Below are 57671 nucleotides of genomic sequence, written 5' to 3'. Positions count from 1 at the left end.
TGGTCCGCGAGGTTCGCGAGCGCCTCCGGCATGCCGGCGGCGGCATCCAGCAAGGTGCGTGTCAGCCCCAGCCTGTGCCCCTGGCGCATGGCCTCGACAAAATCCTGGTGTGCGGACTGAACCTCGCCCAGGCCCTGGCGGGCGATGGCCAGTTGCAGGCGCAGGCCGGCCGCGCCCAGTAGCTCCTCGGCCTGTCCACAGGAGGCCAGCCGCCGGGCACAGGCCAACGCGCCGGCGTAATCCTTGGTGTGCAGCGCCATCTCGATGCGGGCGCGTGCGGCCGCCGCGGCTGTGACAGCGGCCTTCTGCGGTCCGCCACCGGCGGCGCGCGCGGCAATCGCCTGCACCCGTTCCAGCGCCACGTTGGCACGCTCAGTTTCCCCCAGCTGCAGGTGCCAACGCAGGCGCAGTACCTGCGACTCGGCCTGCAGGCGGTCTAGCCCATAGCGGTCGGCATAGGCATCCAGCCGGTCCAGGCTGGCCAGGGCCTGCGCGCTGCGGCCGTTGACCCAATGCGCACTGGCCAACACCGTGGAGGCGCGCAGCACCACCTCAGGCAGCGACACGCGCTCAAGCACGCCTATGCGCGGCTCAAGCAACTCGCAGGCGGCCTCGGTCTCGTTGAGTTCGTAGAGGGCATCGGCAAGCAAGCCGGCTGCCATGCCGGCCAGGCCCGCATAGGCTGCGCCAAAGCGCTCGGCCTCTTCCATCACCTCGCGCACGATCTTGCAGGCCTGCCTGATGCGACCCTGGCGCGCCAGGCTGATGGCATGGATGCAGCGGCCCAGCTGTCCGCTGCGCGGGGCTTCGGTGCGCTGGTCGGCTTCGTCCAGCACCTGGCGCGCCAGGTCGTACTGGCCGCGCCGGGTCAGCAGCCACGAGACCACGTTGGCGCGCGCATGCCACGCAAAGTCGTCGGCATCCGGCGGCGGCTCCCATAGCTGCGGCAGCATGACAGCCGCCTCGTCGTTGTCGTCCAGCTGATGCGCCAGGCCGGCACGCAACAGCAGCAGGGTATACCGCTCGCACGGCTGCAGCCCGGGCTGCCGCGCAGCCATCTCATCCAGGCTGCGCCGCAGCGCATCGAAGTCACGGCTGTACAACTGCACGTAGGCAAGCACCACGTGCAGGCCGAAGCGCCTGCGCACCTCTTCGGCCGGCAACTGGCGCAACAGGCCTGCCAGCTGGACCAGTTCGCCGCGCTCCAGCAACTGGCGGGCACAGGCCTGCACCATCCCGGCCGCAGCCTCCGCATCGCCGGCCCTGACCGCATGGAAGACCGCATCGTCGATCTCACCGCGGGCCTCGAACCAGCGCCACGCCGTGCCATGCAGCGCGCCCTGCGCGGCTTCTCCCTGCGCTGCCAGCCGGGTCAGCAGGGTTTCACGCAACAGCGGATGGAGGCGGTACCAGGTCTCGCAGTCGTGACCGCCGATGGCGCTGATAAACAGGTTGTCGGCCACCAGCTGGCACAGACGCCCCTTGATCTGCACGACGGCCCCCGGCTCGCCCAGGATGGCGGCGCACAGCGGTGCGCAGATGCGCTGACAGACCGCCACGCGGGTCAGCAGCTCGAGATCAGCCGGCGCCAGCCGCGCCAGGACTTCGCGCTCGAAATAGCTGGCAAAGGCGCCTGCATCGCGCACCTGGACCGGCGCACAATCGCCGCCAGGCCGCGCGCGCAGGTCGATAGCGAACAGCTGCAGCCCGGCCACCCACCCGTCGGTCAGCGCATGCAGTGCGCCAGCCACGCCGCTGTCGACGCCACCAAGCTGCTCGCGCAGAAACCGCTCCGACTCCGATGGCGTGAAGCGCAGGTCGCGCATGTCGAACTCGGACAGCGTGCCCTGCATGCGCTGGTGCTCGAGCGACAGCACCAGTGCGCTGCGCGAGCTGAACACCAGATGCACCTGCGGCGGCAGGTAGTCCAGCAGCCATTGCAGAGCCTGCAGGATGCGCGCGTCGGCAATCTCATGCAGGTCGTCGATCATCAGCACCAGCTCGCGCTGCCGGCGCGCCAGGGCCTGCACCAGGGTGATGACCCACAGTTCGATGGCAGCTTCGTCGATTTCGCTGCCCGTCAACTGCTCGGCCTCGCGCGCCGCGGCCGGGTCGGCTTCGGCGATGCTGGCCAGCAGGCAATCGAAGAAGCGCGCCGGCTCGTTGTCTTCCACCGACAGCGTCAGCCAGCAGACGTCATAGCCAAGCGAGATGATGGCCTTGCGCCATGCCATCAGCGTGCTGGTCTTGCCGCTGCCCGCCTGGCCCTGGATCACCACGCAGCGTTGCTGGCGCGCGTCCACCAGACGCGACAGCAACGCCTCGCGCGGCATCAGCTGGCGCGCGCCCCGCGGCGGCTGTATCTTGGCATCGGCGATCGGCCGCGCCATGCGCGCGGATGCTGCCGGCAGCGGCCCGGCGCCGGGAACGGGCGCGACGCCGAAGCGCGAGGCCTCGGCATCGCGCATGTCCTGGCTCGAATCCGGCCCCACGGCGGGGAGCGGCTGCGGCGCCCCGCGCAGCCAGCGGTACGAGGTCCCGGGACCGGCCTGCGCCGCGGCTTCAATGGCAGCCAGAAGCTCAGGAATGCCTGACGGGAATGCGAGGGATGGCCGTCCTGCCTGCGCCTCGCGCAACAGGCGCTGGATGGCACGCAGCCAGCCAGGCCAGGTGGGCGCCAGCTGCAGCCGGATGCGAGGATGCTGCTGCAGCCACTGCTGCACTCCGGCATGGTGATGTCCGGCCGGGTTGTCCGTGATCACGCACACGGCCTTGCTGGCCGGTATCGCGAAATCGAGTTTGCGCAGGAATGCCAGCCAGTCGGCATGCCGCTCGTTTGCGCAGACGGCCGCGGCGGTGGGCAGCGCGGCTTCCAGCATCTGCAGCGCCGTCAGCAGGGAGGTGGCAAGGCTGCGCTGGTGTGCGGGCAGTGCGCGTCCGGCTTGCCTGGTACTACCGTGTCCGGGCAGCGGCGCAATATCCCCCTGCTCGTCCGAGCACAGCGCCAGGGCGTGGACGGACGAGGCCATGTACAGCCCGACGATTTCCGATGCGCAGGCATCGGCGTCCGGCGTGCCTGCAGTGCGAGGCATCCCGGTGGCGGCCAGGCCAGCCGCACGCCAGTGGCGTGAAATGCTTGCGGGGCTCACGCCGAGTTCTCCGGCCAGACGCCTGGTACTCCATGGCCGGGAGGTGCCGTCCTGATGCTCGCTGGCCAGTGCCACCAGGCGGGCCACGTCCACCTTGACCGGCGGCGCGCCGCGCGGCAGGTCCTGGACGATGCCCGGCAGACCCGAAAGTGCGTAGCGCTCGCGCCAACGTGCCACCTGGGCCCGGCCGATGCCGAGCTGGGGCGCGATCGACTTGTTCTGCTCGCCGCATGCCGCCAGCAGGACGATGCGGGCGCGCTGCGCCAGCCTGGACGTTTCTTCTGCCGCTGTGGCCAGCGATTCCAGTTCGGTGCGTTCCTGTTCCGACAGGACAATTGGCGGGGCAACACGCATTGACAGCCTCTGCGAATTGACGGGAAAAAAATGCGGCGGCGGCGGCGCGTTGCGCATCCTGCCGCCAGGACTTCTGTCCGGCGCGGGCCGGGGCAAACCAGGCGTCAGTCGATGGTGGCGCCGGCACGCTCAATGGTGGCCTTCCACTTGGTACGCTCTGCGCGCACAAACCCGGCAAACGCCTCCCCGCCGAGCGGCAGCGGCACGCCGCCCATCCGGTGGATGGCTTCCACCACAGCGGGATCCTTGAGCAGGCGGGTCACGTCCGCCTGCCATTTCGCCACCACGGCTGCCTGAGTCCGCGCCGGGAAGAACAGGCCTATCCACGAGGTGGATTCCGCGCCGGGATAGCCCGCCTCGGCAATGGTCGGCACCTGCGGCAATGCCGGCAGACGGGTTGCGCCGGTCACTGCCAGCGCGCGCAGCTTGCCGGCCTGGATCTGCGCCAGCGTGGAGGTGGGGTAGTCAAAGGTCAGGTCGACCTGACCGCTCAGCAGGTCATTGATGGAAGGCGCGCTGCCCTTGTACGGGATATGCACGAACTTCACGCCGGCCAGCGTCTGGAACAGCTCGGCCGCCAAGTGGCTGCCAGTGCCATTGCCGGCCGAGGACACCGACAGCTTGCCCGGGTGCCCCTTGGCATACGTGACCAGGTCCCTGACCGTCTGGTAAGGCAGCTTGCCGTTCACCACCAGCACGTTCGGCACAGCAATCAGTCCGTGTGCCGCGACAAAGTCCCTGGCCGGATCGAAGCGCAATGACCGGTACAGGAACTGGTTGCTGGCCATGGTGCCCTGCGTGCCGAGCAGGACCGTGTAGCCGTCCGGCTCGGCACGTGCCACGACTTCCGAGGCAAGGTTGCCGCCGGCACCGGGACGGTTGTCGACGATCACCCGTATGCCGTAGTCGCTTGTCATCCTGGCCGCAACCAGGCGCCCGAGCTGGTCGGTGATACCGCCCGGCGGGCCCGGCACGACCAAGGTCACCGGCTTGGCCGGATAGGCCGTTTGCGCGAACGCCGCGGGCGCAGTGGCGGCCAGCGCGCCGCAGGCCAGCAGCACTGCCTGGCCCAAGGATGCCCAGCGGGCAAGCCGGGTTCTGAAAGAGGGGGTGAGCGATGTCATGGGCTGTGTCTCCTGTGTGCCGGATATGCCGGCCTTGCCCTCTGAGGGGACTTATCGTACTCATGCTCTACTGAATGTCGTATATATATACGATCTATCGTAGTTAGATGATAGTCTACGTCATTTCGTACTCGTGTACCAGGTTTCGTACTTTTAGGGCGGATGGATAGTGGACGGCGCTGGTGCCCGATGCCCGGTGTTTCACGGAAAGCGAGCCATATCCCTCCCAAAACAGCGGTCCCGTGCCGATGCCCCCCTTGGTGGAGTGGGGTCACGCCTGCGTTCGCGCAGGAAACTGGTTCCCGACGCCGCGCCTGCGGATGTTGCCGCCGCGCGGCAACCCCTTTCGAGACAAGACGATGCAGTTTCAACAGATCCCGCCAGATACACGTACGACCGGCCCGCGCCAGCGCCACGTGTCCAGAACCGCGCCGCAGGCCGTTGCGCCGATGGAGCGGCTGATGGACTTGCTGCAGGAAGTCCGCCAGTTCAGCCTGCAGCTGCAGCGCTGTGCGCGGGAATCGGCCGGCACGCCCGGCCAGCTGTCATACGCCGACACGCTGCACGCACTGCTGGACAGCCGCATGCAAGGCGGCGACGCGCGCATGCGCATCGTCTGCTACGCCTCGGCAGCCGAGCTCGGCGTGCCGGTGGAACTGGAGGCCGAACACTGCAGGCAGGCAATGAGCGGCGTGGCCGGGTTTGCGCTGCGCGTGCTGTTCTGGGCGGCGCACCGCCGCATGCAAGGCGCGCGGCGAGGCCGCCACGGCGCCTGGCTGCAGCCGCAGAGCTAACGACACCGATGAAGAGCCCGGGTGCGCAACCCGCCCGGTCCGGCACAGAGGCCAACATGAACCCGACTACCCCCACCCGCCAGCCCATTCACGTGCGCCGCATCACCTGCACGGGCTATGAACGCAGCGATGGCTTGTTCGACATCGAGGGCGAAATGCAGGACATCTCGCCCACCGGCACGGACCTGCTGTTCAAGCTGGTGCCCCCGGGGGCCGCGATTCACCACATGCGTATCGTGCTGACGGTGGACCGCGACCTGTTGATCCACGACGTCAGCGCCAGCATCGAAGCCGGCCCGACGGTGCACTGCCCGGACATCTCGCCGGCCTATGCGGGCTTAAAAGGCCTGCAAATTCGCGGCGGGTTCCGGCAGAAGGTCAAGGCGATCGTGGGCGGCGTGAACGGCTGCACCCATCTCACCGAACTGCTCGGCCCCATGGCCACTACCGCCATGCAGACCACCATGGCGGTGATGCGCCGGGAGCGCAACGGCAACAAGCCCACGCCGGACGGCAAGCCGATTCCGCGGCCGATGCTGATCAACAGCTGCCACACCTACCGTGAGGACGGCGAGACGGCAAAGCTGTTGTGGCCCGAGGGCCGGCGCGCCGCCCAGGCCGCTCACGGCGAATGAAGCGCCCCGGCAACCAGTTTCAACAACCAGAACGGAGGAGACCTATGCATGGATTTGCGACACAGGCAAGCCGGCCACTGAAGGCATTGCTGGCCTTGCTGGCAGTGCCGGCGCTGATGCAGGCGGCTGCAGCACAGACCTATCCGGAGCGCCCGGTGCGGATCGTATCGGTCACCAGCGCCGGCACCGGACTGGACGACTACACCCGGCTGCTGGCCAAATACCTTGGCCAGAAGCTGGGCCAGAGCTTTATCGTGGAAAACAAGCCCGGCGCCAACATGATCCTCGCCAGCGACTATGTCGCCAAGGCCGCGCCAGATGGCTACACGCTGCTGCTGTCCGGCTCGGGGGCCATGGCCGCCAACCCTTTCCTGTTCAAGCGCCTGCCTTACGATCCGCAGAAGGATTTCGTGCCCGTCGCGCGCATGTCGGCGCTGCCGGTAGCCGTGGTGGTAGCGGGATCCTCGCCCTACCGCACCCTGGCCGACCTGGTTGCGGCGGCCAGGGCCAGGCCGGGCAGTCTCAACTACGGCACCTCCAGTACGGGTTACCGCACCATCCTCGCCGCCGTCAACGACGCCGCCAAGATCCAGGCCGTCAGCGTGCCCTACAAGGCCATGAGCACGCTGCTGCCCGACCTGATGACGGGCGTGGTGGACTATGGCGCCGTGGAGGTTTCCGCGGTGATCCCGCACGTGCAGACCGGCAAGCTGCGCGCGCTGGCCGTGGCCGCGCCGGCCCGGGTGCCGCAGCTCAAGGATGTGCCAACGGTCGCCGAGGCCGGCGTGCCGAATGCATCGTTCAACACCTGGACCGGCCTGTTCGCGCCGGCCGGCACGCCCCCGGCCATCGTGGACAAACTGGCGCAGCTCACGCTGGAGTTCGTCAGATCGCCGGAAGCCGCGGCGCACTATGCGGCCCGTGGCGCCGTGCCCTACCCCGCCAGCGGCCCGGAACTGCGCAAGACCATTGTCGAGGACCAGCAGAACTGGAAGCGGATGATCGCCACGGCCGGCATCGAGCCGGAATGATCCGCGCGGCTGCCCCACAGAACGGGATGCCCGGCATCCTGACACTCCTCTCTGACCCAACAGGAAAGCAAGCATGAGCATCAAAGGCAAGGCATACATCGTCGGCGCCTACGAGCACCCGACCCGCAAGGCCCCGGACAAGACCGTGGCGCAGCTGCACGCGGAAAGCGCCAAGGGCGCGCTGGAAGACGCGGGGCTGTCGCTGCAGGACGTGGACGGCTACTTCTGCGCCGGCGACGCGCCCGGACTGGGCGTGCTGAACATGGTCGACTACCTCGGCCTCAAGGTGCGCCACGTGGACTCCACTGAAACCGGCGGGTCGTCCTACCTCGCGCACGTCTCGCACGCGGCGCAGGCGATCGCCATGGGCAAGTGCAATGTCGCGCTGATCACGCTGGCAGGCCGTCCGCGCTCGGAAGGCTCCAGCGGCACCAAGGCGCGCAACTGGGGCAGCGACCTGCCCGACCTGCCGTTCGAGGCGCCCTTCAGCCCGCTCACCGTCAACATGTACGCCATGGTGGCGATGCGCCACATGCATGAGTACGGCACCACGCCCGAGCAACTCGCGTGGATCAAGGTGGCCGCGTCGCACCACGCGCAGCACAACCCCCTCGCCATGCTGCGCGATGTCGTGACCGTGGAAGACGTTCTGAACTCGCCGATGATTTCCGACCCGCTGCACAAGCTCGACTGCTGCGTGGTGTCCGACGGCGGCGGCGCGCTGATCGTCGCCCGTCCGGAGATTGCCGCGAAGCTGAACCGCCCGAGGATCAAGGTGCTGGGCGCCGGAGAGCACGTCAAGGGCCAGCTCGGCGGAGCCGTCGATCTCACCTGGTCGGCAGCGAAGGTGTCCGGGGCCGCGGCGTTCGCCGAGGCCGGCGTCACGCCCGCGGACATCCAGTACGCGTCGATCTACGACAGCTTCACCATCACCGTGCTGATGCAGCTGGAAGACCTCGGCTTCTGCAAGAAGGGCGAGGGCGGCAAGTTCGTCGCCGACGGCAACCTGATCTCGGGCGTTGGCAAGCTGCCCTTCAACACCGACGGCGGCGGCCTGTGCAACAACCACCCGGCCAACCGCGGCGGCATCACCAAGGTGATCGAGGCCGTGCGCCAGCTGCGCGGCGAGGCCCATCCCGCCGTGCAGGTGAAGCAATGCAACCTGGCACTGGCGCAGGGCACCGGCGGCCTCCTCGGCTCACGCCACGGCAGTGCCACCCTGATCCTGGAACGCGAGTAATCGCTGTAGCCGTCCACGCAAGGCATCGAGCAAGATCATGACGACACCCTACACCCCCACTACCTTCAAGGCTCCGTCGGAGCAGCCCGACAACGCCGAGTTCTGGCAGGCCGCGCGCGAAGGCCGCCTGCTGGTGCGCCACTGCGACAGCTGCGGCAAGCCGCACTGGTACCCGCGCACGCTGTGCCCGTTCTGCATGGGCACCACCCACTGGAAGCAGGCCGGCGGCCACGGCACCGTCTATTCGTACAGCGTCACGCGCCGCGCCGGCCCCACGCCGTTCTGCATGGCCTATGTGACGCTTGACGAAGGCGTGACGATGATGACCAACATCGTCGATTGCGACCTTGACGCCGTGCATATCGGCCAGCGCGTGCAGGTCACGTTCTCGCCCTCCGACAACGGCCCGCCGGTACCGACCTTCAAGCCGCTCTGATAGCTGCCGGGGAGCGGCCATGTCGCCCTCCCCGGTCCAAGTGCCCCTGCCATGCCGCCGCCCTCTGCGTCCAGTCCGAGAGAGGGAACCGATTGCACACCCAACCCCAGCACGCCGACCATGCCTACCCACTCCACACCAGACTGCCTGCTGAATCCGCGCTCCGTCGCCGTCATCGGCGCCTCTGACGACCCCGGCCGCATCGGTGGCCGCCCGATCGCCTCGATGCGCAAGCAGGGCTTTGCCGGCCGCATCCTGCCGGTCAATCCGAACCGCACCGAGGTGCAGGGCCTGCCCGCCTATGCCTCGATTGCGGACTTGCCCGAAGTTCCCGACGTCGCCATCGTCGCGGTGCCCGCGTCGCAGGTACAGGGCGTAGTGGAAGCGCTTGCCGGGCGCGGCGTGCGCGCCGCCATCCTCTTCAGCGCGGGCTTTGCCGAAGTCGGCGGCGAAGGCCCGGCCATGCAGGCCGCCATGGTCGCGGCGGCGCGGCGTGGCGGCATGCGCCTGCTGGGACCGAATTCGCTGGGCCTGGCCAACCTGCATAACGGTTTCATCGGCACCTTCTCAACCTTCACCGGGGTCGCCGAGGTGCGCGCCGGCCGGGTCGGCATCGTCAGCCAGTCTGGTGCCTACGGCAGCCACCTGGTGGTGTCGGCCATGGAAGCGGGCGTCTATCCGTCCAGCGTCGTCATGACGGGCAACGAGGCCGACCTGACGGTCGGCGACATCGTCCGCCTGCTGGTGGATGACCCCAATACCGATGTCATCGCCCTGTACTCCGAGGGCATCAACGACGGCGACGGGCTGGTCGAGGCACTGCAGGCAGCGCGTGCGGCGCGCAAGCCCGTGGTGATGATGAAGGTCGGCCGCAGCGAGGTGGGCGGCGCGGCGGCGCGCTCGCACACCGCTTCCATCGCCGGTGACGACGCCGTGTTCAGCGCCGTGCTCGACGAGCTTGGGGTGGTGCGCGCGCGCACCACCGAAGAAATGCTCGACATCGTGCGCCTGGCCATGCGCGGCGTCTTCCCGGCCGACAACACGCTGGGCGTGATCACCGTGAGCGGTGGCGCGGGCGTGATCGTATCGGACGTCGCCGAGGAACTCGGCCTGCCGATGCCCGAGATGCCCGCGGCCGCGCAGGCGCGCATGCTGGAGATGCTGCCGATCTGCTCTCCACGCAATCCGGTGGATACGACCGCCCAGTTCATCAACGATCCGTCGCTCATCACCCCCTTCACCGAGGCCATGGTCAGCGAGGGCGGCTACCGTTCCGTGCTCGGCTTCTTCAGCTACGCCGCCGCCTCGCCCGCTGTGACCGAAACTCTGCTCGCGCAGTTGGGCAAGGTGCGCGAGCGCTACCCGGACCGTCTCTACGTGCTGGTCGCCCGCGGCCCGGCCGAAATGATGGCGCGCTATGAGGAGGCGGGCTTCACCGTGTTCGGTGACCCGACCCGCGCCGTCACGGCCATCGCCGCCATGGGACGCTTCGGGCGCGTCTTTGCCGCCACGGCACCGGCGGCAGCGCCGCAATTGCCGCCAGTGACCCTGCCGGCCGAAACCCCCACCGAGGCGCAGGCCAAGCAGTTGCTGGCCCAGGCCGGCATTGCCAGCGCCCCCGAACGCGAATGCCGCACTGCCGAGACCGCGGTGCTGGCCGCCCGCGAGATCGGCTACCCGGTGGTGATGAAGATCCTGTCGCCGGACATCCTGCACAAATCCGAGATCGGCGGCGTGCTGCTGGATGTGCGCGACGAAGCCGCCGTGCTCAGCGGCTTCGAGACCCTGATGGAACGCGCCCGCCAGGCCGCGCCCGATGCGCGCATCGAAGGCGTGCTGGTGGCCAGGCAGCTGTCGGGCGGCGTGGAATGCATCATGGGCATCAACCGCGACCCGACGTTCGGCCCCGTCGCCATGTTCGGCCTGGGCGGCGTCTTCGTCGAAGTGCTCAAGGACGTGGTATTCCACCGCTGCCCGTTCGGCGAAGACGTGGCCGAAACGATGATCCGCTCGATCAAGGGGGCGCCGCTGCTGCTGGGCGCACGCGGCCGGCCGGTGGCGGATATTGCGGCGCTGGCACGCACGCTGTCGCGCCTCTCCGCGTTCGCTGCCGCAGCCGGCCCGCGCCTGCAATCGGTGGACCTCAACCCCGTCTTTGCGATGCCGAAGGGCGAAGGCGCGTACGCCGCGGACGCCGTCATCGAAATCAACTCGTGCGCTGATTAAGCGTCAATGACAGGCATCGATTGCGGCAAGCGCTGATCCGGCCCAGCGCTTGCCGGGATTCGGGGAACACCGGCACGCTCCGCGGCCGGTGTTCCCACCCCGGTCAGTCCTGCGGGATATCGGCCGTCTTCACGATCTTCCTGGCGCGCTCGAGCTCGCTTGCCTGGAATGCCCTCAGCTGCGCCGGGCCCGCTGGGTACACCACGCCACTGAGCGCCTCGATGGAGCGGACCGTGGCCGGCTTGCGCAGAATCCCGTCCACCGCTTCATGCAGGGCTTCCACCAGGTTCGGCGGCATCCTGGCCGGGCCATAGAGCGCGATCCAGCCGTCCACCTCGAAGCCTTGCGCGCCGCCCTCGGCAACCGTTGGCACGTCAGGCAGCTCCTTCAGGCGCTGCGCGCCGGTGACTGCCAGCACCCGCAACTTGCCCGCGCGCGCCAGCGGCATGACCGCGTTGATCTCGCCGATCGAGTAGTCCACGTGGCCTGCGGCGAGGTCGGTCATCGCGGGTGCGGTGCCCTTGTACGGTACGGCGTTGGCTTTCACATGGTTGCGTTCGTGAAGCAGCTCCATGACCACATGGTAGGTGGCCGAGCCGCTGGCATAGTTCAGCTTGCCGGGCGACGCCCGGCCCGCCGCCATCAGGCCGTCCAGCGTCTGATAGGGCGAGCCGGCCGGCACGACGATCACCAGCGGCAGGCGCACCAGCCGCGCGATCGGCGTGAAATCGTTGACGGGGTTATACGGCAGGTTCCGGAACACGGCCGCGTTGGTGACCATCGGTGAATTACTGCTCATCCATAGCGTGTAGCCGTCGGGCGCTGCGCCGGCCACCGATCTGGCGGCGATGAAGCCGTTGGCCCCGGGGCGATTCTCGACAACGAAGGGCTGCCTGAACTGCTCGGAAAGTTCCTTGGCAAGATAGCGTGCCGTGGTGTCGAGCCCGCCGCCTGGCGGCATGGCAACGATGAGCTTGACCGGCCGGGCCGGATAGTCCGGTACTGCCTGCGCAGCGTGCGCACTCATGGACGCCGCCGCGGCCGCAAGCAGCAGGCATGCTTTCCGTCGCCTGATATTCATGCATCTCCTCTCATGATCTGTTCTGTCGTGGGACGCGACCGCTGTCCGTTGCGTGTCAACAGCGCCGTCGACATTGGCCGCGAGTCTCATGCTACGAACTGGCGGGAGATGGCGGAAATACATTCGCTGTCTCGCGCGATACAGGCCGGGTATTGCCGGCGCCGCGAGCCACGGCAAGGAAGGCCTCGTTGCGCATCTAATGGCGTTTATGCCGTTCGGGGCCGCAGGCAGCGGCACATGCCGCAACCGTGCCGCGGCATGCAAAGTGCCCGGCTGACCACCAGCAGCGCCATGTCAGCCGTTTGCTGCCTCGGGGCGTGCCGGCGCAGCGTGGGGTCTGCGTTACGTCCGCCATGCCTGTTACACCCGCACGGCCTCACCCGGCATGGGGGGCCACACGGTGGCACCGCCCTGTCTATCATCGCGTTAATCGCGATTCGCTGAGGCAAGACCATGACGTCAGGAAAGCAGGGCCCGCTCGCCGGCCTAAGGGTGCTGGAAATGGCCGGGATCGGCCCCGGCCCGTTCTGCGGCATGCTGCTGGCCGACCTGGGCGCCGACGTCGTGGTGGTCGACCGCCTCCAGGCCGGCGCGCAAAGCATCGACCTGGGCCGCCATGCCATTGCCCGGCGCGGCAAGCGCTCGGTGGCGGTCGACCTGAAAACGCCGGGCGGCGTGGAAACCGTGCTCCGGCTGGCGCAACACTGCGACGCGCTGATCGAAGGCATGCGCCCGGGGGTAATGGATCGCCTCGGGCTGGGCCCCGATGTGTGCCTGGCGCGCAACCCGCGCCTGGTGTTCGGACGGATGACGGGCTGGGGGCAGGACGGTCCCCTGTCCCAGGCCGCTGGCCACGACATCAACTACATCGCACTATCCGGAGCGCTGTGGTACGCGGGGCAGCCCGGCGAAGCGCCGATGGCCCCGCCCAGCCTGGTGGGCGACATCGGTGGCGGCGCCATGTACCTGGCCGTCGGGCTGCTGGCGGGCGTCATGAACGCGCGCGCCACCGGCAGGGGCCAGGTGGTGGATGCTGCCATCGTCGATGGCAGCGCACACATGATGTCGATGCTGCTCGGTCTGCAGGCGTCTGGCAGGATGCAAGCCGAGCGCGGCAAGAGCCTGCTGGACGGCCCGCACTGGTACAACACCTATCGCTGCGCTGACGGCGGCCATATCTCCGTGGGCGCGATGGAACCCAGGTTCTACCGCGAGTTGCGCGAGAGGCTGGGCCTGGCCGAGGATCCCGCCTACGATGAAGCATATGACCCGGCCAACTGGCCCGCCCTGCGCGAGCGCCTGGCCGCGCTGTTCGCGACGCGCAACCGGGACGCCTGGTGCGCGTTGCTGGAGGGCACCGACGCCTGCTTTGCACCGGTGCTGAGCCCCGACGAAGCGGCGGCCCACCCCCACATGCGGGCACGCGGCGTCTATCTCGATACGGACGGTGTCCTGCAGGCGAGCCCGGCGCCGAGGTTTTCCGCTACGCCGGCCGGAGCGCCCGGGCCCATCCCCGCGCGCGGCGAGCATTCCGCCACGGTCCTGGACGAGTGGATCAGGAATTGAAGCAACACGGAGACAGTAGATGAAAACAAATTTTGCCCACCTGACCGGGCAGATTGCGATGCACCATGGCCACCGCGAGGCACTGGTCAATACCGAGCGCGACCGCCGCTTCACGCACGACCAGCTGCACCGGTTCACCAACCGCGTCGCCAACATGTTGCGCGATCGCCTGGCACTGCGCCGCGGCGATACCTACCTGTGCATCCTCGAAAACGACAACCTGTCGCTGCTGCATGCATGGACCGCTCTGAAGGGCGAGGCGGCGGCATGCTGGACCAACTTCCGCGATGGCATTGACGAGCACCGCTGGCAGATCGAATTCATCCGTCCCAAGGTCGTGTTCATCGAGAACGCGCTGATCGACGCGTACTTCGGCATGCTGCACGAGCGCGGCATCACGGTGGTCTGCATGGACCCGCCCGCCACCCCGAGGCCCGGGCTGCTGTACTTTGATGACCTGCTCCACGGCGTACCCGATACCAATCCCGGCGTGGAAAGCGATGTGACGCAGGACGTGCTGGTCTATCGCTTCACCGGCGGCACCACCGGCAAGAGCAAGTGCGCGCAGTACACCATGGACAACTGGCTGGCCAACCGGGATTCCTTCTATGCCAGCCCCGAGAACTGGCTCAACGCCGACACCCGCTACCTGCACATGGCGCCGGTCAGCCACGGCTCCGGGCTGGGCCTGCTGCCCACGTTGTTCCGCGGCGGCTGCACGGTCACGCAGAACGCGCCCGACCTGCGCCAGTGGTGCCGCAACGTGCAGGAGCACCGGATCACCATTGCCATGATGGTGCCCACGCTGCTCTACCGCCTGCTGGAGCTGCCCGAGGCCAGCAGCTATGACCTGTCCAGCCTGGACACCTGCTTCTACGGCGCCGCGCCGATGAGCCCCGACAAGCTGCGCCTGCTGCAGAACCGCTTTGGCAATATCTTCGTGCAGGCCTACGGCTCCACGGAATGCATGCAGCGCGTGGCGGTGCTGACCAAGGCTGACCATGCCACCGTCTCGGACGAACGTCTCGGCTCCGCGGGCCGCGTCACCGGCCAGGCCGAAGTCGTGGTGGTCGACGAAGCCGGCAAGCCGGTGGCGCCGGGCGTCACCGGCGAGATCTGGCTGCGCTCGCGCGCGGTGATCTCGGGCTACTACAACAATCCGGAAGGCACGGCGGCGGAGTTCGAGAACGGCTTCTGGAAGTCAGGCGACCTGGGCTATGTCGATGAAGAAGGCTTCCTCTTCATCGTGGACCGCAAGAAAGACATGATCATCACCGGCGGCTTCAACGTCTACGCCATCGAGGTCGAGGGCGCGCTCAGCTCGCACCCGGCGGTCGCCATCTCGGCGGTGGTGGGCGTGCCCGACGAGCAGTGGGGCGAGATCGTGCACGCGGAGGTGGTGCTCAAGCCCGGCTGCGAGGTCAGCACGCAAGCGCTGATCGATCACGTCAAGGCACGCATCGGCAGGTTCAAGGCACCCAAGTCCATCGTGTTCGTGGACGACGTCCCGGTCAGCGTGGTTGGCAAAGTGCAGCGCCGGCAGGTACGGGAGAAATACTGGAAGAATCACTCGCGCAGGGTGGCCTGATTCTTCGCCCCGCCCATTCTGAAGGGCGCCCGCTTTGCACCGGGCGCCCTTCTTCATTGGGGCTGCTTTGCATCTCGTGAGGCGACGGCCCCGAACCTGACAAGAGGAGAGACAGATGAAGGCAGCCATCGACATCGAAGCTACGTTCGGCGATATCAGGCAATGGACGATGTCGTCAGTCATCGCGCAGCGCGCCCGGCTGTCGGGCGCGCATACGTTCCTGCGCTACCTGCCGGACGGGCGGCACTACACCTATGCCGACCTTGAACGCGAGACCAACGGCATCGCCCGCGCCTTCGCGGACCTCGACATCGGATACCGGGATCACGTGGCCGTCATGTTCGATAACTGCCCCGAGCAGGTCCTCAGCCATTTCGCGCTGGGCAAGCTCGGCGCCGTGGCGGTGCCGATCAATACCGCGGCAAAAGGCCAGTTGCTGCGCTATTACCTCGACCATGCCGACTGTGCGGCGATCATCGTCTCCGATGGCCTCGCCGGGGAAGTGCTGCGGATCGCCGCAGACCTGCCCGCGTTGAAGCGCGTGATCGTGCTTGGCGATGTCTCCACCGCACAGGCACGGCTGGACGGATCGCCGGTCAGCGTCCACCCGTTTCCGGCAAACTGCGCGACGGACACGCCGGTAGACAGCCCGGCAAAGTTCAGCGACCTCGCCTACCTGCTCTACACGTCCGGCACCACCGGCCCATCCAAGGCCATCATGCTCACGCACGCCTGCACCCACTTCTGGGCCGAGCAGGCGATCCGCTACCGGCAATTCCGGCCGGACGATGTCGACTATGTCTTCCTGCCGCTCTTCCACGCGAACGCCCTGCTGCTCGGCGTGACAACCGCGTTGATGGCAGGGTCCACCGTCGCACTGGCCCAGCGGTTCTCGGCCAGCCGCTTCTGGGATGACGTGCGCGCCGCGGGCGCCACGCGGTTCGCCTCGATCGGCGCGGTGGGCAGCTTCCTGTACGGCCGGCCGCCCGACCCGCAGGACCGCGACCATAAGGTCCGCGTCTGCACGCTGGCGCCCCCGCCGCCCTTTGTCCACGACTTCGAGAAACGCTTCGGCATCAAGGTGCTGACCGGCTACGCCCTGAGCGACTACTGCGCCGCCACGTGGTGCCCGCCCGGCGCGCCGCCCGACAAGGTGTTCAGCGCGGGCATCCCGCGCGACAGCGTGCGCGTGCGCGTGGTTGACGACGACGACTTCGATGTGCCCGCCGGCACCGCCGGCGAGATCCTGCTACGCGTGGAACAGCCCTGGGCGACGCCGCTCGGCTACTACAAGATGCCCGAGGCCACCATTGCCTCGCACCTCAATGGCTGGTTCCACACCGGCGACCGCGGCTACTTCGACGACGACGGCTACCTGCATTTCACCGACCGGAAGAAGGACGCCATCCGGCGCCGGGGCGAGAACATTTCCGCCTTCGAAGTCGAGAACATCATCCTTGGAATCCCGCAGGTGAAGCAGGTTGCCGTGTATCCGGTACGCTCGGCATTCACCGAGGACGAGGTAGCTGCCTCGATCATCCTGCACGATGGCGAGCACCTCTCGCATGAAGCCCTGATCCTGCACTGTGCGGCCAATATGAGCCGCTTCATGGTGCCGCGCTTTGTCGAGTTCGTCGACGAACTGCCGGTGACGCTGACCAACAAGGTCCAGAAGTTCAAGCTCAAGGAGCGGGCCGAGGTCGAACCTGGACGCTTGTGGGACCGCGACCAGACACCGTTGCGCGACCAAAGCCGCCGCCGATAGCCACCGTCGTACGCCGGCTGATGACAAACATGGGGCCGGATTCGCTTCACGCCTCTTGTCCGTGACCTGCTCATCCGGCCCCGTGAGCGCCATCATCACCAGCCGCAGGCCGGAGTGCGACGTGCAGTGGTACGGTTCGGCCCCGCGCCGCGCGCCGGACCGTCATGCTCCTCATCTCCCGCCGTGCTATTCGCGCGCCTGGGCTTTCGCCGCCGCCTGTTGCCGCTTTTGCTGTTGCAGGAAATCCTGGACGATATTCGAGCGGTCAAAGGATTTGGCCGGTTGCACGGGCGGGTATTCGGCCAGAGACTTCAGGTGATTCGCCATCAGCTCGTTCAGCGGGCCGGACAGCCACTGGGCCTGCTGTATCAGGTGACCGTACGAGTCCTTGCTGTCATAGCTTTCAAAGGGGTCGCTGCGCAGGTTGAACAGCATGGGGAAGGTTTGCGGCCGCAGTTCGGCATAGTAGTTCTCCTTCAGCGAGAAATGCAGCTTCCACGGGCCCATGCGAACGGCCGTCAGCTTGTTCTCGTAGTAGTACAGGAAATCCTTGCGCGCGCTCTCCTGCGCCTTTCCGGTCCAGTAGTCGACATTGTTCACGCCGTCGATGTACTGCGTCTTCTCCTGCTTCATCCGTTCAGCGACGTCCGGAACGCCGCCGATGGCGGCAAGGCTGCTGAACATGTCCTGGTGTGCCTGGATGCCGTTCTTGATCTGCCCGGGCTTAATGACGCCTGGCCACCGCAACATCGAGATCACGCGTACGCCGCCTTCGTAAGTGGTCATCTTCTCGCCACGGAACCGCGTGGTCGCACCGTGGGGCCAGGAGGAGTGCTCCGGACCGTTATCGGTTGAGTACCAGACGATCGTGTTGTTATCCAGGCCATTGCGTTTGAGAAAGTCGAGCGCCATGCCGACGTCATGATCGTGCTGCAGCATGCCGCTGCCTTGCATGTCTTCCTGATGCGTGTATTTCGACGCCGCATAGCGCCATTTCTCATTCAGGTGGGTGTAAAGGTGCATGCGGCTGGTATTGAGCCAGACGAAGAACGGCTTGCCCTCCTGCCTGGAGCGTTGCATGAAGTCAATGGCCTTGGGAATGACCTCGGCGCCGTCGAAATCCTCCATCCGCTTCATCGTAAGCGGACCCGAATCTTCAATCGTCTGGCGACCGACGCGTCCGAACCTCGGCATGACCGTCGGGTCGTCCTTGTCCGTCGCGAATGAGTGAAGCACGCCACGCGATGCGAACTTCTGCGCGAAGGCCTTGGCGCCGCCCGGATAGGCGTCCGCGTACGCCTTGTAGTCCGGATACTCGGGGAGCTCTTCCGTGTTCAGGTGATAGAGATTGCCATAGAACTCATCAAAGCCGTGCGCCGTGGGCAGGTGTTCGTTGAGATCGCCCATGTGGCTCTTGCCGAAGTGGCCGGTGCGGTAGCCCGCCGCCTTCAGCACTTCTGCCAGGCTGGGAGAAGCCGCCTGCCAGCCAAGCTTGTCGCCCGGTTGCCCGACGGTCGTCATGCCGGAACGAATCGGGTACTGGCCCGTGATGAACGCCGCGCGGCCCGCGGTGCAGGATGGCTGGCCGTAGTGATCGGTAAACCGGATGCCAGCCATGCCGATGCTGTCGATATTCGGCGTGGTGTATCCCATCACGCCCATGCCGTAGGCACTGACGTTCTCCCAGCCGATGTCGTCTCCCCAGATGACGAGAATGTTCGGCCTGGCTTGCTGGGCTGCCGCCGCGAAAGGACTGGTCAGCGCCAGGACGGCGGCCAGGACCGAAAATGCACGTTTCCAGTGTTTCATAGAGATTTATCCTCGATGCGTTGCGTTGTCGCCGTTACCACAGGGCCGATGCGCCGATGGCATCGGCGCGCAGCAGCGTGGCTTCGAGCTCGGCTGCGCTGAGCGGCGAACTGATCAGATTGCTTTTCTGCCCGTTCAGCGTTGTGCTGGCATGCAGCGCTCTCCTTGAGCTGCGCCGCAGGCACCCCGAGCTGCGCAAGCGTAACCGGCAGCTTCACCGCACAAAGCAGATCCAGCAACTCCGCAATCTCGGCGTCGGCGCGCGCTTCGGCCACGAGTTGCACGAGCGTGCCAAATGCGACCTGCTCGCCGTGCAGCGAGGATGCGATGGTCGGACAGATGACGACCGGCACATTCAACGCCAGCGATATGCCTTTGGCCGTATCCACCGCCTTGCCGCCGCCTAGGCCGACGATCACGTCGGGGTTGCCATCGCGCGCGTGGCAGGCAAGCAGGTCAATGACCGCCCTGGTGCACTCGCCGGGAAACGCCAGTTGCGTGGCTTCGATTCCGTGGGACTGCAAGCTGACGGCAACCGTGGGCAAGACCTTGTCCGCGATGATGGCGTCGCAGAGGACCGCTGGGCGCTGGTATCCCATCCTGACCAGCAACTGGCCCAGATACTGCAGCGCACCGGCTCCCTGCAAGTACTGGCCCGGAAAGCCCATCGTACGAATGCTTCTGGCAGGACCATTGTGCAGTCTCCTGTTCCTTATGGACTTGAAGCGCGGGGGGCGCTAATGGCGGGCTGCGCAAGGCACGCGATAACGTACCTTGCCGCTTGCGGGCTGCACCGGGGTGATGGATGTTGCTCGCCGGACCTGGCAGCAGCCGGCGTTGGCCGTTGCGACGAGTATCGGACCGGGGGAACGCCCTCCTTGCTAGGGCAGATGCTAGCTTGGCGTCGCGTTCATCGTTATGGCATATTTGGACAAGATATGATCATTTCCGGACAATCGCCCAACGGCGCTCCGGCCCCTCCCCCGATGCCGTCGATGCCACGCACCTGCCAGCCCTCCCCACACAGCGGGCCCGGTCTGCAATTGCTGCTCCAGTTCGGTCTGGACCATGGCCTGTCTGGCGACCGTTGCCTGGCGGGAACTGGCCTGGACTGGCAGCATCTGACCGCGCCAGGGTTCGTCGTGGAGATCGAGCAGGAGCTGCAGCTGATCCGGAACCTGGTGAATGAACTGGGTCATATCCCGGGAATCGGCATTCAGGCGGGCTTGCGCTACCGGCTCGCCACGCGCGGCATCTGGGGCTTTGCATTGCTCAGCTGCGCCACGCTGCGAGACGCGCTCGCCATGGCGTTACGCTACGAAACCCTGTGGAATCCCTTCACGGACATTCGCGTCGAAGAGGATGGTGACAGGCTTGTCACGACCATCGATGCCAGCAGGATGCCCGAGGCGGTGCAGACATTCATTGTGGATCGCGATCTCGGCATTTCAGCCAGCTTCATGCGAGACCTCATCGGCACCACGATACCGGCGCACAGCGTCACACTGTGCTGCTCGGAACCGTCCGATGCCCGTCCCTACCAGGAGCTGTTCGGCATGATGCCGGTGTTCGGCGCCAGCGAGAACCGCGTTGCGCGGAACGCCGCAGGATATCTGGACAGGCCATTGCCAGGCGCCAACAGCGAAGTGGCCCGCCAATGTGAATTGCAATGCCAGGCCCTGCTGGCCAAGCGGCGGGCACGCAGCGGCCTTGCGGGTCAGTTGCGCAACAGGCTTGCGGCAGGTCCCGGACCGCTGCCCAACATGGAAAGGCTGGCCCGGGAGTTCCACATCACCTCGCGCACGCTGCGCCGGCGGCTTGCCGAAGAAGGTACCAGCTTCCGGCAGTTGCAGGATGAAGTGCTCGAAGCCCAGGCCGAGGAAATGCTTGCCGGCGGCCTGAAGCTCGAACATGTGGCCGCGGCGCTTGGTTATGGTGAGGCGTCGAACTTCATCCGCGCGTACCGGCGCTGGAAAGGCGTGACGCCACTCCAGTACCGCAAGCAGGTTGCCGGAGGCGGCTAGTCCACTGAATCACTGAAATTGGTCGGTGCCTGCCATGTCAATGATTCAGTGGACTAGCGGCGGCAGTAGCAGAACGCGCCGCGCATCGCGCCATGAAGCAAACACGCTCCCGTCGCTTCACAGCCCTCACCACAGCCCTCACAAGTAGGCAGCGGCCTTTTCCGGCGTGTATAGCAACGCCACCTGTAACCCGCTGGCAGCGGCCACCATGTCCGGCACGGCTTCGTCGGCCGAGATGAACATGCTCTCCCATTGGCCAAGGCTTTGACTAGCGGCGTTCAGCTGCCCGGCCAGCACCACGATGAAGAGATTGCCGGCATGCGGGGGCCTGTCGGGCACGAGTGCCTCGCCGGCAGACACCTCCGCCAGGGTCACGCCCAGGCCATCGGCCCCCAGCGGAATCACATCATCCTGCGCCTGCCCTCGCAATGTACGCAGTTGACTCGGATCGGCGATCCTGACCGGCCCGGCGTGCTCGTGCCGCTTGGGTCCGCGGACCATCTTCTCCCGCTCGCTCACCGGGGTCAGCCCGGTTTCAAACACCGGACGAATCGTGAAGTACTTGAGGCCGTCAGGCCCGGCAACGAGCGGGCCATAGCCGGTGTACGCACCCGCATAGTGAACGGTGAGCGGCTGCAAGGGCCTCCTGCCAATCTGCCCGTCCCCCTCGATGAACAGCTGAAACTGATTCTGGCGATGAAAATGCGCCGGCGCAACGGAATGTGCCGGCTGCTCGACCAGAAAGATGCTGGGGGACAGTTCCGGGTCCTGTCCTGTGTCCATCCACTCCGATTTATGGAACAGGCGGCTGATGCCGTCTTCAAGCTGGACCGGAACGGCCCTGCGCGTGGCCTCTGCACGCGCACGGGTGCCGAAGGCAATCATGGGGGTCTCCTTTTGAGGAACAGGTTCTTGCGGCTGGATGCAATCACGACAAGGCAAGCCCGACAATGCTGACCATTCCCGCGCGCCGGCTGTACCCACGCGCGCAGCGGTGACCCTGTGTCCGCTCCTTGCGATGCCTGCGCCAGGCTCCGATGCAAACGGCCAGTCAGCCATGAGCTAACCACGTCGTCCTGTCATATTGCCCCCCCGACTCGGGGTGGTTCGACCGCCCCGCGGCCGTGCCCGGTCGCAGCCCATCGCCAGCGTCCGCAAATGACAACCTCCTGTCCGAATAGGCCATAACGCGGCCGCACCTTAACTCTTAGTATTGCCGAAACAGAGGAGACAGGGTTCCGACCACTACCGGACCCGGTAGCGCGCTGGCCCAGACACGCCTCGCGGTAGCGTGGCCGCCGGAAGGATCCCGGATTCATGAGTTTCCCCGAGGGCACCCGTGTCAACCGGCGGGGCGCCGCACCGCGGCAGGCCTTGTTTGCACCCCCAGTACAACAAGCAGAGGAGGAGCAACTCGTGAGTCAGACAGATCAGTACGTTCCCACAGGAGCCGGCATTGCGATGCCGGAGCTGAGCGGTGTCTACAGCAAGGTGATATGGCGGCTGATGCCGTTCCTGTTCCTTGCACATGTCATCTGCGCGATTGACCGGCTGAATATCTCCTTCGCCAAGCTGCACATGGCACAGGACATCGGGCTGAGCGATGCCGCCTACGGATTGGGGGCCGGGATCTTCTACCTCGGCTGCATCCTCTTCGAAGTGCCCAGCAATCTTTACCTGAAGCGCGTCGGCGCCCGGGCCACGATCACGCGCATCATGCTGCTGTGGGGCGCGATCTCGCTGGGCATGGCGTTCATCACCACGACGAACCAACTGGTGGTCGCACGCTTCCTGCTGGGCATGGCCGAAGCGGGCTTCTTTCCGGGCGTGATCCTCTATCTGACCTACTGGTTCCCGGCCGCGCTGCGGGGCCGGATCACGGCCGTGTTCCTGATGGCGGCAATGGTTGCCGGAATCGCCAGCGGCCCGCTTGCCGGCTGGATCATGACCCAGTACCAGGGCTGGGCCGGCCTGAGCGGCTGGCAGGCATTGTTCGTGCTCGAAGGTATCCCGGCGGTATTGCTGGCCTTGTTTGGCTGGTTCTGGCTCACCGACAAGCCTGAACGGGCCTCATGGCTGACGGCGCAGGAAAAGCAGGCCATTGCCGCGGCACTGGCATCGGAAAACGCACAGCACAATGCGGAAGGCAGCATGCTGCAAGGCCTGCGCGAGCCGCGGGTCTACATCGCGGGGATCGTGTACTGCTGCATCTTCTGCGGCACCACGACCATGGCGTACTGGATGCCGACGCTGATCCGCGGGTTCGGCATGGAAGACCTGCGCACCGTCGGCATGCTGTCCAGCCTGCCCTATCTGCTCGCCCTGCCCGGTATGTACTGGCTCGGACGCAGTTCCGACCGGCGCAAGGAACGCCGCTGGCATATCGCGCTGGCCATGCTCGCCAGCTCGGCCTGCTTCCTGTTGCTCAGCCTTGCACAGGGCAGCCCGACACTCTCGGTGGCGTTGATGACGGTCGGTGCAGCGGCCGCGATGTGCGCCATTTCACTGTTCTGGACGCTACCGCCCGCACTGCTTTCGCCCGCCGCGGCAGTCGGTGGCATCGCGGTGATCAACAGCATTGGCAATCTCGCTGCCGTCCTGACGCCGGGTGCGGTCGGCGCGCTCAAGTCGGCAACCGGGAGCCTTTACCTGGCCTTTGCCGTAGTTGCCGCCATCCAGGTGTTTGGCACGATCTGGCTGTTGCTGGCCATCCCCGCCCGAAGCCTCAGTGAGCGGCGTGAAGCTCAGTAACTGAATGCGGGGCCGGGATGCCCCGCCCCCGCCCTCTCTCCCGGGCGGGGCCTCCCGGCCAGCAATGGCCCGACGACGCCGGCTCAGGCAGACTCCGTGACCTTCGCGTACGTCGAACGCTTCGGCATGGCAAACAACCGCCGCACCATGGGCTCGAAGGTGCTCAGCGGATAGATCTCCCCGTCAGCGTCGAAGGCCGGGCTGTCATACCGGTCGATGAACTCGACGGTACGGTCATAGTGCGGATGCGTCTTGAACTGATCGCGCATATTGCGGTCCATGCCCACATGATGGAAGAAGTTGTGCCCCTGGAATATGCCGTGATGCTCGACCATCCAGTGATTGGCTTCGGATACGAAGGGCTTCAGGATGGCGGCCGCCACCTCCGGATGGTTGTACGAGCCCAGCGTGTCACCGACATCGTGCAGCAGGGCGCAGACCACGTATTCTTCGTCGCGTCCATCCTTCAGCGCGAGCGTTGCGGTCTGCAGGCAGTGGCTGTAGCGATCGATCGGGAAGCCGCTGAAATCGCCCTGCAGCAACCTGAGGTGCGCCAGTACGCGATCGGGCAGGCCCGAAGCGAAGCGCGCGGCCTCTGGCCGAATGATCTCAAAGTCCTCACGCGTGCTGTCCTGCATGCGTCGAAAGGTCACTCGCTGGCTCATGGGGACTCCTCTCTCGTGGTGATGGTGCGATGGTGTGATGGTGTGCTGGTGCGATGGTGGACGGCGAAGGCAGTTGGCCTGCCGCTGCTATGTGTGCGTCCCGGCCTGACGCTCAGGCCGAAAGCGTCGGAATGCCGACTGAGATGTACCGGACCTGGCCCTCGCGGCGGAAAATGCCGAGTGCCGCGCCGTCAGCCCCCGGGCAAGCCATTGCGCCGCGTCACTCCGCGTAGCCGGGCAGCTCACGGTCGAGTTTGCGCAGCAGCGCCGGCCACGCGCGTTCTCCGTAACGCGCCATGGCGCCAACGCCCATGGCCTCGGTGGTCATGCGCGCAGGCTCGGTGGCAGCGTGCAGGGGCCGGCCCATGCCTAGCGTGCGAACCTGCGCCGAGCAAGCGCGCTCCAGCATGTGCATCCGCACGAAGGCCTCGGCAACGGTAGCGCCCAGCGCCAGGGTGCCATGATTGCGCAGCAACATCACGTGGCACTCGCCCAGGTCGCGTTGCAGCCTTGCGCGCTCTTCCAGATGAAGGGCAGGCCCCTCATACTCATGGATGGCGATATCGCCGGTGAGCAGCATCGCGGTCTGATTCAGCGGCAACAAGCCCTCTTCCAGAGCGGAAACCGCCATGCCGTCGGCGCTATGCAGATGCATGACGCAGCCCGCGTCATGGCGCACCTGATGCACGGCGCTGTGGATCGTGAAGCCGGCCTTGTTGACGCCGTACGGCGACGCGCCGATGACATCGCCGTCGAGATCGATCTTGATCAGGCTCGACGCCGTGATTTCGTCGAAGGCCATGCCGAATGGATTGATCAGGAACTCGTTGCGGCCGGGCAGCCTCGCGGAGATATGGGTGGCAATGAGGTCGCTCCAGCCAAACAACTCTACCAGCCGGTAGCAGGCCGCAAGATCCACACGAACCTGCCATTCGATCGCGGGGACATCGCCCCGATGGCCAGCTGCCGACGGCGCGCGGGCCGGATTGGGTTGCGCGGTGGCGAGCGAAGTTGCTTCCATGCTGTCTCCTGTCGGGTCTGTCGTGCCGCCTGATCGAGCGGTCTCACTGCGTCATGTGATATGCCCCGCAGTACGCGCGGGCGCGTGCGGCATGCAGCCCTTTGCAAGCCGCGACGCCGTGTGCACCGCAAAATGGTAGTTCGGTGGTACGCGGCGCGCCATGGCATATCTGGACAAATACAATCATTTCCGGACAGAGGGCCCGACTACTCCGGATTTGCCCTGCGATGCGCGTATCCCGCATGCATCCGGCGTTTCGCAGTCGAAGCCGGCCTTCTGCATTGGACTGCCATCGGATAGCCTGCCTCACGGGTGCGTGGATGCACGCATCTCCGTGCCAGGAGCACGGTCAACAAACAAAGAAGGGCTGGCGCACGGCACCAGCCCTTTACAGGCATGAAGCGTCAGACAAACGCAGAGATGCCCGTCAGCCGACGCGAGATGAACAGCCGCTGAATCTCCGTCGTACCGTCCGGAATCGGGATGATGATCGCTTCGCGCAGGTATTTCTCTACGTTGAACTCCTTGGTAATCCCGTTGCCGCCATGCAGCTGCACCGCATCGCGGCACACCCGCACCGCGGCCTCGCTGGCGAACGCCTTGGCCATCGAAGCCTCCAGGTCGCAGCGCACCCCCGCGTCGATCATGCCGAACACGCGCTGGCACATCAGGCGCGAAGCGTCGAGCAGCATCGCCATATTGGCGAGCTTGGCCGCCACCAGCTGGTGGCCCGCAATCACCTTGCCAAACTGCTTGCGCTCCTTGGCATAGGCAATCGAATCTTCCAGCGCGGCACGCATCAGGCCGACCGACAGCATGCCGACGTGGCCGCGTGCGTGCTCGAACATGCGCATGGTGTTCTTCAGGCCTTCGCCCTCGCCGTCGATCAGGTTCTTGTCAGGCACGCGCGTGTCGGTGAAGAAGACCTGCGCAGTGGACTGCGAGTTGAGCGCCATCTTTTCGATGTTGCGCGTCTCGTAGCCATGCTCCTTGCGGTCGATCAGGATGTGCGACAGGCCCTTCTCGCCCTTCACGGTGCAGATAATGAAGTCCGAGTAATGGCCGTTGGTGATCCAGGTCTTCTCGCCGTTGATGATGAAATGATCGCCGTCACGCACGGCCCGGGTCTTGAGTTCCGCGACATTGGAGCCGACGTCCGGCTCGCTGATGCCGGCGCAGCCAAACAGTTCCCCGGCAAGGATGCCTGACAGGTAGCGGTCGCGAATCTCCGGGCTGGCCGACAGCAGGCGGCGAGAGATGCCGTTGTTGATCATCACGCACAGCGCGATATCGCACGAGACTGCCATCAGCTCCTCGAACAGCATGCCCTGTGCGGTATAGGTCCAGCCCATGCCGCCATGCTCGACCGGCACGGTGCAGCCCGGCAGGCCGAACTGGGCGATCTTCATGGTCAGCTCGCGCATCTTCTCCTTGGGAATATGGCGGTCGCGGTATTCCTTGACCACCGGCTTGACTTCGGCGTGGAGGAACTTCCGGAAGCTGTCGGTCGCAAGGATGATGTCGTCAGTGGGCAGTTGGTATGGCATCTTGGTTACCTGTTCGGTGGATACGTAGAAAGTGGCCCCGCGCCTCTCAGGCAGGGGCGGCCCCGGTGATTTCGTGGTGGTGAATCAATAGCCGCGGAATTCCGGCTGGCGCTTTTCCGCGAAGGCGCGCAGGCCCTCCTGGATGTCGTAGGAACGCTTGTGGTCGCGCAGTTCCAGCAGTTCGTGACGAATGGCGTCGGCCGTGGTCTTGTCATTGGCATTGGCAGCCACGCGCTTCATGCGGGCCAGCACCAGCGGGCTCTTGTTGGCCAGCTTGTCGGCCAGGGCCTGGGCGCGAGCAGACAGTTCGGCGTCTGGCAGGACCTCGTTGACCAGACCGTGGATCTTCATTTCTGCGGCGCTGAGCGAGTCGCCCGTGAAGAGCAGATAGCGCGCCACGTTGTCGGGCACCTTGCGCGGCAGCAGGGCCGCGCCGCCGCCGCCCGGGAACACGCCGTAGTTCGAGTGCGCGTCACCAAGCCGGGCACTCTCCGCGGCCAGCACGATGTCGCACGAGAGCACGACTTCCATGCCGCCGGCCAGCGCCAGGCCATTGACGGCCGCGATCACCGGCTTGGGAAAGTTGCGCAGCGTGTCGAAAAACTCGACGATGATGTCCAGCGAATCCTTCTCGCCGGGCTGCAGCACCGCGTTGCCCTGCTTCAGGTCCGCCCCGGCGCAGAAGGCGCGGCCGGTGCCGGTGACGACCACGACGCGCACCGCGGGGTCGTCACGCCACGACTTCAGGGCGGCGGTCATGCTCTCCACCATGTCCCGCGTCATGCTGTTCAGCTTGTCGGGGCGATTCAGCGTCAGCCAGCCAGCCGACCCCATCAGGGCTTGCGAAACACTCATTTGTCTCTCCAGAGAATGGACGGGCGTCCGTCCTGATATCGATGGTGTCAATCTACGGGCAGGCACGGCACCCCGCACTACTCGCCGGGGGTGGCAAGGCCCCTCTGCCGGCGTGACACCCCGTTCCCGAAGACGGCTTATGGTTCTTGTGAGTTGCACACAAAATGGACTTTATGTTCTACTCCGGCCCATCAACGCCGGCGGGCAGGACATCAAGTTGAGGAGAGCGCACCCAATGCGAGTGGCACACGAGATCGTGTTGACGGACGCGGAGCGCGCCGAGTTGTCCAGGCTGGCCGAGGCCGGTTACGACAGTCCGCGCCTGGCGCAGCGTGCGCGCATGGTTCTGCTGGCCGCGCAAGGCATGCGCAACAAGGACATCGCCGAGCAACTGGACATGGGCCGCGCCCAGGTATCGCGCTGGCGCGAGCGCTTTGCGCAGTGGCGGCTGGTGGGCATTACCAACGAATTGCCTCGCGGCGCCCCCCCGGTGAAGATCAACCTGGCCCGGCTGGCGGCCCTGACCTCCAGCCACCGGCTCGATTCCCCAGACCCGTGGAGCACGCGCAAGCTGGCGCAGGAACTGGGCGTCAGCGCCGCCACCATCTCCCGCCACTGGCGTGCGCTGGGGCAGGAACCGAGGACGCAACGCAGTCAGCAGACACCGGGCGGGTTCTTCCCCGGCGGACTGGACCTGGATCTCGCCGGGCTCTATATGGCACCCGCCGAGCATGCCGTGGCGTTCAGCTCGGAGGATCCAGCGCAGTTTGCGGCGCACGCCCCTGCCCCGGCAGAGGAGGTGGCGCCCGCACCGAGGCGCCTGGGCATCACCAATTTGCTTGGCACGCTGAAGGTGCTGGATGGACATCTGGGTAGCCAGCAGCAGCACGACGCCGCGGCAACCGACTGGCTCGCGTTCCTGCGGCAACTGGAAGGCACTGCACCTGCAGGCCACACGCTGCATATCATTGCGGACAACTACAGTACCAACCAACAGGATGCGGTCAGAAAGTGGATCAGCATGCATCCACGCGTCCGCGTCCATTTCACGGCCACGCATGCATCGTGGCTGCGGATGGTGCAGCGCTTCTTCCGCGAGATGACGACCGCGCAGTTGCTCCGCGCCATGGGCGGCGCCCACGAGTTGCTCGCGGCAATCGATCTTTACCTGAAATTGCCGGCCGGCAAGTCTTTTACGTGGCTTGCGGGCAGCCCGGTGCCAGCGTACCCGCTCGAGGGGGAAGGCCCAGCTGTCGTGGCGCAGGAGGTGCACGCTGACGCCCCCGCGGCAGCGGCGGAGAACGGCCAGCGCGAGTCCGCTGATGACGCACCGGCCAGCGCTGAGCCGGCGCTGTCCCGCGCAGCCGTGGAATCGGTCGCCAGCACCAAGCTGATGCCGCCACGCGTGACCCATGCGCTGGTGCCGCGCGCCGGTCTGATGGCGCGCCTGCAGGAAGCCCGACGCCAGCGCTGCGTGGTGATTCAGGGACAGGCCGGCAGCGGCAAGACCAGCACCTTGCTAGCGTGGCGGCGCTCGCTGATGTCGCTCGACTATGACGTGACATGGCTTTCGCTGTCTGCGGAAGACAATGATCCGGTCCGGTTCTTCGAATGCCTGCTGGCGAGCATCGCCGAAGCAAACCCGGCAGTCGTCCGCGAAGCGGCCCTGCTGATCGGCCGCGGCAATGACGAAGCCGCGATCGAGCATTGGGTCATCAGCCTGGTCCAGGGCCTGGCGGACCATCCGCGCGAGCTGGTGGTCATGCTGGATGACCTGCATCATATCGACGACGCGCGCATCTTCCAGGCCCTGCAGTGGCTGCTTGCCTATGCGCCACCCAATGTCCACCTGGCGCTCTGTTCCCGCAACGCGCTGCCCCTTTCGTTCGAACGGCTGCGCGCCCAGGGCCGGCTGACCGAGATCGATACGCGGGACCTGCGCTTCAGTGCCGAGGAATCAGAGCGCTTCCTGTGCGATCAGCTCGGGGACATCGACCGGCGCGATGCGGTCGAGCTGCACCGGCTCACTGACGGCTGGGTAGCGGGACTGCAGCTTTTTGCGGTGGACTTGCGCAACCGTCGCGGCCAGGGTTACCGCAACGTGCAAGTGCGCGACGCCCATGCCTTCGCCAGCTATTTCGACCAGGAAGTCCTAGGCCGGCTGGCCCCGGAAGACCTGGAGATGCTGATCCGCACCGCGATCTGCAACCGCTTTTGCGCGCCGCTGTGCGCAGCCATGGCCGGACGTGCGCAGGATGCCGAGCATACCGCGGGGCGATTGGAGCGCCTGGAGGAAGACAACCTCTTCATCACGCAGATTGGCGGAAATGAACGCGAAACCTGGTACCGGCTGCATCCCTTGCTGCGCGAAGTCCTGATGGCACGCCTGGACCTACGGCCCGACGCGGACCGGCAGGCCCTGCACGCCGCCGCCTGCGCCTGGTTCAAGGCACATGGGTATGTGGACGACGCCGTCAGGCATGCCGTGCTGGCCGGTGACGTCGAGACCGCCGCCGGCATGGTGCAGGAGCGTGCCTACGGCATGCTGGTCAACGGAGACCTGAGCCAGCTTGCGCGGCTGTTGCGGCAGCTGCCGCCCGGGCAATTGCAGCGACGCTTCGGCCTGCTGGTGGCTTCGGCATATCTGCAGATGTATACAAGCCGCTTCGACGAGGCACGCGAGAGCGTGCAGCACATCCAGGCGCAGCACGGGCAACTGGACCGCCACCAGCGCTATACCGGTGCCCTGATCCGGGCAGGCCTGGCCCTGCAGCAGGACGACACCGACACAGTCCTGTCGATGGCGCCGGAACTGCGCGAGATTCCGCCCGATGCGGACGACTTCAGCTGGACCTGCCGCAGCAATATTCTCGGCTGGGCCTTCGTGTACCGCGGCGAGTACGACCAGGCCCGTGCCATCGTCGATCACACCGGCGCGCGCGCTGCCGCGCCGCGCAGCAGGCTGCTGGGCCAGTGCATCAGTGCCATGAGCCTTGCGCTGGAGGGCCGCCTGGAACAAGCCGAGAAGGCCGTGCGCGAGGTGCTGGCAAGGGCGGATGCAAGCGGGGCGGCCTACACCGGCTTGTCGTGCATGGCCGCCGGCCTGCTGGCCGACATGCTGTATGAGCTGAACGACACGGCAGGCGCCATTCATCTGCTGGAACCGCGCATCAACCTGCTCGAGCGCGTATCGCTGCCGGACACCGTCCTTCATGCGATGACGGTGCTGTCCGACTCACACTGGCTGGAGGGGCGCGGCGAGCAATCCGTGGTCTACATTGACCGGCTCGAAGCCTATGCCAGCCGGTTCGGGATGGACCGCGTGCTGCTGGGAGCGCTGGCGTTGCGGCTGCGGCGCCATCAGCAACTGGGCGAGATGGAGGCAGCCGGTGACGTGATGCGGCGGCTCGAGGCAGTGGCTGCCCGCCATGCGGATACGCGCTCGCAGCACAACCGGCAGATTCAGGCTGCGATGGAGCGCATCCGTGCCGGGATGAGCCTCTACCTGCGGGATTTCGGGGGCGCCGCCGCCCGGCTGGAAGCGCTGCTCGAGGATCCGCGCACCCTGCGCCAGCCGGCGCGCGCCGCAGCACTCAGGCTGCAGCTGGCCATCGCGCAGCTGCAGCTTGGCCGTCTGCCCTTGGCCCAGGACCACCTGCGCGAGGGGCTGAGCCTCGGACACAGCCTGGGGCTGGTGCGAAGCCTGCTGGACGCCTGCGACCTGCCGCAGCAGCTCGGCGCGCTCTTGCACGCCGACGGGCTCAATCCGGTGCTTGCGTTCTACCTGAATCGCCTGCTGGCCGAGGCGGCCCGGGCGGAGCAAGGCACGCGGCCGGGCCCGGCCAGCGCCCACGGCGCCGCACCCGTGCTTAGCGAGCGCGAACGCGAGATCCTGAACCTGGTAGCGCAGGCCATGCCGAACAAGAAGATCGCCATGGTGCTTGGGCTGTCGGCGGAAACGGTCAAGTGGCACCTGAAGAACATCTACGCCAAGCTTGGCGTGAGCGGCCGTGGCGGCGCCGCAGCCCGGCTGCGCGATCTCGCTGACTGATCTCGCGGACTGAGCCGGTCCACGCAGCCGGACCTGCGTCAGCGCCTCTCTCGCCTCTCTCGTCTCTCTCGGGCGCTCTTCGCCGTCGCCGCGGTCCGATCCGGCCGGCGGCTGCCATTTCATCCGATACACTCTGCCCTCCCCGGTTCCGGCGCGCGGCGGGACCCCACCCACACCGGGGAGTGCCTCGCGCATCGTCGGCGCGCAATCATGCTTCAACAGGCTGCTGCCGCAGCGTGTAGCCCGCCGCCCGGTGCTCCGGCCGGCGCCGACAGTCAACTGGCCGCCGCCTGGCGGCCAAGGCATCCTCACAAGCAATGACCCTGTTCAATTCACTGAAGAAATGGTGCCTGGCCGTGTTCGGCGCCTGGCTTGTGCTGGCCGCTCCGGCATTCGCGCAGGCCTATCCGGAACGGCCCGTGAAGATTATCTCGGTGTCCAGCGCCGGCACCGGCGCCGACGCCTACACGCGGCTGCTGGCGAAGCACCTGTCTGACAAGCTCGGCCAGAGCTTCCTGGTGGACAACCGCCCGGGCGGCAACATGATGGTCGCCAGCGAGTTCGTCGCGAAAGCCGCGCCCGATGGCTACACGCTGCTGCTTGCCACCTCCGGCACGATGGCGGCCAACCCTTTCCTGTTCAAGCGGCTGCCCTACGACCCGCGCAAGGATTTCGTGCCCATTGCGCGCTTGTCCATGCTGCCGGTGGCGCTGGTGGTGCCGGCAGGCTCGCCCTATCGCAGGGTCTCAGACCTTGTCGCCGCCGCGCGCGCAAAACCTGGCAAGCTCAACTACGGCAGCGCCAGCGCGCCCTCGCAGGCGACACTTGCCGCCTTTAATGAGGCGGCCCACATCCAGGCCGTCAGCGTGCCTTACAAGGGCATGGCCGGGATGCTGACCGACCTGATGGGAGGTGTGCTGGATTACGGGCTGGCCGACACGGCCTCCGCAGTGCCGCAGATCCAGGGCAAGAAGCTGCGCGCACTGGCGGTGTTCAGCCCGAGCCGCGTGGCCTTGATGCCCGATGTTCCCACGCTTGCCGAAGCCGGGGTTCCTGGCGTGCTGGTTGCCAGCTGGACCGGCCTGTTCGCACCGGCGGGAACGCCCGCGGCCATCGTCGACAAGCTTTCGCGCCTGTGCATCGAGTTCGCCGGCTCGCCGCAGGCCCAGGCGCACTATGCCGAACGCGGCACGCTCGCCTTCCCTGCAGCCGGCCCGGAGCTGGCCAGAGGGATTGTCGAAGACCAGAAGATGTGGAAGCGCCTGATCACCATCGCCGGCATCCAGCCGGAGTGAAGGCCCGCGCCTGACATGCACTGCCTCTGCGCGATGCCAGCACCTGTCCAGACCGGCGAGAATGCCTGCCCCGAGCCGCCAGCCCACCTGTTCGGCCAGCTTGCAGCCGTGGCCCGGGCCCGGCCTCATGCCAGCGTGCTGGTCAACCATGACGGCATGCCGATGAGCTACCGCGAACTGCACGATGCCGCGCAGTACCTGGCCGGCTATCTGCAGCACCACCTGGAGGTACGCGCCGGCGACCGCGTGGCGTTGCTGATGGGTGCAGGCCGCGAACTGGCAATCGCCTGCTACGCGGTCCTGCGGTGCGATGCGGCAGTGGTAGCGATCCGTCCGGGCACCCCCGCTACGGAGACCGCCGGCCATCTGCAGGCCAGTCATGCACAAGTCATCATCACTGCGCAGGCAATGCACGACGCGCTGGCTCCGCTGCTCGCGGCGGGCAGCCTGCGCGGCACGGTTGTCGCCGCGGCCGGGAACGGTTCCGATGCGCCGGTGCAACGCCATACCCACACCCTCTCCGGCGCGCTGGCCGCCGGCATTGCCCCCCTGCGCATGGGACCGGGCGGCGACGGGCTGGCGGTTGTCGACTGCGCATCCGGAGCCGGCTCGCCGGCCAGCGCCCCCACCGCGATGCTGAGCCATCGGGCACTGGCGGCCATGGCCGCCAGTGAATGCCGCAGCCCGTGCAACGCCGGCCTCGACGACCTGCTTGCCCTGCAGCGCGCCGTCAGCCATGGCGGCTGCCTGATCGTGCGCGCCGCCCCGGAGCCAGCATTTTCAACCCATTTTTGAAGAGAGCGTCAACCATGAGCCTGCTGGCAGGAAACGCCGTCTTCCCGGCCTGAGCGCCCGGCCTCGCACGCTGCCGGCGGACCTCCGCCGGCTGGACCCACCCCATCACACCAACCATTGAGAAGGAACCCAGATGAACAAGACATGCGCAATCATCGGCGCCGGCATGACCGCCTTCGGCAAGTTCCCGGACAAGACCGTCCGCATGCTGGCCGAGCACGCTGCGCGGACCGCGCTCGACAATGCAGGCATCCAGCCGAAGGACATTGACCAGGTCTATTTCTCCAATGCTGTCTCCGGCCTCATCACCGGCCAGGAGATGGTCCGCGGCCAGGCGGCGCTGCGCTTCCTGGGCCTGTCGGGCCAGCCCATCTTCAACGTGGAGAACGCCTGCGCCTCGGGCAGCTCGGCCTTCTTCCTGGCCTGGAACGCTGTGCGCAGCGGCCAGGCCCAGGTCGCGCTGGTCGTGGGCGCCGAGCGCATGACCCATGAAGACAAACGGGTCTCACTGGGCGCGCTGGCCAAGGCCGTTGACCTGGAAGAGGAACAGCCCGCCCACGTCGGCTCGGGCAGCGGCTCCATCTTCATGGACATCTATGCCGCCAAGACCCGCAAGTTCATGGAGGCGACCGGTGCCACGCGTGAAGACCTGGCCCAGATCGTGGTCAAGAGCCGCCATGCTGCCTCGCTCAACCCGGTGGCACAGTTCCGCAGCGAGACCACGGTTGAGGAGGTGCTGGCCAGCCGCATGATCAGTGACCCGCTCACGCTGCAGATGTGCTCGTCGATCGGCGACGGCGCCGCCGCCGTGGTGCTGTGCTCGCCGGAGTTCCTGAAGCGGCATGAAACCGCGCGCCCGATCTGGGTCGGGGGGTCGGTGATCGTGTCAGGCTCGCCGGACGGCAGCCTTGAGCCCTGCCCCCAGCGTGCCACCTACGGGGTCTACGAGCAAACCGGCATCGATCCGCTCGACATCCACGTTGCCGAGGTGCATGACGCATCCGCGCCCTCGGAGCTGATGTACTACGAAAGCCTGGGGCTGTGCCGCCCGGGCGAAAGCGTCGAACTGCTGCGCAGCGGTGCCTCCGGGCTGAACGGCCGCGTCTCGGTCAATCCCAGCGGCGGCCTGCTCAGCAAGGGCCACCCGATCGGCGCCACCGGCGTGGCGCAGTTGGTCGAGCTGACCCAGCAGCTGCGCGGCGAGTCGGGCCCGCGCCAGCGCCAGGGCGCGAAGCTGGCGCTGGCCGAGAATGGCGGCGGCCAGGTGGGTGTGGACGGCGCCACGGCCGTGGCCACCATCCTGTACGTCTGAGCGGAACTGGGTGCGCGGCACCGGGATCCCGGGCGCCGCGCAGCCGGCAGCCATCACTCATGCCGTACCAGTCGATCTACCGCCCCGGCCTGTTCGCCGGCAAGACCGTGATTGTCACCGGCGGCGGCAGCGGCATTGGCCGCTGCACCGCCCATGAACTGGCCTCGCTTGGCGCGCATGTCGCGCTGGTCGGGCGCAAGCCGGACCGGCTCGAGGCCGTGCAAAGCGAGGTGCTCGCCGACGGTGGCGAGGCGTCCACGCATGTGTGCGACATCCGCGACGAGCCAGCGGTCATCCGCGCCATTGGCGACGTGCTGGCCGCGCAGGGTCGCATCGACGGCCTGGTGAACAATGCAGGCGGGCAGTACCACGGCCAGATGCGGGACTTCACCACGAGCGGTTTCGAAGCCGTGGTCCGCACCAACCTCACCGGCGGCTTCATCTTCATGCGCGAGGTCTACAACCGGTGGATGGCCCAGCATGGCGGCGCCATTGTCAACATGGTGGCGGCAATCAGCGGCAGCCTGCCCGGTTATGCCCATTCCGGCGCGGCCCGCTGCGCAATGCTGAGCCTGACCGAGACTGCTGCCTGCGAATGGGCCGCCTCAGGTGTGCGCGTCAACGCGGTAGCGCCGGGCCTGGTCGCTTCGAGCGGCTTCGACAACTACAGCGATGCTGGCGCCGCGGCCATCCGCGCCAGGCTTGCCGGCATCCCGCTACAGCGCTATGGCAATGTCGCCGAAGTCTCCTCGGCCATTGTCTACCTGCTTTCACCCGCCGCGGCATTCGTCAGCGGGGCTTGCCTGCGCATCGACGGTGCCGCGGCAACGGCCAGGTCGTGGACATTCGCGCCGCACGACAAGAGCGTGGCCTTTGACGGCTTTCACCTGCCTTCGCTTCCCGTCATGCTGCGTGGCTAGCGTGCCCGGCGATCCCGCACGACACCGGCCAGAACCGTGGTTTTTCAGCCACGGCCCTTGCACATCGGCGGCTCATGCATGGGGTGGTGGCGCCGCTCCCCCAAGCCCCCCAAAGTTGCGCATGAACTGGAATAAGCCTCGGCAATGAGGCAGGACCGGGGCCACACTACCGCACTCCGCGCCATGCGCGTGACGCTAACGTGGCACCGCGGGTGTTAGGCGTGCGGCACGTGACGGTGTTTCAGATGTCCATCGGCAAATGGCACCCCGAAACGGGTAGCGTTGCGCCCCCTGAACGTAGTTACCGTGCTAGCACACGCACTGTGTGTGAAATATAAATCAGCCCCGACGCCGCGCGAGCAAGCGTGGCCCGGACAGCGAATACAAAAAACGGAGGAGATGACAGGATATGAAACTGAGACTGTGCACACTGGCAGTGCTGGGGACTTTTTCCGCTTGGCATGAAGCCGCGCAGGCGGCTAACGGGGTAACGCTGTACGGTGTGATCGATGCCCCGATCGAGTATGTAAACCGTGTGGCAACGTCGGTGGCCACACGCAATACTGGCGGCAGCCGGGTCGGCATGCCTAGTGTAGGGGGGCTCTCCGCGTCGCGCTGGGGCCTGCGCGGCACCGAAGACCTTGGCGGCGGCGCGCAGGCGCTGTTTGTGCTTGAAGGGGCCTTTATGCCGGACACCGGCGCCTCGCCCTCGAGCGGTCTCTTCAGCCGGGTGGCCATGGTCGGCCTGAAGAACAGCCTGGGACAAGTTACGCTCGGGCGGCAGACCACCAGCCTGCTCGATGGCCTGGTCAACTTCGCGCCGCTGCGCTTTGCAGCGACCTATGAACCTGGCATCTGGTGGATGGGGCTGAACTACCGCCAAAGCAATATGGTGAAGTACACCGGCCAGTTCGGCAGCCTTCAGGCCGTGGCGCACTATTCGTTCGGGACCGGCGTTCCGGCATTGTCGACGGGCAACCTGCTTGCCAACGGCGGCGCCGGCGAAGATCCTGCACACCGCAAGGACAACACGGCCTACGGCGCTTCGCTGATGTACCTGGACGACACCTTCGGCCTGGGCATCGGCTATGACCAGTGGAACCCGGCTGTTGTCACGGGCCAGACCGGCAAGGTCCGCAAGCTCTCGGTCGGCGGCAGCTACGCCACCGGGCCGCTGAAGTTCTCGGCAGGCTACCGCTGGAACAAGGCCGACTTCGCCAACGGCAACACCTTCCTGCGCGACGACTACTGGTGGGCAGGTGTCAACTACCAGGTGACGCCCGCTCTGGCCCTCTCGCTGGCCTACTACTACGCCGATGTCAAGCGGACAGCCGCCACCCCCACGGCGCCTTCGACCAACCCGCCGAACATGCAGCAATACACCTTCTTGGCGGACTACAACCTGAGCAAGCGCACCGACGTGTATTTTTCAGTGGGCCTTGCGCACAATGGCAGCCTGAGCTTTGACAGCGCGGCCACCGCTTACGCGTTCAATTACCCGACCATGACGGGACAAAAGAACATGGTGGGCGTCATCACGGGCGTGCGACACAGATTCTGAGAACCGGTCTGAGCAGTTCCGGGTGCCTGGTTTTTCGTCCCTGCGCAGGCGGGGACCCGGTGTTTTTTGAGTTGTCAGATGCGCGCATAAAGACGCCGGGCTCCCGCATACGCGGGAGCGACACGCATTTTCAAACAGGTTCTGAGCACGAGCGGACCGGCAACGGGAGGGGCGGGCCCGTGCGCCCAGGCCGGCTCCGGCCTCCTCCATGCCGCATACCGTCACGGGCCAATTGCCCATCTCTCCATCGCCTCGCGACCTGAACACGTCGCAACGGGTCAGCGCAATCAGGGTTCCATGCCCGACGACGGGTCGACTGCCGTCTGCATTCCCATCCTATCTCTGTCGCCCACTGCCCGATCCGGCTAGTGGCATCCGACTCCCCGCAGGAAATAATGAAGACATGCATCAGCGTTGTGGAAGACATCGCGGCCGCAGCACGACCGCACCTTCCATGACGCGACCGCATGCCTCTCATCACAACCGAATCCACGAAAGGAAGCCAGATGCAACAACTCTGCAAGGACCGGGTGGTCGTCATTACCGGAGCAGGCCGCGGCCTGGGCCGCGAATACGCGCTGGAATTCGCGCGCCATGGCGCCAAGGTGGTTGTCAATGACCTGGGCGCTTCGCCCGATGGCACCAGCGCCGCTGCAGGCCCGGCCCAGGAAGTCGTCGAAGAAATCCGCGCGCTTGGCGGGCAGGCGGTCGCCAACAACGATGACGTGGCGGACTGGCAAGGCGCAAAGCGAATGATCCAGACCGCGATCACCGAATTCGGGGGTCTAGATGTCCTGGTCAACAATGCGGCCATCCTGCGCGACCGCATGCTGGTCAACATGGAGGTCGAGGACTGGGACGCCGTGATCCGCGTGCACTTGCGCGGCACTTTCGCCCCCATGCGCCACGCCTGCGCCTACTGGCGCGACGAGTCGAAGGCCGGTCGCCAGCGTGCGGCGCGGGTGATTAACACCTCATCATCGGCCGGGTTGTTCGGCAATATCGGCCAGACCTGCTATGGCGCCGCGAAGGCCGGCATTGCCTGCATGTCCAATGTCGCTGCGATGGAACTCGGTCGCTATGGCGTCACCGTCAACACCATCTATCCGAGCGGCGCAACCCGCCACACCGAGCAACTGCTCAAGAGCGGCCGGCTCAACCCTTCGTTCAGTGCCGTCGAGGGTTTCGACGCCTTCGATCCTTCCAATGTCGCGCCGATCATCGTGTGGCTTGGCAGCGAGCAGTCCGGCGAGGTCACCGGCCGTGCATTCGGCAGCCGGGGCGGGCGTATCACGGTGGCCGAGGGCTGGCGCGCCGGCCCTCACATCGAGAAGGCGGGACGCTGGGAGGTAGCCGAGCTGGGCGCGCTCGTGCCCGATCTTGTCAGGCGCGCCGCGCCCAATGCCAACCTGGATGGCGTCATTCCGTCCGCCATCTGACGGCGCGCATCGAAAAACAGGAACGACACACGGAGACAGATCATGCTCGACAAGAACCTGATTGGCCACAGCTTCGGCAAGCGCAGCATCAACGTTGAGGAATGGGCAGTGCGTTGGTACGCCAACGCCATCGGCGAAACCGATCCGGTATACAGCGACGTGGCGGCGGCGCACGCGGCCGGTCACCGCTCGCTGCGGGTCCCGCCCACCTTCCTCTCGTGCATGGAAGGCTGGCTCTTCAAGACCTTCGACCTGCTTGCGCTTGCCAGGATCGAGCCCTCCCGCGTGCTGCATGCCGAGCAGCAATACGACTATCACGCACCCGTTCATGTGGGAGACACCCTGACCTACGAGCCGAGGATCGTCGACATCTACGACAAGAAGGGCGGCGCGCTCGAGTTCCTGGTCAAGGAGTCGCGCATCACCAACCAGGATGGCGTGCACGTTGCCGATGCGCGTTCCGTGCTCGTACAGCGACAGATCTGAAGGACATTCCGCCATGATGAAGAACATCCTGAACGACCTCCGGGTCGGAGACAGCATTCCTCAGTTGCAGTTGCCCGCCATCACCCGCAAGACGCTGGCGGTGTATGCCGGCGCTTCGGGCGACCACCACCCGCTGCACATCGACTCCGACTACGCCCACAACGCCGGTTTCGATGACGTATTCGCGCACGGCATGCTTTCCGCCGCCTACCTTGGCCGCCTCATCACTGGCTGGGCAGGCCAGGAACGGGTGCGCAGCCTGAGGCTGCGCTTTACCGGCATCATGCACCTGCACGACGCGCCCCTGTGCAGCGGGCGCGTCAGCGAGCGCTTCGAAGTCAACGGCGAGCCGCGCCTGCGCATCGAGATGCAATGCGCCAACCAGAATGGCGAGGCAAAGATCGTCGGCGAAGCCGACATCGCACTCATCTGATCCATCTCATCCGGTCACGTGCCCATGCCCCAACTGACTCGACATCTCACTCATTGGCCCCCAGGCGTCCCGCGCTCACTGGAAGTGGCGGACTGCAATCTGTTCAGCCATCTTGAAGGTTCGGCGCAGCGCGTGCCGGACCAGGCAGCCACCGTCTTCTACGGCCGGCAGACCAGCTTTCGCGAACTACACCAGGCCGCACTGGCGCTGGCGGGCTATCTGCAGCAGCGGCTGGGCGTGCGGCGTGGCGACCGGGTGCTCCTGATGATGCAGACCTGCCCGCAGTTCTTCATGGCCTATTACGCCGTCATGCGCTGTGATGCGGTCGTGGTAGCCATCAATCCGATGAGTACCGCCGACGAGATCGCTTACTATGCCGGCGATTCGAGAGCACGGGTGATGATTGCCACCCAAGACATGGCCGACCGGGTGGAAGCGCTGCTGCACGACGGCAGGCTCGAGGCCTGCGTAGTCGGCGCGCCGTCCGAGTTTGCCGGGCTGCCTGAGGATGTCCCTTACCTGGAGATTCCCGCCTTCGTACGCGAGCCCCGCCGCCCGGCTCCACTTGCCGGGTTCCATGACTTCATGCAGGCGCTGGCGGCCGGCCTCGCCCCCGGACCCATGCATGCCGGCGGGCGTGACCTGGCCGTGGTCGGCTACACCTCGGGCACCACGGGCCGGCCCAAGGGCGCCATGCTCACTCACCGCAACTTCGCCTACTCCATGGCACACCGTGAGCACTGGCAGAATGACCGCGCTGACGAGCACGAACTGCTGGCACTGCCGGTCAGCCACCTGGCCGGCATGCGGGTAATGAACCAGGCCGTGCGCATCGGCCGCACCGTGGTGCTGCTGGCGCGCTGGGACGCGCAAGCAGCGGTCGAACTGATCGGGCGCCTGCGCATCCAGTCCTGGCCCGCCGTTCCCACCATGTTTGCGGAGGTGTTCGGGCGTGCCGACGTCGGCCGGCATGACCTGTCGTCGCTCAAGCGGATCTATGGCGGAGCCGCGGCAATGCCTGAGTCCCTGGCGCACGAAATGCAGCGGCGCCTGGGGCTCACCTACCTGGAAAGCTACGGCATGACCGAGTTCTGCGGCTTTTCGCTCAGCAACCCGCCGCAGGCAGCCCGGCGCCAGTGCGCCGGGATTCCCGTGATCAATTGCGATGCCCGGGTGATCGACCCCGACAGCGGTGCGGAACTGGGTCCGCGCCAGCCAGGCGAGATCGTGATGCACGGCCCCACCCTGTTCGAAGGCTACCTGAACAATGCCGAGGCGAGCGCCGCCGCCTTTATCGACATCGACGGCAAACGTTTTCTGCGCAGCGGCGACCTGGGCTATTACGACGACGACGGCTATTTCTATGTGACCGACCGCCTCAAGCGCATGATCAACTGTTCCGGGCTGAAGGTGTGGCCGGCGGAAGTCGAAGCGGCGCTCTACGCCCACCCGGCCGTGCAGGAGGTTTGCGTGATATCCGCCCGCGATTCACATCGTGGCGAGACCGTCAAGGCCGTTGTCGTCATGCGCCCGTCCGCGCGCGGTGCCATCACGGCGCATGAGCTGGCCGAGTGGGCGCGCGCACGCATGGCGGGCTACAAGGCACCGCGGCTGGTCGAGTTCGTCGAGGCCCTGCCCAAGACGGCGACTGGCAAGGTCCTGTGGCGCGAAGTCCAAGCGCAGCAGAACGAGCGCGACCAGTCGGCGCTGGCGAACGCCTGAGGCCACGCCAGAAGGCAGACAAGGCCCACATTCTTTGGAATGTGGGCCTTGTCGTTTCCGCCGTTTGGTTTAGATCAGAGATCAGAGCGTCTGGTCCGGCAACCGGCAACCCGAAGAAAACAACGCAGGAACACCAGCGAACGGGCCTTGCAGCCTTTCCGCAAGTTTCAACCCCTTGCGGCAACTGGTACTGCTTCGCTGTTCCCAGCGGCCTGCAGCCTCATCGCTGCGCCGCCTGCAACTGCCGGGCGAACGGCCGGTAGCGCGCAGTCTCCGAAGCCACCAGGGCGCTGACCTCCTTGCCGGGGACGGCAAAGACTTCCGCGCCGGCATTCTGGGTCACGTAAGCGCTGAACTCAGGATGCTTCATGGCCTTGAGCACGGCAGCCTCGATCGCCTGGACCACGGGTTCCGGCGTCCTGGCGGCAACCCCAAGGCTGATCCAGCCGTACAGGTCGTAGTTTGCCAAGCCCGCCTCGCTCACGGTCGGCACGCCGGGCAACCGGGGGTGGCGCTCCTTGCCGGTTACGGCCAGCACCTTGAGCTTGCCTGTGGCAATCAGCGGCAGGGCGCCGCCAATGTCCATGAGCGCGACGTCGACAGCACCGCCCATCAGGTCGGTCTGGACCGGCGCCGCTCCCTTGTAGGGCACGTGGTTGAACTCGACCTTTGCCATCTGCTGCATCTGGAGCGCCCCCAGCCGGTAGTGCGCACTGTAACTGGCCATACTGACCGACCCGGGAGCCTGGCGTGCCGCAGTCATCAGATCAGCAAAGCTGTTGAAGCGCGACCCGCTGCCCGTGACGAGCACGGCGATAACGCGGATCATGCCGGCGACCGGCCGCAGGTCTCGCTGCGGATCGTACGGCAGGTTCTCGCTGATCAGCGGGTTGATCACCAGTGAGCTGGGGGAAAGCATCATGATGTTGTAGCCATCCGCCGGTGCGCTCAGCAGGGTCTGCACCGCCACCAGCGAATCGGCACCCGGCTTGTTCTCCACATAGGTGGGCTGGCCGAGTTCCTGCGCCGCAAGCCTGGCCACCAGCCGGGTAATGGTGTCGGAACCGCTGCCCGGCCCGAGTGGCACGATAAAGCGCACCGGGCGCGAGGGGAAGGATTCGGCATGGGCGCTCTTCATCGCCATCATGCATGGCATCAGCGCGGACAAGGAAAGTCCGATCATACCGACGCAAACGAGCCGTTTCATGGGGTTCTCCGGTAGTGATGGCGCCGGGTCGCACGTTCGCGCCCGGCGCCGACATCGAACTGCCGTGCGTCAGGCCCTGCCATAGAGCGTAACCACGCAGGCGCCGCCCAGGCCAAGGTTGTGCGCCAGCGCGAGCCTGGCACCTTCGACCTGCCGCTTGTCGGCAGTGCCGCGCAACTGGTGCGTCAGCTCGAAGCACTGGGCAAGGCCGGTGGCACCTAGCGGGTGGCCCTTGGACAACAGGCCACCGGAGGGATTGATCACGGTCCTGCCGCCGTAGGTGTTGTCACCGTCCTGTACAAACTTCTCGGCACCGCCTTCCGGACAGAAACCGAGCGACTCATAGCAGATCACCTCATTCTGGGCGAAGCAGTCGTGCAGTTCGCACACGTCGATGTCCTCGGGGCCGACACCGCTCTTCTCGTAGACCCTGGCCGCCGCGGCGCTGGTCATGTGCGATCCGACCCAACTCAGCATCGAGGGCGGATCAAAGGCTTCGGGTGGGTCCGTTGTGAGCGCCTGGGCCAGGATCTGCACGTCGGCGCGCAATCCGTGCTTTCTTGCGAAGCTTTCGGACACGATCACCGCCGCTGCGGCGCCGCAGGTAGGCGGGCATGCCATCAGGCGGGTCATCACGCCGGGCACGATCACGGTATCGGCCATCACCTCCTCCGTAGTCAACATTTTGCGGAAGATCGCGAGCGGATTGTTGGCGGCATGGCGGCTGGCCTTTGCGCGCACCGCGGCGAACGTCTCCATGCGGGTGCCATACTTCTCCATGTGTTCACGCCCTGCCCCGCCGAAGGTTCGCAGCGACTGGCCCAGATCACCCATGTCGGCGGTAAGGGAGCGCAGCACGGGCAGAAAGCGTACCCGCGGCGGGGGCCGGTCGTCCCAGTGCATCTTCAGCGGGCCGGGTTGCATCTGCTCGAAGCCGAGCGCCAGCACGCAGTCAGCCTCGCCGGACGCGATGGCCTTGCGTGCGAGATACAGCGCCGTCGAGCCAGTCGAGCAGTTGTTGTTGACATTGATGATCGGGATGCCGGTCATGCCGACTTCGTACAACGTGGTCTGCCCGCAGGTGGAATCGCCGTACACGTGCCCGGCGTACGCTTCCTGCACCTGCTCGTAGCCGATGCCGGCATCGGCCAGGGCAAGGCGCACCGCCTCGGCGCCCATTTCGAAATAGGGCTTGCTCGCGCCCGGCTTGAGAAAGGGGATCATGCCGACGCCGGCGACAATGGCTTTTTCACTCATGATGTTCCTGTTCAGGATGGTTGGAGGCTGCCGTACAGCCAGGCAGGCATGGCTTACAGCTTGCGCGAGATAAGGTCGCGCATGACCTCGCTGGCGCCGCCGGCGATGCGCGACAGGCGGTAGTCGGTGAACGCGCGCGCAATCGGGTACTCAAGCATGTAGCCGTACCCACCGTGCAGTTGCACCATGTCGTCGATGCACTTCCACATCGTTTCGGTGGCAAAGAGCTTGGCGATCGCGGCCTCCTGCACGGTCAGCTTTCGCTTCATGTGCTCGCCGATGTAGTAGTCGACCATCGTGCGCACGGCGACCGACCGGGCCTTGACGTCGGCCAGCTTGAACTTGGTGTTCTGGAAGTCCCACACAGTCTGGTTGAAGGCGCGCCGGTCCTGGACGTAGTCAACCGTGATCCGGAGCAGCCGTTCGATGGCAATTGCCGAATACAGTGCGATCAGCAAGCGCTCCTGAGGCAGTTCCTGCATCAGGTAGGCGAAGCCCTGGTTCTCCTCCCCCAGACGATTCCCCACCGGCACGCGCACATTGTCGAAGAAAAGCTCGGCGGTATCCGCGCCGGGCTGGCCGACTTTCTCCAGCTTGCGCCCGCGCCGGAAGCCAGGACGGTCGGCCTCCACCATCATCAGGCTCACGCCCTTCGCGCCGGCGGCCTGGTCAGTTTTGCAGACCAGCATGATCATGTCGCAATTCAGGCCATTGCTGATGAAGGTCTTGCTGCCGTTGATGACGTACTCGTCGCCATCGCGCTCGGCGGTCGTTCGGATCGCCTTGACGTCGGAGCCGCCGCCCGGCTCGGTGATGGCCACTGCCATGATGGTCTCGCCGGCGCAGATCCCGGGCAGCCAGCGCCGCTTCTGCGCCTCGGTGCCCAGGCGCACGATATAGGGAGCGATAATGTCCGAATGGATCGAGAAGCCGGCGCCCGAGATGCCGGCACGGTGCATTTCTTCCATGACGATCGCCGAATGGCCGAAATCACCGCCCCCGCCGCCGTACTCGGCGGGCACCGACACACATAGCAGACCTTCACGGCCAGCCTTCAGCCAGGTCTCGCGGTCGGTGCGGCCCGCCTTGTCCCATTCGGCCTGGCGCGGCGCGCACTCGCGTTCGAAGAATCGCCTCGCGGTGGGGCGCAGCATTTCGTGGTCTTCCCGGAAGACCGTGCGATTGACTTCCACTGTCAGCTCCTTTCAATGAGTCGGATCCGGGCCGGCTGCTCCCGCGGGGCAGCGTTGCCAGACAACCCATCATGGCCAATCGCGCGGCTTGACACACTAGCCGGATTGGCGAGCCGGATCTCAGTGGAACCCCGGGAAATCACCTCCCAGTTCGAGATCGCGCATGCGCGCAACCGCTTCGTCGCGCTCGGACACGCCGAGCTTGGCGTAGATCTTGCGCAGATGCCATTTGACCGTGTGCGGTGTCACCCCGATTACGCGGGCGATCTTCTTGTTGGGCATGGCCTGCGCGACCAGTGCCAGCACCTCCCGCTCCCGGTCGTTAAGGAGGTCAGCCGCCACTGCCGAGGGAGCGCTCGCAGGAGGCCCGGCCACCAGTTCCGTATGCGACGCGGCGGCGAGGAGCCGCTTGACATAGAAGGCCAGGACCGGATCAAGCACCTCGTCCCGGAGGAGCGCTTCAAGCATGGCGGGCACCTGTGTCGAAACATCGAGCAGGCTGCGGACAAGTCCAAGCTGGTGGCCCAGCTGCACGGCCTTGAACAGGTGTTCCCGGGCCGCATGGAGGTCACCTCGACCCCGCTGCGCGATGGCAAGATTCAGGTGCAAGGCGGCCACGCCAGACCATCTGCCAGCTGTGGCCGTATGCTCCAGGAGCGGTCCCAGGCAGGCAGCGGCACCATCGAAATCCTGCCAGTGCAGGCAGGTTTCCGCGCGGCCCCATTCACAGATGCGGAAGGTTTCGGCTGCCGTACCCCTTGTCGCCGCGGCATGCTGGGCGCCCAGCAGGTTGAGTCGCTCCAGCACGTCCATGGCCTGCGATGTCGCCCCCTGCGCTAGGTGCACGCGCAGACGCAAAGCCAGGGCTTGAGCGAGCGCACGGTCGAGCCCCTGGCGCATGGCATAGTCTTCCAACCGCTCGATATGCTCGAGCGCCTCGAGCCTGCGCCCCAGGCGCCAATGCGAGCGGGCCAGCGCCACCAGTGCCCGCAGCGCCGCATCGGGCAGGGAAGTCCGTTCCAGCAGTTCCAGGCGAGGCTCCAGCAGGCGGCAGACGGCTTTGAGTTCGTTGAATTCGTACAGCGTTTCACCCAGCAGCCCGTCAGCCAGGCCAGCCACGTCCATATGCGCCTGCCCGTACAGCTCGGACTCACGGTGGACCTCGCGCAGCAGCCGTTCAGCCTCAGCCATCCGCCCCTCGAGCGCCAGGCTCATCCCTTCCAGCGCGCGCCCGACCAGGCGGCGAGCGGGCGCCGTATTGTGGCGCGCCCCTTCGCCCAGCACCGCACGCGCAGCTTCGTATTCCCCTTCATACATGTGCATCCAGGCGAGCAAGTGAGCGCGCCCGGCGAAGGCAAAGGCCCGGGAATCGTCCGGTATGGCCTGCAACTCAGGCTGGTTTGCCCGCACCGCGTCCGTGTCGTCGCGCTGCATGGCGAGCGCGCCACGCAAGAGCCGCACGGCGAAGCGCTCGTGGGTACTGATGGTGTCCTGCCCCGCTTCCAGCTGCAGCAGCGCGGCCTTGAGGGAGCCAAGATCGCGCGCGTACATGCTTAGGTACGCCGTGACCAGCCTGAGCGCAAAGCGCGCCTGCACCTGTTCGGCGGGCAGGCGCCTCATGAGGTTGGCAAGCTGGGCCAGTTCGCCACGGCCCATCATGTCCACCGCGCATGCCTCCACGATATCAGCGGCCGCCTGTTGATCGGCGGCGTGCACGGCATGGCGCACGGCTTCATCAAGGTGGCCACGCAGCTCGAACCAGCGCCAGGCCCGCGCGTGGAGGGCCCGCCGTTCGGCCTCGGAAACGCCCTCCAAGCGGGTGGCCAGGACCTCGCGCATCAGCGGGTGCACGCGATACCAGCTCTCGTGGTCATGGCTGCTGACCTGGCTGATGAAAAGGTTGTCGCGATCCAGGCGCGCCAGCCGCGAAGTCATGCTGGCCACAGCGTGGGGCTGGTTCATCAGGGTGGCGCACAAGGAAGCGCAAAGGCGGTTGCAAGCCGAGGCACGGGTCAGCAGCTCGAGGTCTTCGGCTGCAAGGTTCACCAGCACCTCCTGCTCGAAGTAGCTGGCAAAGGCCTGTGCGTCCCGAACCTGTACCCGCGCGTAGCCGGCGCCGCGCTTGGCCTGGAGGTCAATGGCGAAGAGCTGCAAGCCGGCCACCCATCCATCCGTGAGCTCGTGGAGCACCTGCGCGTCGCGCCGGTCGATATGACCCAGGTGCTCGCGCAGGAACCGTTCGGATTCCTCGGCCGAGAAGCGCAAGTCCTTCAGATCGAACTCACTCACCAGGTCCTGTGCACGTGGCCGTGCCAGCGAAAGCGGCGGCGCGGTACGCGTGCCGAAGGCCAGGTGAAGGTTCGGCGGGGCATACTCAAGCAGCCATTGCAGCACCTGGTGGATGCGTATGTCATCCAGGAGCTGTACGTCGTCAATGATCAGCACCAGATCCCGCTGGCGGGTCGAGAGCGCCTCCACCACCGTGATCACGCAGTGCTCAAGGATCGCTTCGCTGCAGTCGCGCCCGACCAGCAGCGCTGCCTCCCTGACTGCATCGTCGTCCACCACCGCGATGCTGGCGAGCAGGCAACCGACGAAACGCATCAACTCATTGTCTTCCGCGGCGACCGAGAGCCAGGCGACGTCGAAGTCCAGCGCCAGAAGCGCCTGCCGCCAGGCCACCAGCGTGCTGGTCTTTCCGCTTCCGGCCGGCCCCTGCACGATCACGCAGCGTTGGCGCCGGGCGTCCAGCAACCGGGCCTGAAGCGCGTCGCGCGGCATCAGCCGGCGGGCTCCGCGCGGCGGAACAAGCTTGGTGCTGGCCACGGACTCGATCACCCGTCCTGGCGGTGGCGGCGGCACGGTCGACGATGAGCCTTTCTGGGACATGGGCGTACTTTCCGGAGAGAGCGGTGTGCCGGTATGGTGGCAGCCAAGCCTGTGCCAGAAAGATACGCGTTGACGCGCCGGCCTGTCCCCACCCGAATCGAGGTGTCTCGACCACGGTCGTCTTGCAGCAACAGCTGCTGGTTCTGCACGCTGCGCGACGCCCGCTGAAGTTTGCGCAGCGCGATGCGGCCAGAATGCCAACGTGCGTCCGGGCGGATGCCCGACGCTCACAAACCAGTGACTATGGCCAACCTTCCGGAAATGACCGCTTCATTTGAAACGCCGGCGACATGAGATGTGCCGTTCTGCCGCCGCTGGCGCGCTGATTCTCCCCGGCGTCCGTAGTCAGACATGCTCAATGCCAATGGGTGAAGCGTCCGCTATTTCCTGCTCGCCTCCCATCGGCTGTCATCCAGAACCAGCCGGAATCCGAGATGCGACATGCTGTTGTACGGGTCGGTCCCCCGGCGTGCGCTTGGCCGATAGCTGAGGCAATAGTCCTCGTTGCAGAGGAAGGAGCCACCGCGCGTGACGCGCTTGGGTGCACTGACGGGCACGCCCGCGTCATCGGGGTCCCAGGACGCCGCCGGACCTGCTGGGTTGTCGACAAGGCGGCCGGAACCTGCCTCCTGCCGGAACTGGTCGGCGCGGTACCAGTCAGCCACCCACTGCCATGCGTTGCCGGTCATGTCGGACAGGCCATAGCCGTTGGCCGGGAAGGTGCCAACCGCGCTTGTGCCGAGCGCGCCACCGGCCTTCGGACTGACCACTGGAAACGGCTGCGCCTGTTGGCCCTGCCAGACGTTGGCCATCTGCTTGCCGTCAGGCGCGAATTTCTCGCCCCAGGCATAGGTCGCCTGCTCCAGTCCGCCACGTGCGGCAAACTCCCATTCGGCCTCGGTTGGCAGACGCTTGCCGACCCATCGGGCGTAGGCCTGGGCGTCTTCGTACGACACCTGCACGACCGGGTGGTCATCCTTGCCGTCGATCGACGTGCCGGGGCCGCCGGGGTGGCGCCAGTCCGCACCAGGCACATAGCGCCACCATTGCGAATAGTCCTGCAGCGGCACCGGGCGGGGCGTGCCGACGAAGACCATGCCACCCGGCACCAGGTCGCTGTCAGACGGGCGCGGCGTGCCGGCGGGCAACTGGACCTTCAGCGTCTCCCAGTCGGGTGTCTTCTCGGCGGTGGTGATATAGCCTGTCGCCGCGACGAACTTGCGGAATTCGGCATTCGTGACATGGTGCTGGTCCATCCAGAAGCCATGCACGCGAACCTTGTGCGCGGGCCGCTCGTTGGGCTGCGCCAGTTTGCTGTCGCTGCCCATCAGGAATTCCCCGCCGGGGACGTGAACCATCCCCATCGGTCCGCTGACGCCATCGCCGGGCAGTATGATGGCCGGCCCGGATGGTGCCGTGCCGGCCATCCATGCCGCATACCCGGCCCCCGCGGCGACAGCGCCAGCCAGTAGCGCCAGCGTCACGCGCCTGCGCCGCCGGGACGGCTCTGCCGCGCTGGCGCCTTCGTTCTGCGCTGCCCGCAGCATCCGAGGTGCTGATCCTTCCTTCTTCACCGCGTACTCCTTTTCCTGCGATCTGCCATCTGTCGCGAAGGGATGCGCGGCGCCAATGCCGTGGCCTGCCGCGCCTCCCCTCATTTCAAGTCAAACACCACCTTATCGATCTTGCCATTGAAGGCGAACGGCGGATTGTAGGTAAAGTCCACGGGCGAGCCGGCATCCATGCCGATGTCCATCCCCTCGACCAGACTGATCATATTGGGTATCGTCTTCGGCACCACGCCCTCGGCGACCTTCTTTCCGTTGACCGTCATCACGACGGCCATGGCCTTGCCGCGTTCCTTCGGGCCACCCTTGTAGGTCACGTCGACTTTCACCTGCACCTTGCCCCTGGGCAACGGCTCCTGGCCGGAGAACGCGAAACGTTCGATCGAAAGGTAGTTGTAGACGAACGTCGGCTTGCCGTCACGGATGTACAAGCCATAGCCGCCGGTGCTTCCACCGTGTGTCGCGATGACCCCCTGTGCGCCGCCTTGCGGGACCTCGACATCTGCCGTCAGCGTCCAGGACCGGTTGAGCAGGCGCGGAGCCGCCTCGTTGGGCAGGGCAACCTGTCCGGGGTAGTAGGTCAGCGTCCGGCTGTTCCCGGCCAGGCTCGGCCGGCCCATCAGTTCGGCATTGAATTTTTCCACCCCGCGCCAGTCCAGCGGCAGTACGTTGTGCCGGGCCGCTTCCGCCCACCACAAGTCCTGCAACTCACGCAGCTTCTGCGGATTCGCGCTGGCCAGATCCTCTGCCTGCGAGAAATCCTGGTCCAGGTTGTAGAGCTCCCACTTCTGCTTGTCGGGGTCGAAGACCGAGCGATTGGGCTGCCACGGCACGAAGCCCATCGCCGAGGCCATCCAGCCGTTGTGAAAGATGGCCCGGTTGACGGACAGCGAGAAGTACTGGGTGGTATGGCGGTCCTTGGCCTTCGCGTCGTTGAACGTGTAGGCGAAGCTGACCCCTTCGATCGGTTTTTGCTGCACGCCGTTGAGCTGCGTCGGCGGCGTGATGCCAATGGCCTCATAGAGGGTGGGGACGACGTCGATCACGTGGGTGAACTGGCTGCGCAGGCCGCCCTTGTCCTTGATATGCCCCGGCCACGCAATGATCATGGGGTTGCGGATGCCGCCGAGGTGACTGGCGATCTGCTTGGTCCACTGGAACGGGGTGTTCATGGCGTGGGCCCAGGCAGCCGGGAAATGGTTGAAGTGCTTCGGGCCGCCGAGTTCGTCGATGACTTTCAGGTTGTCCTGCCATGTCTCGACGATGCCGTTGAAGAAGCGCGTCTCGTTGAGCGAGCCTTCGATGCCGCCCTCGGCACTGGCGCCGTTGTCTCCGGCCATATAGATGAAGATAGTGTTCTCGCCGCCGGGCAACTGTTTCACGGCGTCGACGATCCGGCCCATTTCATGGTCGGCATGCGCGCCAAAGCCGGCGAACACTTCCATCATGCGGGCATAGAGCCGCTTCTGCTCGGGATTGAGAGAGTCCCACGCCGGCAGGCTTTCCGGGCGCGGCGTGAGCCTGGCATCGGCCGGGATGACACCGAGCTTCTTCTGCCGCTCGAACGTCATCTCGCGGTATTTGTCCCAGCCTGCGTCGAACTGGCCCTTGAACTTGTCGATCCATTCCTGCGGCGCGTGATGCGGCGCGTGCGTCGCGCCTGGCGCGACATGCAGCAGGAAGGGACGGTCCGGCGCAATGCTCTTGACCTGGCGTGCCCAGGCAATGGCGTGGTCGGCCAGGTCAGTCGTCAGGTGGTAGTTCCGGTCGGTCGAAGCCGGGACGAGATTGCGGTTTTCGTACAGGACCGGATGCCATTGATCCGTGTCCCCACCCATGAACCCGTAGAAATAGTCGAAGCCCAGCCCGTTCGGCCAGCGGTCAAACGGGCCCGCGGCACTGGCCTCCCACGGCGGCGTGTTGTGGTTCTTGCCGATCCACGCCGTCATGTAGCCGTTCTGCCGCAGTACTTCCGCCACCGTGCCGGCGCTGCGCGGCAGCACCGCGGTGAAGCCTTCATAGCCGGTGGCGACTTCCGCGATGCTGCCGAAGGCGGCGGAATGGTGGTTCCGCCCGGTGAGCAGCGCGGCCCGGGTCGGACTGCACAGCGCCGTGGTGTGGAACCGGTTGTAGCGCAGGCCCTCGGCCGCTAGCTTGTCCATGGTGGGCGACGGCACGCCGCCGCCGAACGTGCTGAATTGCCCGAAGCCGGCGTCATCGAGCAGGATCACCACCACATTGGGCGCCCCCTTTGGCGCCTTGACCGGCTGCGGAAATTGTCCGGGGTCGGAATCGAGATAGGTCCGGCCGACGGTGCCCTGGAAGCGGAAGTCGGGCCGCGGCAGCACGCTCGGGGTTGCCGCCTGGGACGGCGCCGGCGTCGCGGATTGCGCCTGGGCGTCTGTCGCGTTCGCGAAGAGACCAAGCAACATGGCGGCAGAGACTACCGCGCAGAACATCCTTGGCATATTCATGACATCCCTCCTGGAGTTCAGCATGTGCACAGCGGTGCGATAACCGGTGGCGACGGATGAAAGCAGGCGTTTCACGGATTTGCCTCGTTTATTTGCTGTAAGAAGAACAAGCGGCAAGGGGCGGCGTCCTGCCCTGCCCCCCTGCCCATGACGCCGGACTGTGCGAATGGCTCCGCAGCGCCTACCTGGCTGCCGGCGCTGCCGCAAACGTGATGTCGTCAATCCTGCCGGTGAACGGGAATGTCCCCTTCGACCCGTAGCCCGGACTGACCGCGGAAATCGAGTCCCGGCCAAGTTCAAAGGGCTCGGCCCCGTGGCGGCGCATGCCGGTGCCGACGCTACCCTCACCGGCGAGATCACCGTTGACAAACAATTTCACCGTCGCGCCGTTGTTCAACGCGCTACCGCGCTTCGGTCCGTTGGACGCATACTCCAGCCGCACGGCGACCTTCCCGCCTGGGAGCGGTGCCCGGGCCTGAACGGTCGAATGCTCGAAGTCGGCGGAGTTGTAGTGATAGGTAAGCTTCCCATCCAGGACGTACAGGCTCCACCCGCCGGAGCGGCCGCCGGCGGCAGCGATGACCCCTTCGGCACCCGCCGGCGGAATCGTCAGCGTCGCCGTGATGACGTGTGAGTTCGGGTAGACACGCGGTCCGCTCGGCTCGGGCAGGCGAACGTTGTTCCCGTGGTAGGTCCAACTGGTGGGGAGTTCGCCGGCAATACGATTGCGCGGATCGCCACGCTCCGAGAAACGCGAGTCCAGCGGGAACACGTCATACTTCTTCGCCTCTTCCAGGAACAGCGCCTGAAGCTGCCGGAGCTTCTGCGGGTTGGTTGCGGCGAGGTCATCGGCTTCGCTGAAATCAGCGTCGACGTGGTACAGCTCCCACGGCGCGTCGAGGAAATTCCCCACTCGCCCGACCAAGTTCCACGGCACGCCAAACCGGCTGGCCGCCACCCAGCCGTCGTGGTAGATGGCTCGGTTGACGAACATCTCGAAGTACTGCGTGGTCCTGCGGCTCCTCGCCTTCGCATCGGCAAACGAGTAAGCCATGCTGACACCTTCCATCGGCTTCTGCGGGATACCGTTGACGACCTTCGGTGCCGGGACGTGAGTGGCTTCGAGAATGGTCGGCACGACGTCGATCACGTGATGAAACTGTGTGCGCAGCTCGCCATGCGCCTTGATGCCAGCAGGCCAGTGAACCACCAATGGATTGCGGGTGCCGCCAAAGTGGCTGGCGACCTGCTTGGTCCACTGGAACGGCGTGTCCATGGCCCAGGCCCAGCCGACCGGAATCTGCGGCTCGGATTCAGGCCCGCCGATCTGGTCCAACCGCTTGTTGAGAACCTCCAGCCCCGGGTTGTATCCAAGCAGGCTGGCAATGTCATTGAACGATCCCTCCAGGCCGCCTTCGGCACTGGCCCCGTTGTCGCCAACGATGTAGAAGATCAGCGTGTTATCAAGCTCGCCGGCCTGGGCGACGCTGTCGACCAGGCGGCCGATCTCATTGTCTGCGTACGCGAGGTAGGCAGCATAATTCTCCATCAACCGGGCATATACACGCTTCGCGGCTTCCGGCTGATCGTCCCAGGCAGGAATTTCCTTTGGCCGTGGCGTCAGCCTGGCATCCTGCGGAATCACGCCAAGCCGCTTCTGCTCGGCGAAAGTGATTTCGCGCTGCTTGTCCCACCCCTGGTCGAACCTACCCTTGAACTTGTCCCGCCATGCCTTTGGCGCATGATGCGGTGCGTGCGCTGCCGCTGCCGCGTAATACATGAACCACGGCTGGTCCTTCTTCGCCGCCCGGATGCCGCCAAGCCAGTTGATGGCTTCATCCGTCATGTCGGCGGTGAAGTGATATCCCTGCTCCGGCGTCCTGGGCTGTGCGACCGGGGTCGTGTTCCGGTAGAGAACCGGATACCACTGGCTCGTCTCGCCCTGGTTGAAGCCGTAGAAATAGTCGAAGCCAAAGCCTGTGGGCCAATGGTTGAAGGGGCCTGCCGGGCTGATCTCTGTCTCAGGCGTGTTGTGCCACTTGCCGAACATGGCGGTGGCATAGCCATTGCCCCGGAGAATTTCGGGCACCATGGCGGTGCTCTGGGGAATGATGCCCGTGTAGCCCGGGTATCCGGTGCCAGTTTCAATAATCACGCCGGAACCGGCCGAATGATGATTGCGGCCGGTCAGCAAGGCCGCGCGCGTGGGCGAACACAATGCCGTGGTATGGAACGTGTTGTATCGCAGACCGCCTTTTGCCAGGCGCTCAAGGGTTGGCGTGGGAACCGGCCCGCCAAAAGTACTCGCTTGCCCGAAGCCCACATCGTCCAGCATGATGATCAGCACGTTCGGGGCACCCTTCGGCGCCTTGAGCGGCGCGGGGTAGTCAGGTGTCGAATCTTTCACGGTTTCGCCGATTTTCCCGCGAAAAACCGGATCCGGCCTGGGCAATGCCAGGCCGGATGTGCTCTGCATAGCAGTCCGTTCCCCCTGTAGCGGACCAGTCTGCGCCCTGGCAGTACTGACCAGAAGCCCTGTCGCAACAAGGGCCAGAATCATCCGAAGATGTGGAGCCATAAATCGTTCCCCGCGGTTCCCGTTTGCCGACATTCCCAATGGCAAACACATGCCGTGCAGATCTGGTTCACCGACCCGCTGTTTCCCGATGATGCCGTCAGGTGACCGAGTACCCGCCGTCTACCGGTACCGTCGCGCCATTGATCAGTCTGGACGCGGCCGATGCCAAGAACACAGCGGTTCCGGCAACGTCTTCCGGTTGCCCCCACTTGCCGTCCGGAATACGGCTGACGATCTTCCGATTGGCCTCTTCGTTCGCTTGCCCGGCACGCGTGAGCGCGGTACTGATCCAGCCCGGAGCGATGGCGTTGACGCGGATCCCGTCCGCGGCAAAGCTGATCGCCAGCGACTTCGTCAGCGACACCACGCCCGCCTTTGCCGCGCCATAGGCGGGCACGCTGGGTGAGCCGAAGTACGAGTACATCGAGGCAATATTGATGATGCAACCCTTGCTTGCCTTCAAATGCGGGCGAAAAGCGTTGGCAAGGCGCAGGTTGCCAACCAGGTGAATGTCGATGATGTCGGCAAATACCTCGGGCTTGTACTCCTCGTTGCTGGCGCGGCCGGCGCAGTGAATCAGTACGTCCAGCTGATCGACGCTTGCAGCCAGTGCATCGATGGCTGCGCTGTCGCGCACATCCAGGGATGCATAGCGAATGCGTGAATCGAGGCCACTCGCCGGAATCACGAGATCCGCCACGATCACGCTGGCGCCGTGCTCAAGGAACGCCTTGGCAAAGGCGCCGCCGATGCCACCGGTACCGCCGGTGATCAGGACTTGCTTTCCTGCTACGCTGAAATCGGGCATCTTCATCTTCTATGCTTTCAACTGACAGACCAATGGACGGCGCCAGCGCATGGGCGCCGGACGAGGGTTAGCGGCCCAGCGCCGCGATCACCGCGGCCCGGATCTCCGGGTGCCCGCCGAACGGGTCGCGGGGATTGTGCATGCCCAGGATGTCGTCGAAGCGCGGCTGCACGGTGGCAAGCGATTGCGGCTGCGGGAAGATGTAGAAGCGATCATCGCGGATCGCATCGAAGGTGATGCGCGCCACGTCTTCCGCACTGATCGTCGCCCCCGCGATGCCCCGGTCGAGCATGGCCTGCGCGGCCAGTTGCGACCGGCTCATGGCCGTGGCGCTGCCGCCATCGGCCGGGCGGTTGCGCTGCGAGCGATTGATGCCCGTGGCCACGAAGGACGGGCACAGGACCGAGCACTTCACCTGTTCCGAGACGAGCCCCAGATCATGGAAAAGCGTCTCGCTCAGCGCCACCACCGCTTGCTTCGAGACGCAGTACAGGCCAAAGGTCGGCGCCGCGGTCAGCCCGGCCATGGAGGCGGTATTGACGATGTGGCCCCGGTAGCCGGGATCGGCTTGTGCAGCGGCGAGCATCAGCGGCGTGAAGACGCGCAGGCCGTGAATGGCGCCGTGCAGGTTCACACCCAGCGCCCAGTTCCAGTCTTGCTCGGTGCTTTCCCAGACAAGCCCGCCAGGGGCCACGCCGGCGTTGTTGAACAGCAGGTTGACCTGGCCGAAGGCGGCCATGGCCGCATCGGCGAGCGCCTGCACGTCGGCAGCCTTCGACACATCGGTGCGGCGCGCGATGACGGCAGCGCCGGTTGCCTGCAGCTCCGCCACGGTGGCATCCAGGGCACCCTGCTCGATATCGGCAACCACGAGCCTCATGCCGAGCGAGGCGCCCAGGCGGGCGAACTCCTTGCCGAAGCCAGACGCACCGCCAGTGATGACGGCGACTTGGTCGCGGAACTTGTCCATGCTGTGTCCCCTGTTCCTGTTCTTTTGTTCAGCGCACGCTGTACGCAGCACCCAGGCTTCGGATGTACTTCAGCGGCGACATGCCCCGCTCGCTTGCGACCTTGTTCAGCATCATTTCAATAAAGCCGGAATCGCCGATGTTGACGAAGTTGCCATCGGCATCGAAGTTGATGTTGGCGCCGTAGATAACCATGAACATGTCGGTCTGCTCAGTGTTGCTGGCGGGCGTGGTGAACTGGTGGATGGAGCCGCCCGGCTCGTACAGGTAGCATCCGGCGGTCTGGGGCTGGTGGGGATACTGCGAGTAGTTCCAGTTGCCGCTCATCGTGAACAGATGCACGGTCCCGGTATGGAAGTGATTCGAAAGCACTATGCCGGGGCCGACTCTTGCGCGTACGACCCAGATGCCATTCTGCGGGTCGAGGAATAGCGGACAGATGTCGGCGCCGGGTACCGGGAAATCCGTGATCCAGGGCTCCTTGTCCGAATCGATGGTGAGCAGGTTGTCCTGATGGGTGATGTATGTCGGCAGTGGCATGCCAGTCTCCTTGGATTCTTTGGATCTTCTGTGTGATGGCGCGGCACGGGCGCGGTGGTCCGTGGCAGCCTCTTTGTCAGGGGAGATGCTAGCTTGGCGTTGCGCCGGGCTGTATGGCATATTGGGACAAGACATAGTCATTTTCGGTCAACCGTCCGCTGGCCGCTTTGCCCCGAGGTTATGAATGCCACGCAATGACCAGTTGCCGCCCCTGAGTGGATCCAGCGTGCAGCTCCTCCTCCAGTTCGGTCTGGACCATGGCCTTCCGGGAGACCGTTGCCTGGCAGGCACCGGCCTCGATTGGCAGTATCTGTCCGACCCCGCCTGCGTCGTGCGCGTGGACCAGGAGCTCCAGCTGATCCGCAATCTGGCGCAGGCACTGGGCGACATCCCCGGCGCCGGCATCCAGGCGGGCCTTCGTTACCGTCTGGCCAGCCGCAGCGTGTGGGGCTTTGCCCTGCTCAGTTGCGCCACGCTGCGCGATGCGATCGGCATGGCATTCCGCTATGAGAGT

The 57671-nt window shown here is 65.9% G+C and carries 42 protein-coding genes (2 of these 42 cut by a window edge); 22 read left to right on the top strand and 20 right to left on the bottom strand.

Going from position 1 to position 57671, the window contains the following annotated elements:
• Both AC1Q7H_RS10395 and AC1Q7H_RS10390 read right to left on the bottom strand, forming a co-directional pair.
• Positions 1 to 3503: the 5' portion of a LuxR C-terminal-related transcriptional regulator gene (locus tag AC1Q7H_RS10395; protein ID WP_492381272.1), read on the bottom strand. The gene continues 325 nt to the left of window position 1, outside the view; 3503 of the gene's 3828 nt are visible here — the first part of the coding sequence; its start codon is at positions 3501 to 3503; its stop codon lies beyond the left edge, outside the window.
• Positions 3504 to 3607: 104 nt separating this feature from the next.
• Positions 3608 to 4627, bottom strand: a complete 1020-nt coding sequence (locus tag AC1Q7H_RS10390; protein ID WP_211984198.1) for a Bug family tripartite tricarboxylate transporter substrate binding protein — start codon at positions 4625 to 4627, stop codon at positions 3608 to 3610.
• A gap of 359 nt (positions 4628 to 4986) precedes the next feature.
• Between AC1Q7H_RS10390 and AC1Q7H_RS10385 the strand changes: the two genes are divergently transcribed.
• The 6 genes from AC1Q7H_RS10385 (at position 4987) to AC1Q7H_RS10360 (ending at position 10989) form a co-directional block, all read left to right on the top strand.
• Entirely contained in the window at positions 4987 to 5421 is a 435-nt protein-coding gene (locus AC1Q7H_RS10385) for a hypothetical protein (RefSeq protein ID WP_249221527.1), read from the top strand.
• Between the two features lie 56 nt (positions 5422 to 5477).
• Positions 5478 to 6056 (top strand): DUF2889 domain-containing protein, encoded by a 579-nt coding sequence (locus AC1Q7H_RS10380; protein ID WP_492381271.1) that lies wholly within the window; start codon positions 5478 to 5480, stop codon positions 6054 to 6056.
• A gap of 44 nt (positions 6057 to 6100) precedes the next feature.
• Positions 6101 to 7087 carry a Bug family tripartite tricarboxylate transporter substrate binding protein gene (locus tag AC1Q7H_RS10375; RefSeq protein WP_492381270.1) on the top strand — a complete coding sequence of 329 codons (987 nt, stop codon included), beginning with the start codon at positions 6101 to 6103 and terminating at the stop codon, positions 7085 to 7087.
• Positions 7088 to 7160: 73 nt separating this feature from the next.
• On the top strand, positions 7161 to 8327 hold the full coding sequence (locus AC1Q7H_RS10370) for a thiolase family protein (RefSeq protein ID WP_492381269.1): 1167 nt from the start codon (positions 7161 to 7163) through the stop codon (positions 8325 to 8327).
• Positions 8328 to 8364: 37 nt separating this feature from the next.
• Positions 8365 to 8763 (top strand): Zn-ribbon domain-containing OB-fold protein, encoded by a 399-nt coding sequence (locus tag AC1Q7H_RS10365; RefSeq protein WP_492381268.1) that lies wholly within the window; start codon positions 8365 to 8367, stop codon positions 8761 to 8763.
• Positions 8764 to 8883: 120 nt separating this feature from the next.
• Positions 8884 to 10989 carry an acetate--CoA ligase family protein gene (locus tag AC1Q7H_RS10360; RefSeq protein ID WP_492381267.1) on the top strand — a complete coding sequence of 702 codons (2106 nt, stop codon included), beginning with the start codon at positions 8884 to 8886 and terminating at the stop codon, positions 10987 to 10989.
• Between the two features lie 103 nt (positions 10990 to 11092).
• Here AC1Q7H_RS10360 and AC1Q7H_RS10355 read toward each other — a convergent pair whose 3' ends face one another.
• Positions 11093 to 12016 (bottom strand): Bug family tripartite tricarboxylate transporter substrate binding protein, encoded by a 924-nt coding sequence (locus AC1Q7H_RS10355; protein WP_492381266.1) that lies wholly within the window; start codon positions 12014 to 12016, stop codon positions 11093 to 11095.
• A 507-nt stretch (positions 12017 to 12523) separates the two neighbouring features.
• Between AC1Q7H_RS10355 and AC1Q7H_RS10350 the strand changes: the two genes are divergently transcribed.
• The 3 genes from AC1Q7H_RS10350 (at position 12524) to AC1Q7H_RS10340 (ending at position 16989) form a co-directional block, all read left to right on the top strand.
• Positions 12524 to 13636, top strand: coding sequence for a CaiB/BaiF CoA transferase family protein (locus AC1Q7H_RS10350; RefSeq protein ID WP_492381265.1), 1113 nt, complete (start codon positions 12524 to 12526; stop codon positions 13634 to 13636).
• A 19-nt stretch (positions 13637 to 13655) separates the two neighbouring features.
• Entirely contained in the window at positions 13656 to 15224 is a 1569-nt protein-coding gene (locus tag AC1Q7H_RS10345; protein ID WP_492381264.1) for a class I adenylate-forming enzyme family protein, read from the top strand.
• A gap of 115 nt (positions 15225 to 15339) precedes the next feature.
• The gene (locus AC1Q7H_RS10340) at positions 15340 to 16989 is read left to right on the top strand and encodes an ATP-dependent acyl-CoA ligase (protein WP_492381263.1); all 1650 of its coding nucleotides are present in this window, start codon (positions 15340 to 15342) and stop codon (positions 16987 to 16989) included.
• 186 nt (positions 16990 to 17175) lie between these two features.
• On the opposite strand, the gene AC1Q7H_RS10335 is transcribed toward AC1Q7H_RS10340, so the two are convergent.
• Together AC1Q7H_RS10335 and AC1Q7H_RS10330 are read right to left on the bottom strand one after the other, a co-directional pair.
• On the bottom strand, positions 17176 to 18798 hold the full coding sequence (locus AC1Q7H_RS10335) for an arylsulfatase (RefSeq protein ID WP_492381262.1): 1623 nt from the start codon (positions 18796 to 18798) through the stop codon (positions 17176 to 17178).
• The gene (locus AC1Q7H_RS10330) at positions 18795 to 19466 is read right to left on the bottom strand and encodes an iron-containing alcohol dehydrogenase (RefSeq protein ID WP_492381261.1); all 672 of its coding nucleotides are present in this window, start codon (positions 19464 to 19466) and stop codon (positions 18795 to 18797) included. The genes AC1Q7H_RS10335 and AC1Q7H_RS10330 overlap by 4 nt, the downstream gene beginning before the upstream one ends.
• A 270-nt stretch (positions 19467 to 19736) precedes the next feature.
• Here AC1Q7H_RS10330 and AC1Q7H_RS10325 point away from each other — a divergent pair, with 270 nt between their 5' ends.
• Positions 19737 to 20822, top strand: coding sequence for an AraC family transcriptional regulator (locus tag AC1Q7H_RS10325; RefSeq protein WP_492381260.1), 1086 nt, complete (start codon positions 19737 to 19739; stop codon positions 20820 to 20822).
• A gap of 138 nt (positions 20823 to 20960) precedes the next feature.
• On the opposite strand, the gene AC1Q7H_RS10320 is transcribed toward AC1Q7H_RS10325, so the two are convergent.
• Positions 20961 to 21707 (bottom strand): hypothetical protein, encoded by a 747-nt coding sequence (locus tag AC1Q7H_RS10320; RefSeq protein WP_492381259.1) that lies wholly within the window; start codon positions 21705 to 21707, stop codon positions 20961 to 20963.
• 531 nt (positions 21708 to 22238) lie between these two features.
• On the opposite strand from AC1Q7H_RS10320, the gene AC1Q7H_RS10315 reads away from it, so the two are divergent.
• A complete protein-coding gene (locus tag AC1Q7H_RS10315; protein ID WP_492381258.1) occupies positions 22239 to 23573 on the top strand; it encodes an MFS transporter in 1335 nt (444 codons plus the stop codon).
• Positions 23574 to 23656: 83 nt separating this feature from the next.
• Here the strand turns inward: AC1Q7H_RS10315 and AC1Q7H_RS10310 are convergent, their stop codons facing one another.
• From AC1Q7H_RS10310 to AC1Q7H_RS10295, 4 genes are all read right to left on the bottom strand, one after another.
• Positions 23657 to 24238 carry an HD domain-containing protein gene (locus tag AC1Q7H_RS10310; protein ID WP_211984221.1) on the bottom strand — a complete coding sequence of 194 codons (582 nt, stop codon included), beginning with the start codon at positions 24236 to 24238 and terminating at the stop codon, positions 23657 to 23659.
• A gap of 220 nt (positions 24239 to 24458) precedes the next feature.
• Positions 24459 to 25259 carry a class II aldolase/adducin family protein gene (locus tag AC1Q7H_RS10305; protein WP_211984223.1) on the bottom strand — a complete coding sequence of 267 codons (801 nt, stop codon included), beginning with the start codon at positions 25257 to 25259 and terminating at the stop codon, positions 24459 to 24461.
• A gap of 404 nt (positions 25260 to 25663) precedes the next feature.
• A complete protein-coding gene (locus tag AC1Q7H_RS10300; RefSeq protein ID WP_492381257.1) occupies positions 25664 to 26806 on the bottom strand; it encodes an acyl-CoA dehydrogenase family protein in 1143 nt (380 codons plus the stop codon).
• Positions 26807 to 26890: 84 nt separating this feature from the next.
• Positions 26891 to 27661 (bottom strand): enoyl-CoA hydratase/isomerase family protein, encoded by a 771-nt coding sequence (locus tag AC1Q7H_RS10295; RefSeq protein WP_492381256.1) that lies wholly within the window; start codon positions 27659 to 27661, stop codon positions 26891 to 26893.
• Positions 27662 to 27896: 235 nt separating this feature from the next.
• Between AC1Q7H_RS10295 and AC1Q7H_RS10290 the strand changes: the two genes are divergently transcribed.
• The 10 genes from AC1Q7H_RS10290 (at position 27897) to AC1Q7H_RS10245 (ending at position 41675) form a co-directional block, all read left to right on the top strand.
• Positions 27897 to 31712 carry an IS630 family transposase gene (locus tag AC1Q7H_RS10290; RefSeq protein WP_492381255.1) on the top strand — a complete coding sequence of 1272 codons (3816 nt, stop codon included), beginning with the start codon at positions 27897 to 27899 and terminating at the stop codon, positions 31710 to 31712.
• Between the two features lie 317 nt (positions 31713 to 32029).
• Positions 32030 to 33007, top strand: coding sequence for a Bug family tripartite tricarboxylate transporter substrate binding protein (locus tag AC1Q7H_RS10285; protein WP_492381254.1), 978 nt, complete (start codon positions 32030 to 32032; stop codon positions 33005 to 33007).
• Positions 33008 to 33040: 33 nt separating this feature from the next.
• The gene (locus tag AC1Q7H_RS10280; protein WP_211984233.1) at positions 33041 to 33802 is read left to right on the top strand and encodes an AMP-binding protein; all 762 of its coding nucleotides are present in this window, start codon (positions 33041 to 33043) and stop codon (positions 33800 to 33802) included.
• Between the two features lie 133 nt (positions 33803 to 33935).
• Positions 33936 to 35114, top strand: a complete 1179-nt coding sequence (locus tag AC1Q7H_RS10275) for a thiolase family protein (protein ID WP_211984235.1) — start codon at positions 33936 to 33938, stop codon at positions 35112 to 35114.
• A 59-nt stretch (positions 35115 to 35173) separates the two neighbouring features.
• A complete protein-coding gene (locus AC1Q7H_RS10270) occupies positions 35174 to 36034 on the top strand; it encodes an SDR family oxidoreductase (protein ID WP_211984236.1) in 861 nt (286 codons plus the stop codon).
• Positions 36035 to 36443: 409 nt separating this feature from the next.
• The gene (locus AC1Q7H_RS10265; protein ID WP_211984238.1) at positions 36444 to 37595 is read left to right on the top strand and encodes a porin; all 1152 of its coding nucleotides are present in this window, start codon (positions 36444 to 36446) and stop codon (positions 37593 to 37595) included.
• 506 nt (positions 37596 to 38101) lie between these two features.
• Complete coding sequence (locus AC1Q7H_RS10260; protein ID WP_492381253.1) at positions 38102 to 39034, top strand: SDR family oxidoreductase; 933 nt, start codon at positions 38102 to 38104, stop codon at positions 39032 to 39034.
• Between the two features lie 42 nt (positions 39035 to 39076).
• Positions 39077 to 39520 carry a MaoC family dehydratase N-terminal domain-containing protein gene (locus AC1Q7H_RS10255; RefSeq protein ID WP_492381252.1) on the top strand — a complete coding sequence of 148 codons (444 nt, stop codon included), beginning with the start codon at positions 39077 to 39079 and terminating at the stop codon, positions 39518 to 39520.
• A gap of 13 nt (positions 39521 to 39533) precedes the next feature.
• On the top strand, positions 39534 to 39953 hold the full coding sequence (locus tag AC1Q7H_RS10250; protein WP_371827474.1) for a MaoC family dehydratase: 420 nt from the start codon (positions 39534 to 39536) through the stop codon (positions 39951 to 39953).
• 24 nt (positions 39954 to 39977) lie between these two features.
• Positions 39978 to 41675: an AMP-binding protein gene (locus tag AC1Q7H_RS10245; RefSeq protein ID WP_492381251.1), complete on the top strand. Its 1698-nt coding sequence runs from the start codon at positions 39978 to 39980 to the stop codon at positions 41673 to 41675.
• Between the two features lie 220 nt (positions 41676 to 41895).
• Here AC1Q7H_RS10245 and AC1Q7H_RS10240 read toward each other — a convergent pair whose 3' ends face one another.
• The 10 genes from AC1Q7H_RS10240 to AC1Q7H_RS10195 all read right to left on the bottom strand — a co-directional run bounded on the left by AC1Q7H_RS10240 (position 41896) and on the right by AC1Q7H_RS10195 (position 57157).
• Positions 41896 to 42882, bottom strand: a complete 987-nt coding sequence (locus tag AC1Q7H_RS10240) for a Bug family tripartite tricarboxylate transporter substrate binding protein (RefSeq protein WP_211984245.1) — start codon at positions 42880 to 42882, stop codon at positions 41896 to 41898.
• A 69-nt stretch (positions 42883 to 42951) separates the two neighbouring features.
• Complete coding sequence (locus tag AC1Q7H_RS10235) at positions 42952 to 44139, bottom strand: lipid-transfer protein (protein ID WP_492381250.1); 1188 nt, start codon at positions 44137 to 44139, stop codon at positions 42952 to 42954.
• 53 nt (positions 44140 to 44192) lie between these two features.
• On the bottom strand, positions 44193 to 45332 hold the full coding sequence (locus AC1Q7H_RS10230) for an acyl-CoA dehydrogenase family protein (RefSeq protein WP_492381249.1): 1140 nt from the start codon (positions 45330 to 45332) through the stop codon (positions 44193 to 44195).
• 120 nt (positions 45333 to 45452) lie between these two features.
• On the bottom strand, positions 45453 to 48221 hold the full coding sequence (locus tag AC1Q7H_RS10225; protein WP_492381248.1) for a winged helix-turn-helix domain-containing protein: 2769 nt from the start codon (positions 48219 to 48221) through the stop codon (positions 45453 to 45455).
• Positions 48222 to 48601: 380 nt separating this feature from the next.
• A complete protein-coding gene (locus AC1Q7H_RS10220) occupies positions 48602 to 49648 on the bottom strand; it encodes a formylglycine-generating enzyme family protein (RefSeq protein ID WP_492381300.1) in 1047 nt (348 codons plus the stop codon).
• A 227-nt stretch (positions 49649 to 49875) separates the two neighbouring features.
• The gene (locus AC1Q7H_RS10215) at positions 49876 to 52470 is read right to left on the bottom strand and encodes an arylsulfatase (protein ID WP_492381247.1); all 2595 of its coding nucleotides are present in this window, start codon (positions 52468 to 52470) and stop codon (positions 49876 to 49878) included.
• Positions 52445 to 54739 (bottom strand): sulfatase-like hydrolase/transferase, encoded by a 2295-nt coding sequence (locus tag AC1Q7H_RS10210; protein ID WP_492381246.1) that lies wholly within the window; start codon positions 54737 to 54739, stop codon positions 52445 to 52447. The genes AC1Q7H_RS10215 and AC1Q7H_RS10210 overlap by 26 nt, the downstream gene beginning before the upstream one ends.
• A 199-nt stretch (positions 54740 to 54938) precedes the next feature.
• Positions 54939 to 55655, bottom strand: a complete 717-nt coding sequence (locus AC1Q7H_RS10205; RefSeq protein ID WP_492381245.1) for an SDR family NAD(P)-dependent oxidoreductase — start codon at positions 55653 to 55655, stop codon at positions 54939 to 54941.
• A 61-nt stretch (positions 55656 to 55716) separates the two neighbouring features.
• A complete protein-coding gene (locus AC1Q7H_RS10200) occupies positions 55717 to 56619 on the bottom strand; it encodes an SDR family oxidoreductase (RefSeq protein ID WP_492381244.1) in 903 nt (300 codons plus the stop codon).
• 28 nt (positions 56620 to 56647) lie between these two features.
• The gene (locus AC1Q7H_RS10195) at positions 56648 to 57157 is read right to left on the bottom strand and encodes a 2,4'-dihydroxyacetophenone dioxygenase family protein (RefSeq protein WP_492381243.1); all 510 of its coding nucleotides are present in this window, start codon (positions 57155 to 57157) and stop codon (positions 56648 to 56650) included.
• A gap of 184 nt (positions 57158 to 57341) precedes the next feature.
• Here AC1Q7H_RS10195 and AC1Q7H_RS10190 point away from each other — a divergent pair, with 184 nt between their 5' ends.
• A protein-coding gene (locus AC1Q7H_RS10190; RefSeq protein WP_492381242.1) for an AraC family transcriptional regulator crosses the window boundary here: on the top strand, positions 57342 to 57671 show its beginning. The gene runs 708 nt beyond the window's last position; the window shows 330 of its 1038 coding nt (coding positions 1-330); the start codon lies at positions 57342 to 57344; its stop codon lies beyond the right edge, outside the window.

The sequence above is a fragment of the Cupriavidus sp. GW823-FHT06D04 genome (assembly GCF_058795055.1).
This window is presented reverse-complemented; position numbering and strand designations above follow the sequence as displayed.

What these genes read in the sequence shown, in the direction of transcription:
- AC1Q7H_RS10225 (WP_492381248.1), bottom strand. Translation starts at nt 48,221, where the DNA reads ATGTCCCAGAAAGGCTCATCGTCGACCGTGCCGCCGCCACCGCCAGGA.
- AC1Q7H_RS10345 (WP_492381264.1), top strand. Translation starts at nt 13,656, where the DNA reads ATGAAAACAAATTTTGCCCACCTGACCGGGCAGATTGCGATGCACCAT.
- AC1Q7H_RS10205 (WP_492381245.1), bottom strand. Translation starts at nt 55,655, where the DNA reads ATGAAGATGCCCGATTTCAGCGTAGCAGGAAAGCAAGTCCTGATCACC.
- AC1Q7H_RS10235 (WP_492381250.1), bottom strand. Translation starts at nt 44,139, where the DNA reads ATGAGTGAAAAAGCCATTGTCGCCGGCGTCGGCATGATCCCCTTTCTC.
- AC1Q7H_RS10335 (WP_492381262.1), bottom strand. Translation starts at nt 18,798, where the DNA reads ATGAAACACTGGAAACGTGCATTTTCGGTCCTGGCCGCCGTCCTGGCG.
- AC1Q7H_RS10350 (WP_492381265.1), top strand. Translation starts at nt 12,524, where the DNA reads ATGACGTCAGGAAAGCAGGGCCCGCTCGCCGGCCTAAGGGTGCTGGAA.
- AC1Q7H_RS10200 (WP_492381244.1), bottom strand. Translation starts at nt 56,619, where the DNA reads ATGGACAAGTTCCGCGACCAAGTCGCCGTCATCACTGGCGGTGCGTCT.
- AC1Q7H_RS10325 (WP_492381260.1), top strand. Translation starts at nt 19,737, where the DNA reads ATGATCATTTCCGGACAATCGCCCAACGGCGCTCCGGCCCCTCCCCCG.
- AC1Q7H_RS10380 (WP_492381271.1), top strand. Translation starts at nt 5,478, where the DNA reads ATGAACCCGACTACCCCCACCCGCCAGCCCATTCACGTGCGCCGCATC.
- AC1Q7H_RS10265 (WP_211984238.1), top strand. Translation starts at nt 36,444, where the DNA reads ATGAAACTGAGACTGTGCACACTGGCAGTGCTGGGGACTTTTTCCGCT.
- AC1Q7H_RS10310 (WP_211984221.1), bottom strand. Translation starts at nt 24,238, where the DNA reads ATGAGCCAGCGAGTGACCTTTCGACGCATGCAGGACAGCACGCGTGAG.
- AC1Q7H_RS10370 (WP_492381269.1), top strand. Translation starts at nt 7,161, where the DNA reads ATGAGCATCAAAGGCAAGGCATACATCGTCGGCGCCTACGAGCACCCG.
- AC1Q7H_RS10305 (WP_211984223.1), bottom strand. Translation starts at nt 25,259, where the DNA reads ATGGAAGCAACTTCGCTCGCCACCGCGCAACCCAATCCGGCCCGCGCG.
- AC1Q7H_RS10285 (WP_492381254.1), top strand. Translation starts at nt 32,030, where the DNA reads ATGACCCTGTTCAATTCACTGAAGAAATGGTGCCTGGCCGTGTTCGGC.
- AC1Q7H_RS10250 (WP_371827474.1), top strand. Translation starts at nt 39,534, where the DNA reads ATGATGAAGAACATCCTGAACGACCTCCGGGTCGGAGACAGCATTCCT.
- AC1Q7H_RS10340 (WP_492381263.1), top strand. Translation starts at nt 15,340, where the DNA reads ATGAAGGCAGCCATCGACATCGAAGCTACGTTCGGCGATATCAGGCAA.
- AC1Q7H_RS10240 (WP_211984245.1), bottom strand. Translation starts at nt 42,882, where the DNA reads ATGAAACGGCTCGTTTGCGTCGGTATGATCGGACTTTCCTTGTCCGCG.
- AC1Q7H_RS10220 (WP_492381300.1), bottom strand. Translation starts at nt 49,648, where the DNA reads ATGGCCGGCACGGCACCATCCGGGCCGGCCATCATACTGCCCGGCGAT.
- AC1Q7H_RS10360 (WP_492381267.1), top strand. Translation starts at nt 8,884, where the DNA reads ATGCCTACCCACTCCACACCAGACTGCCTGCTGAATCCGCGCTCCGTC.
- AC1Q7H_RS10210 (WP_492381246.1), bottom strand. Translation starts at nt 54,739, where the DNA reads ATGCAGAGCACATCCGGCCTGGCATTGCCCAGGCCGGATCCGGTTTTT.
- AC1Q7H_RS10255 (WP_492381252.1), top strand. Translation starts at nt 39,077, where the DNA reads ATGCTCGACAAGAACCTGATTGGCCACAGCTTCGGCAAGCGCAGCATC.
- AC1Q7H_RS10245 (WP_492381251.1), top strand. Translation starts at nt 39,978, where the DNA reads ATGCCCCAACTGACTCGACATCTCACTCATTGGCCCCCAGGCGTCCCG.
- AC1Q7H_RS10295 (WP_492381256.1), bottom strand. Translation starts at nt 27,661, where the DNA reads ATGAGTGTTTCGCAAGCCCTGATGGGGTCGGCTGGCTGGCTGACGCTG.
- AC1Q7H_RS10375 (WP_492381270.1), top strand. Translation starts at nt 6,101, where the DNA reads ATGCATGGATTTGCGACACAGGCAAGCCGGCCACTGAAGGCATTGCTG.
- AC1Q7H_RS10260 (WP_492381253.1), top strand. Translation starts at nt 38,102, where the DNA reads ATGCAACAACTCTGCAAGGACCGGGTGGTCGTCATTACCGGAGCAGGC.
- AC1Q7H_RS10270 (WP_211984236.1), top strand. Translation starts at nt 35,174, where the DNA reads ATGCCGTACCAGTCGATCTACCGCCCCGGCCTGTTCGCCGGCAAGACC.
- AC1Q7H_RS10280 (WP_211984233.1), top strand. Translation starts at nt 33,041, where the DNA reads ATGCCAGCACCTGTCCAGACCGGCGAGAATGCCTGCCCCGAGCCGCCA.
- AC1Q7H_RS10275 (WP_211984235.1), top strand. Translation starts at nt 33,936, where the DNA reads ATGAACAAGACATGCGCAATCATCGGCGCCGGCATGACCGCCTTCGGC.
- AC1Q7H_RS10330 (WP_492381261.1), bottom strand. Translation starts at nt 19,466, where the DNA reads ATGGGCTTTCCGGGCCAGTACTTGCAGGGAGCCGGTGCGCTGCAGTAT.
- AC1Q7H_RS10320 (WP_492381259.1), bottom strand. Translation starts at nt 21,707, where the DNA reads ATGATTGCCTTCGGCACCCGTGCGCGTGCAGAGGCCACGCGCAGGGCC.
- AC1Q7H_RS10300 (WP_492381257.1), bottom strand. Translation starts at nt 26,806, where the DNA reads ATGCCATACCAACTGCCCACTGACGACATCATCCTTGCGACCGACAGC.
- AC1Q7H_RS10355 (WP_492381266.1), bottom strand. Translation starts at nt 12,016, where the DNA reads ATGAGTGCGCACGCTGCGCAGGCAGTACCGGACTATCCGGCCCGGCCG.
- AC1Q7H_RS10385 (WP_249221527.1), top strand. Translation starts at nt 4,987, where the DNA reads ATGCAGTTTCAACAGATCCCGCCAGATACACGTACGACCGGCCCGCGC.
- AC1Q7H_RS10195 (WP_492381243.1), bottom strand. Translation starts at nt 57,157, where the DNA reads ATGCCACTGCCGACATACATCACCCATCAGGACAACCTGCTCACCATC.
- AC1Q7H_RS10390 (WP_211984198.1), bottom strand. Translation starts at nt 4,627, where the DNA reads ATGACATCGCTCACCCCCTCTTTCAGAACCCGGCTTGCCCGCTGGGCA.
- AC1Q7H_RS10365 (WP_492381268.1), top strand. Translation starts at nt 8,365, where the DNA reads ATGACGACACCCTACACCCCCACTACCTTCAAGGCTCCGTCGGAGCAG.
- AC1Q7H_RS10290 (WP_492381255.1), top strand. Translation starts at nt 27,897, where the DNA reads ATGCGAGTGGCACACGAGATCGTGTTGACGGACGCGGAGCGCGCCGAG.